50 protein-coding genes, 1 other RNA gene, 1 pseudogene and 1 other annotated feature are annotated in these 57,671 nt (G+C 34.2%); of the genes and pseudogenes, 16 read left to right on the forward strand and 36 right to left on the reverse strand.

All coding sequences use genetic code 11. From position 1 onward, the window contains the following. The first annotated feature begins 127 nt into the window (after positions 1-127). Complete coding sequence (locus FD26_RS00645; protein ID WP_057866522.1) at positions 128-1,495, forward strand: MATE family efflux transporter; 1,368 nt, start codon at positions 128-130, stop codon at positions 1,493-1,495. A gap of 64 nt (positions 1,496-1,559) precedes the next feature. Here FD26_RS00645 and FD26_RS00650 read toward each other — a convergent pair whose 3' ends face one another. Continuing rightward, positions 1,560-2,597: an alpha/beta hydrolase fold domain-containing protein gene (locus tag FD26_RS00650; RefSeq protein ID WP_057866523.1), complete on the reverse strand. Its 1,038-nt coding sequence runs from the start codon at positions 2,595-2,597 to the stop codon at positions 1,560-1,562. A 135-nt stretch (positions 2,598-2,732) separates the two neighbouring features. Between FD26_RS00650 and FD26_RS00655 the strand changes: the two genes are divergently transcribed. From FD26_RS00655 to FD26_RS00670, 4 genes are all read left to right on the forward strand, one after another. Further along, on the forward strand, positions 2,733-3,710 hold the full coding sequence (locus FD26_RS00655; RefSeq protein WP_057866524.1) for an ROK family protein: 978 nt from the start codon (positions 2,733-2,735) through the stop codon (positions 3,708-3,710). A gap of 66 nt (positions 3,711-3,776) precedes the next feature. Beyond that, on the forward strand, positions 3,777-4,583 hold the full coding sequence (locus FD26_RS00660) for a Cof-type HAD-IIB family hydrolase (protein ID WP_057866525.1): 807 nt from the start codon (positions 3,777-3,779) through the stop codon (positions 4,581-4,583). A 56-nt stretch (positions 4,584-4,639) separates the two neighbouring features. Continuing rightward, positions 4,640-5,425 (forward strand): AraC family transcriptional regulator, encoded by a 786-nt coding sequence (locus FD26_RS00665; protein ID WP_057866526.1) that lies wholly within the window; start codon positions 4,640-4,642, stop codon positions 5,423-5,425. Positions 5,426-5,447: 22 nt separating this feature from the next. Continuing rightward, positions 5,448-6,242, forward strand: coding sequence for a Cof-type HAD-IIB family hydrolase (locus tag FD26_RS00670; protein WP_057866527.1), 795 nt, complete (start codon positions 5,448-5,450; stop codon positions 6,240-6,242). 541 nt (positions 6,243-6,783) lie between these two features. Here the strand turns inward: FD26_RS00670 and FD26_RS00675 are convergent. Next, complete coding sequence (locus tag FD26_RS00675; RefSeq protein ID WP_057866528.1) at positions 6,784-7,392, reverse strand: sugar O-acetyltransferase; 609 nt, start codon at positions 7,390-7,392, stop codon at positions 6,784-6,786. Between the two features lie 235 nt (positions 7,393-7,627). Between FD26_RS00675 and FD26_RS00680 the strand changes: the two genes are divergently transcribed. Beyond that, positions 7,628-8,347: an MIP/aquaporin family protein gene (locus FD26_RS00680; RefSeq protein ID WP_057866529.1), complete on the forward strand. Its 720-nt coding sequence runs from the start codon at positions 7,628-7,630 to the stop codon at positions 8,345-8,347. A 92-nt stretch (positions 8,348-8,439) separates the two neighbouring features. Here FD26_RS00680 and dhaM read toward each other — a convergent pair whose 3' ends face one another. The 6 genes from dhaM to FD26_RS00710 all read right to left on the reverse strand — a co-directional run bounded on the left by dhaM (position 8,440) and on the right by FD26_RS00710 (position 14,541). Then, the gene (gene dhaM / locus FD26_RS00685) at positions 8,440-8,808 is read right to left on the reverse strand and encodes a dihydroxyacetone kinase phosphoryl donor subunit DhaM (RefSeq protein ID WP_057866530.1); all 369 of its coding nucleotides are present in this window, start codon (positions 8,806-8,808) and stop codon (positions 8,440-8,442) included. A gap of 2 nt (positions 8,809-8,810) precedes the next feature. After that, complete coding sequence (gene dhaL, locus FD26_RS00690) at positions 8,811-9,398, reverse strand: dihydroxyacetone kinase subunit DhaL (protein WP_057866531.1); 588 nt, start codon at positions 9,396-9,398, stop codon at positions 8,811-8,813. Positions 9,399-9,411: 13 nt separating this feature from the next. Then, positions 9,412-10,404, reverse strand: coding sequence for a dihydroxyacetone kinase subunit DhaK (gene dhaK, locus FD26_RS00695; protein WP_057866532.1), 993 nt, complete (start codon positions 10,402-10,404; stop codon positions 9,412-9,414). A gap of 179 nt (positions 10,405-10,583) precedes the next feature. Further along, positions 10,584-11,948, reverse strand: a complete 1,365-nt coding sequence (locus FD26_RS00700) for an NCS2 family permease (RefSeq protein ID WP_371862022.1) — start codon at positions 11,946-11,948, stop codon at positions 10,584-10,586. Between the two features lie 255 nt (positions 11,949-12,203). Beyond that, positions 12,204-14,303 carry an AAA family ATPase gene (locus tag FD26_RS00705; protein WP_057866534.1) on the reverse strand — a complete coding sequence of 700 codons (2,100 nt, stop codon included), beginning with the start codon at positions 14,301-14,303 and terminating at the stop codon, positions 12,204-12,206. Between the two features lie 16 nt (positions 14,304-14,319). Beyond that, positions 14,320-14,541: a hypothetical protein gene (locus FD26_RS00710; protein WP_057866535.1), complete on the reverse strand. Its 222-nt coding sequence runs from the start codon at positions 14,539-14,541 to the stop codon at positions 14,320-14,322. Between the two features lie 146 nt (positions 14,542-14,687). On the opposite strand from FD26_RS00710, the gene FD26_RS00715 reads away from it, so the two are divergent. Further along, on the forward strand, positions 14,688-16,406 hold the full coding sequence (locus FD26_RS00715; RefSeq protein ID WP_057866536.1) for a DUF6792 domain-containing protein: 1,719 nt from the start codon (positions 14,688-14,690) through the stop codon (positions 16,404-16,406). 20 nt (positions 16,407-16,426) lie between these two features. Continuing rightward, entirely contained in the window at positions 16,427-16,915 is a 489-nt protein-coding gene (locus tag FD26_RS00720) for a GNAT family N-acetyltransferase (RefSeq protein ID WP_057866537.1), read from the forward strand. 104 nt (positions 16,916-17,019) lie between these two features. Here FD26_RS00720 and FD26_RS00725 read toward each other — a convergent pair whose 3' ends face one another. Further along, positions 17,020-18,360: a glucose-6-phosphate isomerase gene (locus FD26_RS00725; protein WP_057866538.1), complete on the reverse strand. Its 1,341-nt coding sequence runs from the start codon at positions 18,358-18,360 to the stop codon at positions 17,020-17,022. A 59-nt stretch (positions 18,361-18,419) separates the two neighbouring features. Further along, positions 18,420-19,040 (reverse strand): VanZ family protein, encoded by a 621-nt coding sequence (locus tag FD26_RS00730; RefSeq protein ID WP_057866634.1) that lies wholly within the window; start codon positions 19,038-19,040, stop codon positions 18,420-18,422. Positions 19,041-19,150: 110 nt separating this feature from the next. Between FD26_RS00730 and FD26_RS00735 the strand changes: the two genes are divergently transcribed. Further along, positions 19,151-21,301 (forward strand): LTA synthase family protein, encoded by a 2,151-nt coding sequence (locus FD26_RS00735; protein ID WP_057866539.1) that lies wholly within the window; start codon positions 19,151-19,153, stop codon positions 21,299-21,301. Between the two features lie 408 nt (positions 21,302-21,709). After that, complete coding sequence (locus FD26_RS00740) at positions 21,710-23,857, forward strand: LTA synthase family protein (protein WP_057866540.1); 2,148 nt, start codon at positions 21,710-21,712, stop codon at positions 23,855-23,857. Between the two features lie 58 nt (positions 23,858-23,915). On the opposite strand, the gene FD26_RS00745 is transcribed toward FD26_RS00740, so the two are convergent. Beyond that, entirely contained in the window at positions 23,916-25,406 is a 1,491-nt protein-coding gene (locus FD26_RS00745) for a sensor histidine kinase (protein ID WP_057866541.1), read from the reverse strand. Next, the gene (locus FD26_RS00750; protein WP_057866542.1) at positions 25,406-26,155 is read right to left on the reverse strand and encodes a response regulator transcription factor; all 750 of its coding nucleotides are present in this window, start codon (positions 26,153-26,155) and stop codon (positions 25,406-25,408) included. The genes FD26_RS00745 and FD26_RS00750 overlap by 1 nt, the downstream gene beginning before the upstream one ends. Before the next feature lie 90 nt (positions 26,156-26,245). Here FD26_RS00750 and FD26_RS00755 point away from each other — a divergent pair, with 90 nt between their 5' ends. Continuing rightward, on the forward strand, positions 26,246-27,031 hold the full coding sequence (locus tag FD26_RS00755; protein WP_235526710.1) for a Cof-type HAD-IIB family hydrolase: 786 nt from the start codon (positions 26,246-26,248) through the stop codon (positions 27,029-27,031). A gap of 28 nt (positions 27,032-27,059) precedes the next feature. Here FD26_RS00755 and FD26_RS00760 read toward each other — a convergent pair whose 3' ends face one another. Together FD26_RS00760 and FD26_RS11225 are read right to left on the reverse strand one after the other, a co-directional pair. Further along, on the reverse strand, positions 27,060-28,049 hold the full coding sequence (locus FD26_RS00760; RefSeq protein ID WP_057866544.1) for a zinc-binding alcohol dehydrogenase family protein: 990 nt from the start codon (positions 28,047-28,049) through the stop codon (positions 27,060-27,062). Positions 28,050-28,140: 91 nt separating this feature from the next. Next, entirely contained in the window at positions 28,141-28,803 is a 663-nt protein-coding gene (locus tag FD26_RS11225) for a hypothetical protein (RefSeq protein ID WP_232230846.1), read from the reverse strand. Between the two features lie 316 nt (positions 28,804-29,119). Between FD26_RS11225 and FD26_RS00770 the strand changes: the two genes are divergently transcribed. Further along, positions 29,120-29,668 (forward strand): NADPH-dependent FMN reductase, encoded by a 549-nt coding sequence (locus FD26_RS00770; protein WP_057866546.1) that lies wholly within the window; start codon positions 29,120-29,122, stop codon positions 29,666-29,668. 136 nt (positions 29,669-29,804) lie between these two features. Here the strand turns inward: FD26_RS00770 and FD26_RS00775 are convergent. The 4 genes and pseudogenes from FD26_RS00775 to FD26_RS00790 form a co-directional block, all read right to left on the reverse strand. Then, a pseudogene (locus tag FD26_RS00775) lies at positions 29,805-31,231 on the reverse strand (glycoside hydrolase family 1 protein). A 13-nt stretch (positions 31,232-31,244) separates the two neighbouring features. Next, positions 31,245-33,116, reverse strand: coding sequence for a beta-glucoside-specific PTS transporter subunit IIABC (locus FD26_RS00780; protein ID WP_057866547.1), 1,872 nt, complete (start codon positions 33,114-33,116; stop codon positions 31,245-31,247). Next, positions 33,113-33,958 (reverse strand): PRD domain-containing protein, encoded by an 846-nt coding sequence (locus FD26_RS00785; protein WP_057866548.1) that lies wholly within the window; start codon positions 33,956-33,958, stop codon positions 33,113-33,115. The genes FD26_RS00780 and FD26_RS00785 overlap by 4 nt, the downstream gene beginning before the upstream one ends. Before the next feature lie 212 nt (positions 33,959-34,170). After that, positions 34,171-36,801 carry a glycoside hydrolase family 3 protein gene (locus FD26_RS00790; RefSeq protein WP_057866549.1) on the reverse strand — a complete coding sequence of 877 codons (2,631 nt, stop codon included), beginning with the start codon at positions 36,799-36,801 and terminating at the stop codon, positions 34,171-34,173. Positions 36,802-37,171: 370 nt separating this feature from the next. On the opposite strand from FD26_RS00790, the gene coaBC reads away from it, so the two are divergent. Beyond that, positions 37,172-38,371: a bifunctional phosphopantothenoylcysteine decarboxylase/phosphopantothenate--cysteine ligase CoaBC gene (gene coaBC / locus FD26_RS00800; RefSeq protein ID WP_057866551.1), complete on the forward strand. Its 1,200-nt coding sequence runs from the start codon at positions 37,172-37,174 to the stop codon at positions 38,369-38,371. Between the two features lie 511 nt (positions 38,372-38,882). Here the strand turns inward: coaBC and lpdD are convergent. The 6 genes from lpdD to FD26_RS00830 form a co-directional block, all read right to left on the reverse strand. Continuing rightward, the gene (gene lpdD, locus FD26_RS00805) at positions 38,883-39,290 is read right to left on the reverse strand and encodes a prenylated flavin chaperone LpdD (protein WP_057866552.1); all 408 of its coding nucleotides are present in this window, start codon (positions 39,288-39,290) and stop codon (positions 38,883-38,885) included. Continuing rightward, positions 39,290-39,862, reverse strand: a complete 573-nt coding sequence (locus FD26_RS00810) for a UbiX family flavin prenyltransferase (RefSeq protein WP_057866553.1) — start codon at positions 39,860-39,862, stop codon at positions 39,290-39,292. Before FD26_RS00810 ends, lpdD begins: the two co-directional genes overlap by 1 nt. A gap of 11 nt (positions 39,863-39,873) precedes the next feature. Next, positions 39,874-41,349, reverse strand: a complete 1,476-nt coding sequence (locus FD26_RS00815; protein ID WP_057866554.1) for a UbiD family decarboxylase — start codon at positions 41,347-41,349, stop codon at positions 39,874-39,876. A 113-nt stretch (positions 41,350-41,462) separates the two neighbouring features. After that, positions 41,463-41,747, reverse strand: coding sequence for a LasU family protein (locus tag FD26_RS00820; protein WP_057866555.1), 285 nt, complete (start codon positions 41,745-41,747; stop codon positions 41,463-41,465). A 62-nt stretch (positions 41,748-41,809) separates the two neighbouring features. Then, positions 41,810-44,131 carry a UvrD-helicase domain-containing protein gene (locus tag FD26_RS00825; RefSeq protein ID WP_057866556.1) on the reverse strand — a complete coding sequence of 774 codons (2,322 nt, stop codon included), beginning with the start codon at positions 44,129-44,131 and terminating at the stop codon, positions 41,810-41,812. Beyond that, on the reverse strand, positions 44,121-45,011 hold the full coding sequence (locus FD26_RS00830; RefSeq protein ID WP_057866557.1) for a LysR family transcriptional regulator: 891 nt from the start codon (positions 45,009-45,011) through the stop codon (positions 44,121-44,123). The genes FD26_RS00825 and FD26_RS00830 overlap by 11 nt, the downstream gene beginning before the upstream one ends. 137 nt (positions 45,012-45,148) lie before the next feature. Between FD26_RS00830 and FD26_RS00835 the strand changes: the two genes are divergently transcribed. Then, on the forward strand, positions 45,149-45,946 hold the full coding sequence (locus FD26_RS00835) for an HAD family hydrolase (protein ID WP_057866558.1): 798 nt from the start codon (positions 45,149-45,151) through the stop codon (positions 45,944-45,946). Between the two features lie 59 nt (positions 45,947-46,005). On the opposite strand, the gene FD26_RS00840 is transcribed toward FD26_RS00835, so the two are convergent. From FD26_RS00840 to FD26_RS00895, 11 genes are all read right to left on the reverse strand, one after another. Beyond that, positions 46,006-46,200, reverse strand: a complete 195-nt coding sequence (locus tag FD26_RS00840) for a PspC domain-containing protein (RefSeq protein ID WP_057866559.1) — start codon at positions 46,198-46,200, stop codon at positions 46,006-46,008. A gap of 18 nt (positions 46,201-46,218) precedes the next feature. Continuing rightward, complete coding sequence (locus FD26_RS00845) at positions 46,219-46,407, reverse strand: PspC domain-containing protein (protein ID WP_057866560.1); 189 nt, start codon at positions 46,405-46,407, stop codon at positions 46,219-46,221. Between the two features lie 91 nt (positions 46,408-46,498). Further along, on the reverse strand, positions 46,499-46,909 hold the full coding sequence (locus tag FD26_RS00850; RefSeq protein WP_057866561.1) for a hypothetical protein: 411 nt from the start codon (positions 46,907-46,909) through the stop codon (positions 46,499-46,501). A gap of 81 nt (positions 46,910-46,990) precedes the next feature. After that, positions 46,991-47,809 (reverse strand): helix-turn-helix domain-containing protein, encoded by an 819-nt coding sequence (locus tag FD26_RS00855; protein ID WP_057866562.1) that lies wholly within the window; start codon positions 47,807-47,809, stop codon positions 46,991-46,993. 345 nt (positions 47,810-48,154) lie between these two features. Then, the gene (locus FD26_RS00860; protein WP_057866563.1) at positions 48,155-48,985 is read right to left on the reverse strand and encodes a MetQ/NlpA family ABC transporter substrate-binding protein; all 831 of its coding nucleotides are present in this window, start codon (positions 48,983-48,985) and stop codon (positions 48,155-48,157) included. 44 nt (positions 48,986-49,029) lie between these two features. Further along, complete coding sequence (locus tag FD26_RS00865; protein WP_057866564.1) at positions 49,030-49,866, reverse strand: MetQ/NlpA family ABC transporter substrate-binding protein; 837 nt, start codon at positions 49,864-49,866, stop codon at positions 49,030-49,032. A 56-nt stretch (positions 49,867-49,922) separates the two neighbouring features. Then, positions 49,923-50,157: a binding site (T-box leader), on the reverse strand. Next, complete coding sequence (locus FD26_RS00875) at positions 50,157-50,846, reverse strand: methionine ABC transporter permease (RefSeq protein WP_057866566.1); 690 nt, start codon at positions 50,844-50,846, stop codon at positions 50,157-50,159. (Overlaps the previous feature by 1 nt.) A 3-nt stretch (positions 50,847-50,849) precedes the next feature. Beyond that, complete coding sequence (locus FD26_RS00880) at positions 50,850-51,908, reverse strand: methionine ABC transporter ATP-binding protein (RefSeq protein WP_057866567.1); 1,059 nt, start codon at positions 51,906-51,908, stop codon at positions 50,850-50,852. A 7-nt stretch (positions 51,909-51,915) separates the two neighbouring features. Continuing rightward, the gene (locus FD26_RS00885; protein WP_057866568.1) at positions 51,916-53,250 is read right to left on the reverse strand and encodes a M20/M25/M40 family metallo-hydrolase; all 1,335 of its coding nucleotides are present in this window, start codon (positions 53,248-53,250) and stop codon (positions 51,916-51,918) included. A gap of 29 nt (positions 53,251-53,279) precedes the next feature. Beyond that, complete coding sequence (locus FD26_RS00890; protein ID WP_057866569.1) at positions 53,280-54,104, reverse strand: MetQ/NlpA family ABC transporter substrate-binding protein; 825 nt, start codon at positions 54,102-54,104, stop codon at positions 53,280-53,282. A 715-nt stretch (positions 54,105-54,819) separates the two neighbouring features. Continuing rightward, positions 54,820-55,545: a LysM peptidoglycan-binding domain-containing protein gene (locus FD26_RS00895; protein WP_057866570.1), complete on the reverse strand. Its 726-nt coding sequence runs from the start codon at positions 55,543-55,545 to the stop codon at positions 54,820-54,822. Between the two features lie 207 nt (positions 55,546-55,752). Here FD26_RS00895 and FD26_RS00900 point away from each other — a divergent pair, with 207 nt between their 5' ends. After that, a complete protein-coding gene (locus FD26_RS00900) occupies positions 55,753-56,352 on the forward strand; it encodes a YitT family protein (protein ID WP_082596205.1) in 600 nt (199 codons plus the stop codon). A 48-nt stretch (positions 56,353-56,400) separates the two neighbouring features. On the opposite strand, the gene FD26_RS00905 is transcribed toward FD26_RS00900, so the two are convergent. Further along, on the reverse strand, positions 56,401-57,057 hold the full coding sequence (locus FD26_RS00905) for a DUF3862 domain-containing protein (RefSeq protein WP_057866572.1): 657 nt from the start codon (positions 57,055-57,057) through the stop codon (positions 56,401-56,403). Between the two features lie 144 nt (positions 57,058-57,201). On the opposite strand from FD26_RS00905, the gene ssrA reads away from it, so the two are divergent. Further along, positions 57,202-57,566, forward strand: a transfer-messenger RNA (tmRNA) gene (ssrA, locus tag FD26_RS10830). Positions 57,567-57,671 lie beyond the last annotated feature (105 nt).

Consider the following 57,671-nt stretch of genomic DNA (forward strand, 5'->3'; position numbering starts at 1 on the left):
GCGTTCGGATTAATTTTACAATCTACCTATCATTTAAAAAAAATGAATTTTTTCACAGCTTTTTAATCGATAAAAAATTTAAAAATGCTAAAATAGTCGTAATATTTGTAAAGGGGAACTTAGACATATGATAGATTTAACACGCGGAAGACCAATGAAAGTCATATTTCTGTATACGATTCCTTTACTGCTGGGTAATTTTTTCCAACAATTCTACAGTTTTATTGATACATTAATTGTGGGGAAAACAATCAGTGTCAATGCTTTAGCTAGCGTTGGGGCAACTGGTGGCTTAACAGGATTAGTTATCGGTTTTGCTCAGGGGATGACCAGTGGTTTAACTATTCTAACAGCTCAAAAGCATGGAGCTAACGACGAGCGAGGTGTACGTAAAAGCTTTGCATCAGGGATTATAATTTCTGTATTCATCGCGGTTATCTTCACCGCCTTAGCTTTAATCTTTGCCTATCCATTACTAGTTGCTATGCAAACTCCAAAAGTGTTGATTCATGATTCATTTATCTTTTTGGAAATTATCTTTGCAGGAATATTTTCTTTTGTAGGTTTTGATTTTTTAGGTAATACTATGCGGGCTCTCGGAGATTCCCGAGTTCCACTATTTTTCTTGATTGTCAGTACCATTCTAAATATTGTTTTAGAGTTAATCTTCATACTTTACTTACACATGGGTGTTGCCGGTGCAGCTATTGCCACGATTGTGGCTCAGACAATTACTTTCGTGATTTTATATTTTTATATTCGCAAACACATTTCTTATCTAATCCTAACTAAAAAAGACTTTAAGATTGATATGGCTGAAATTAAAGAACTCCTTAAAATTAGTTTGCCAATGGGATTTCAATCTTCGATTATTGCGATTGGTTCAATTATTCTTCAAGTAATGCTCAATACCTTAGGCGCCGATGCTGTGGCTGCTTACACGGTAGCTGGAAGGGTTGAACAAATTGCTACGCTTCCTGCCTTTAGTTTTGGATTAGCATTAGTAAATTACACTGCTCAAAATTTAGGTGCAAAAAAATTCAAGCGAATTCTTAATGGCGTCAAGTCGGGAATTATTATTTCCGTTACTTCTAGTTTAATTATCGGTTTCTTTTTAATTCTCTTTGGACGCAATATCTCCCATCTATTTATGAATGGTAGCCAGACTAGAGTTTTAGATTTAGTTCAAATTTACTATTACTTTAATGGTTCTAGTTACTTTATTTTGTCTATTCTATTTATTGTTAGATATACCTTACAAGGCTTGGGCAATCAAAAGGCTCCAACAATTGCTGGAATTGCTGAATTATTAATGCGAGTCTTTGCTGGAATTGTTTTAATCCGTCTCTTTGGATTCTACGGTGCTGCTATGGCCAATCCATTAGCTTGGACTGGTTCTGTATTAGTCCTCATCAGCACTTGGAACATGGAAATCAAGAAACTCAGAAATTTAAATAACGTTTTAAATCATGATGACCCTACCGAAAATATTTAATCTTAAATTTCAAAAGGGAACACTAAATCCAAAATATCATTGGATCAGTGTTCCCTTTTTATTGTTAATTTAAAAATGCCACACATTCATTAAGTGAATCTTCAACTGCAGGTATTTGTCCCACATAATTCAAAAATGCATGAGCTAGACCACCATAACGAATATATTTAACTTTTCCACCTACCAAGCCAATCTTTTGAACAAAAGCCTCATCTTGTAATCGGAACGGATCAAATTCTCCGGTCATTACCAAAGTTTCTTTAAAGGTTGTCAAATCTGCATAAAGTGGTGAAAGGATTGGCGCTGATAAATTCATTTTTTGATGATCAGTATAATAATTAGTCATAATCGTATCTAATTGTTTAAATTGCGTATAATTATTATGCAATGCTCGTCTTTGTGTCTTATTAATTGCTATCAAATTATCATCCCATAATTCACTACTATGATCTGATCCATGAACTACAGTCGGATAAAATAATATATGTTTATTAATTTCAGCAACTCCCATTAGACGACACAATTGACTAACTCCCAAAGCAATCGCAGCTCCGGCTGAATCCCCAGCTAAGGAAATTTGTTGATAGTTTTTTTGAGCTGCTACAACAACTGACAAGCAATCTTCTATACCTGAAGGATAAGGATTTTCTGGAGCTATTCCATAATCAACGCTGTAAATAACACCATTGAATTTAGTAGCTAGCATCGTTAAAAAAGGCAACGTATCTTCTGGCGTACCTCCATAATAAGCCCCACCATGAACACAAATCAGAACTTTTGAAGCTGTCACATCTTCACGTCTAATCTTTAAATAGCGAACCTTTCGCCCAAGTGTCTCAGCAAATTCATTGGTAATTTTAATATTCTGATATTGAGATTGAAGCATGTCATCATGATTATTGCCATCTCGTAGTTTTGTTAAAACGTTCGGCAAATTGGGATCATCTGGGAGTGTTTTTAAATGGTCATAAATTAAAGGTTCATAAGAATGCTTATCTATTCTATCTTTTATTACCATTTCTACATCCCGCAAGTGGGAAACATCTACAGGCTTTATTTGATTTAATCGTTTCAATTCTACGTTATAATCACTATTAATCATCTTTATCACCATCCCTTAGCTTATTAAACTTCTTATCATTAATATTATACATTTTGTTTAAACATATTTTAAATTGAGTTAGACTAACTTTTATTATTTATTTTGACCTAAAACAATCCCTAAGGAGGACTCATTTTGACAACCAATAGCCACTTGTCCGCTCGCCAACAAAATTTAAAGAGAATTCTTAGTTTACTTGATGAAAATGACGAATTATCTGCGAAAGATCTTTCCAATTTGACGGGTTTGAGCATTGTTAGTATCAACAAATTAATTGATGTACTCTCTTCCCACACCCCAATTATTGCAACTAATTTTATTAATACGCGCGGTCGACGAGCCAAAACTTATCATTTAAATTACCAAGCCTATAAACTTGGAATTGTTGAATTAATGGAGAATCATAAGCAAGTTCAGGCTACATTCTTCTTTACTGATCTCACCGGAAAAATTCAATCACCCCAATATAGCAATTCTAAAATCAGTTCGATTGACCAATTAATCGCTTTTATCAAGCAAGCAACTAAAAATCAGCGTCCTCAAAAAATTATCGTCGGTGTCCCTGGAGCTGAAATCAATGGCTATTTACAAATAAGCGATGTTGAATCATTGCGTGGAATTAATTTATCTGCAACCATTCAAAAAAACACCGGTATTGAAACCATTATCGTTAACGATGCTAATGCAGCAACATTTGGCGCCGCAATTGATCTAAAGGAAAGTCAGAATATTTCTGTAGGTTTATATTTTCCTAATGATGCCGGACCAGGCGTGGGAATTGTTATCAACAATCATTTGATTAACGGAGCCGATGGTCTGGCCGGTGAAGTCGAGTATGGAACCATTGATGAACATCAGGATATTACTCGTCAAATCATTCAATATGTGCAAAACATTATCAGCTTTTTAAATCCTCACTTAATTGTAATTTACATTGAAAGATTGTCTTTAACTAACTTACAAACTAAACAAATAGAGGAAACCATTAAAAATAACCTTCCCTTACACAAAAAATATCGCTTAGATTTTAGTCGTAGCTTTGAAAAAGATTATCTAAAAGGACTCGCAACGATTGGTCGAAAAAATATTCTACAAAATCTGGTTATCATTTGAAAGCGTTTTATCCATTTGGTACAATATCCCTACCTTAATTAACTAAGTTTAAAAAGGAAGTAATTTATGATTAAACTAATTGCAATCGATATCGATGATACCCTTTTGAATACTGAGCACAAAATAACTACCAAAACAAAACAAGCGCTAAAAAAAGCTCTTGATCAGGGCATCAAAATTGTTCTTTGTTCAGGTAGACCCTTAGCTGGAGTCAGTCCTTATTTAAAAGAATTGGGAATCAGTGGCGATGATCAATATGTAATTACCTATAATGGTGGTTTGGTAGAAACTGTTTCTGGGAAAATTCTTTCGCGTGAAATTCTCAATAACGCAGATTTTCGACGAATCGTTAAATATGTGACTGCTAACAAAATGCAGTACTACGTTCTTGATGACCAAAGCAACGTCTATACATCTGATCATAATGTGAATCGAATTGCCGTAGTTCAAGCTTGGGAAAACAGCGCTGGAATTTTTATAAGGACTCCTGATGAATTAGACAGCAATTTTGAAATAACTAAAGCAGCTATCGTTGGTGAAAAGGAAACCTTAGATCAATATGAACAACCAGTAAAAAATGAATTTTCTAAAGATTATTACGTAGTTCGAGCCGCCGATAATTTTCTAGAAATTATGCACCAAAATGTTAATAAAGGCGTTGGACTTAAAAAGTTAGCTGAATTCTTAGGACTACAGGCCAACGAAGTTATGGCTATCGGTGATGAACAAAATGACATTCCGATGTTTGATTTTGCTAAAACTGCTGTTGCTATGGGTAACGGTTCCCCCAAAGCCAAAGCTCACGCTTCGTATATAACTACTACTAACGACGAAGATGGTATCGCTAAAGCTTTGGAGAAATTAGTCTTTTAATGACTATTAAACATGAAATAGTTCAGTTAAATTCCTGACTGCCTTTTAAATATTATTTGCATAATCAAAATTCATCAAAAACAGTTGCTCCTCATTGGCATCAAAGTATAGAATTAGGTTTTCTAGTCTCAGATAATCAATTGACTTTTCGAGATAATAACGTTACTTATCATTTTAAAAAAGGTGATATTTGGATCGTTAATTCTCGGAATGTTCATGCTTCATGTCTCGATACAACCGAATCATTATTTGAATTTTGTCTAATTATTGATTATGGCTTTCTCAAAAAAGCCTACCCTGAATTTGATCAGATAAAGTTCAATCTTCATGGTAAACCTGAATCAATTAAGCAATTAATTGCTTACCAAGCTATTGAGAAAAACCTACGCGTGATGATACAACTGTTGCAAGGTCAAAAAAATCCCAGCACTAAATTAGCTTTAACTGGACAAACATACTTACTATTGGCCAGCCTAATTGAAAACTTTTCTTGTCAGAATTCTGACTACCAAAATCAAGTGAATGACAATTTAATTGATCGCGCATTGGAATTAATTAATAGTAATTACATGACAGATCTAAATGGTACTAACTTAGCAAAGCAGCTTAACACTTCGCTCACTACCCTGAATCAACAGTTTAATCAAGCAGTCCAAATGCCTATCAGCAAATATATTACAGTCATTCGACTTCTAAACGCTCAAAAGGAGTTGCTCAACTCTGATAATAATATTGATTTGATTGCAATTAACTGTGGCTTCTCTAGCACCAAATCTTTTGTAAGGAACTTCAAAAAATGGAAAGGAATAACTCCCTTCCACTATCGCAAAGTTTTTCATTAAAAATTGAAGAGGAATTTTACTTATGACAATTAAATTAGTTGCTACAGATATGGACGGTACTTTTTTGAATGATGACAAACACTTTGATAAGGAACGCTTCCAACGTGTCTACGATTATATGAACCAGAATGATATACGATTTGTTTCTGCCAGTGGCAATCAATATTATCAATTAAAAAGTTTCTTTAGCGATTTTCCTAAAACACTCTTTGTTGCTGAAAATGGTGCTTTAATCGGCAGTCATGAAAAAATCTACCAAACAGATTCTCTAGATAAAAATATTGTCAAAAAAACAATTGATGTCATTGAAAGTTTACCTGACGTTAATGCTGTTATGTGTGGTAAAAAATCAGCCTACATCCTTAATAGTTCTTCGCCAGAATTTTATCGCATCAGTAATTTTTATTTTCCTGAAATTCAAAGCGTAGATAGATTTGAAGATGTCGATGATGATGTTTTGAAATTCTCACTTGGTTGTCCTGATGATGAAACAGAGTTTTATATGGATAAACTAGCTACAATGATTGGTTCAGGCGTCTCGATCGTAACTAGTGGTCATGGTGACATTGATGTTATTAGAGCTGACGTCAACAAAGCTACCGGATTAGAATATCTTTCTCAGAAATTCAATATCAAGCCTGAAGAAATGTGTGCCTTTGGCGATGGTGGCAATGATTTAGAAATGTTAGATTATGTCGGTCACGGCGTTGCTATGAAGAATGCCACACCTATCGTTCATAAGACCGCCAATTTTGAAACGGTCGATAATAATCAACAAGGAGTTATCCAGCATTTAGAAGAACTCTTTAATCTCTAATGTTACTTATACTTGATTAAAGTGTAAGTATTCCGCCTTCCACAAAAATTGAAATTTGGCTGGAACGCTGTGGGCACGACTTGAAACTTATGCTACGCATAATTTCCAAGCTCGGCCTTATTCTAAGCAATAAATTGTCAAGAATAATCTCACAGCTGAGCCAATTTCAATTTTTGTTCCAGGCTAGTATTACTGTTATATGGTTTTTATTTTAAATATTTAAACACAAAAAAAGCTAATGACTTTTTATAGTATAGTCATTAGCTCTTTTTTTAGATTTAACTTTTATCATTACTACAAATTTGAAGGTTAATAATATCAACCAATAAACTAATCTGGAACGGAGCTAGGATGGTCTCAGTAGTGATATTTATCTTAGTGTGGTACACACTTAGATAAAGGTGGAGCTTGAAGACTGTTGGCAAAGCCAAGAGGCTCCAAGTCCGGCCACTACGTTCCAGACCATTCCTAGCGCAGTGGAAGATGGAATCCTTCGATACTTACACTTTAATCAAAATTAAGTGAAAATCATATTGATTCCTTACTCTTTAAAATACTTTTCTTTTTCTAATTCCCAATATTTCTTATCATCTGAATTTATCTGTCGCAAGACATGGCAAGGATTCCCTACTGCTATAACATTATCAGGTATATCCTTAGTAATAATTGAACCAGAACCGATTACAACATTGCTACCAATAGTTACACCAGGATTTACAACCACATTGCCGCCAATCCAAACATTATCGCCAATTGCTATAGGCTTGCCATACTCATAACCTTCATTACGAATAATGGCATCAATCGGGTGACCTGCCGTATACAAACCTACTCGTGGTCCGAACAAAACATTATTTCCAATTTTAACATTGGCTATATCTAAAATAATACATTCATAATTAGTATAAAAATTATCTCCAACCTCAGTATTGCCACCATAATCAATATAAAATGGTGGCTCTAAATGAATTCCTTTGCCAGTTTTTTTTAATAATTTTTCTGCCAAACGTTGGCGCTCTTCTTTTTGGTCCTCAGTTGTATGATTATAAAGTCTAACTAATTTCTTCGCCCTTTTAAAATCTTTTCTCAATTCGGGATCATGAGCAATATATAAATCGCCAGCTAGCATTTTTTCTTTTTCAGTTCGCATAATTTACCTCACGCTTTTAAGGATAACAATTTTTCATGGGATAAATGCCTATTTTAAAAAGCACTTGAACCCATAATTAAAAGTTTTTTCTCTATTTCCAATTTACCTATGAATTCTTATCATACATTCTATAATATATTATCAATATTTAAAAACTCTATTTCATGGTATTATTCTCTGCACCTAAGTATAATATTGTTTGTAAGCGTAGTCACTTTAAATTGGAGGAATGCTTATGCACGATAGTCTAATGCTACAATTAATCGGTGAATTCATCGGGACGTTTGTTTTAATTCTACTCGGTGATGGCGTTGTTGCCGCCGTAAGTCTAAAAAAATCTAAAGCTGAAGGAGCTGGTTGGATTGCCATTGCCTTTGGTTGGGGCTTAGCCGTTACGTTGGGTGTTTATTGCTCAGTCTTTCTAAGTCCAGCACATTTAAATCCAGCTGTTACCTTAGGTATGGCCATTGCTGGAGTTTTCCCATGGTCCTCTGTTATTCCTTACATGATTGCTCAAACCCTTGGAGGTATTGTCGGAGCGATTGTTGTTTGGATCAATTACTACCCACATTGGGAAGTTACTGATGATCCTAAAGCCATTCTAGGAGTTTTCGCAACTGGACCTGCTATTAGAAATTATCTATTTAACTTTCTTAGTGAATTTATCGGGACATTTGTCCTAGTATTTGCTCTATTAGCATTTACACGTGGAAAATTTACTCAAGGGCTTAATCCTATTGTTGTAGGTCTTTTGATCACTGCAATTGGTTTCTCACTTGGTGGAACGACTGGATATGCTATTAATCCAGCCCGGGACTTAGGTCCAAGAATTGCTCATCAAATCTTACCTATCGCTAACAAAGGCGATTCCGACTGGTCATACAGTTGGGTTCCTATTTTAGGACCTCTAGCTGGTGGTGCCGTTGGAGCTATGCTTTATCTATTAATTCCATAATTATTTGCGCAAAAAACAAGCACAGTAACTATCCTAAATGGTTACCGTGCTTGTTTTTATTGTTTGAAATTTAAATAAATTTTACTTTCTATTTATTTGATTTTTAAAGGTTTTAAATTATTTTCAATTACTTCTAATGGCGTTTCAACTTGAGCCAAAGTAGCGGCTGTATAAGCTCCTTCAACCAAAGCTACATTATATTCATGAATTTTTCGATCGGTCATTTCCATCAGCATTTCTAAATTCATTTTAGAACTTCCTAGGTCATAAAAGGCTAAAATTTCATCGCCAGTATTATCGTCTACTGCCTTTTGAATTTTCTCTAAAGATGAACCGATTCCATCATCTTCAGTACCACCAGCAGTTGTAATTGACAAATCTGGTGCTGCTTGTGAAATTAAATCCTTGACCCCTGCTGCGATCTTTGCTGAATGGGAAACAATTACTATTCCATATTTCATAATTATTCTCCTATCACTTCAATTAATGATTCAAATAAGTAAGCACTAGATTGAGCACCCGGATCAATATGACCTTTAGATTTTTCCTCTAAATAACTGGCCCGTCCTTTGGTAGCAACTAATTCTTTAACATTATTTAAAGCAGCGTCGATAACTTGTTGGTTCAATTTATTAGCTTTCAAAGCCTCTGTTACTGGTTGCCAAATATCGATCATCGTTTTCATTCCTACATCTGACTGACCACGACGTTTAATACCATCAGTTCCAATCTGAATCAAATCACTTAATTCTAAATTATCCTCTTTGACAGCTTTGGACATATCCAAAAAAGCTGTTCCATAAAGCGGACCAGAAGCTCCACCAACTTTTTGAATCATCGCAAAGGCAGTTGTTTTATATAAATCAGTCAAATTTTCAGGCTCTTTTTTACCTAACGCCTCTGTTACAGCCTGAGCACCGCGATCCATATTAGTTCCATGATCGCCATCACCAATAGCCGTATCTAATTCATTTAATTCTGACTTATTAGCCTCTAACTTTTCGACGAATAAATTAATCCATTTTTTAGCATCTGTTAATTCTAATTTCATAAAATCTCCCTCTCTACCAAGCAATAGTTGTGACTGGTTCCTTTAGATATTTAATCCAACTCTCATCAGCCTTCATAATTGTCAAAGATATACCTTGCATATCTAGCGATGTAACTAAATTTCCGACCTTACTAAATTGAACTGACACTTTTTTATCGTTTAATTCATTTAAAACATCGTTAGCAAAAATGTATTGTTCTATTAAAGGAGTTCCGCCCATACCATTTACTAAAATAGCAAAAGCACCTGATTTATCATTAAACTCATCGATAATTTTTTCAATCAATTCATGAGCTAATTCCTTTGATGGTTTGATTTTTTCAACTGCATAGCCACGCTCATTGTGAATACCAATTCCATATTCAATTTCATCGTCTCCTAATTCAAATCCTGGGTGTCCAACTGCTGGAACAGTGGCAGCGTGTAAAGCTATTCCAATTGTTTTCGTATTATCAATCACCCTTTGACCTAAATCTGCTAAATCGCTCAAAGACATTCCTGCACGAGCAGCAGCTCCGACAATTTTTTCTACGAGAGCAGTTCCGGCTACACCACGTTTCCCTTGGGTAAACTCACTGTTTTTTACTGAAATATCATCATCAACTATAACTGATTTAATTTCGATATCATCAGCTTCAGCCATTTCTTTAGCCATGTCAAAATTCATAACATCGCCTGAATAATTTTTAACAATTAATAAGACACCTTGACCTTGATCAACTGCTTTAATAGCTTCGTAAATTTGGTCAGGAGTTGGTGAAGTAAAAACTTCTCCAGCCACAGCAGCACTAAGCATACCATCGCCTACATAACCGGCATGCAACGGTTCGTGACCACTACCACCACCAGAAACAATTCCAACCTGTTTAGTTTCTTTAAACTTAGCATCATTTCGAACAACCGCAGTAGTACCCTCAATCTGCTTAACTAAATTCGAATTAGTTTTAACAAGTCCTGAAATCATTTCAGGCACAATATCCTCAACGTTATTAATAATTTTTTTCATGGTTGCCTCCTTGTTTACGCTTACAAAAATTATTATACTTCTTTTAGGTAAATCATGATATTTATTTGACGAGGGTGAAAATATAAAAATAGCTAATGACTTTTTATAGTGTAGTCATTAGCTATTTTTATATAGGTTTAAATTTAATTATTACAGCAATTTTAAAACCAACAATAGTTTTAAGCCAAACTAGCTTTTGGCAAAATATTGATAATATAAAGTAAGATTACGAAAACAACGAACAATCCATACATAATTGGATTTATTTCTTTTCTCTTACCTGCTGCGAGCATTGTAATTGGATATACTAAAAATCCAAAGGCAATACCGTATGAAATATTATAAGTTAGTGGCATACCAACAATCGTTAAGAATGCTGGCAGCGCAATTTCAAATCTATCCCATTGAATTCCACGCATTGATTGAGCCATTAATGTACCAACGATGATTAGTACTGGCGCCGTTACATTACTTGTAACGACTGATAACAATGGTGAGAAGAACATCGATAGTGCAAACAAAACGCCGACAGTAATTGAAGTCAAACCAGTTCTACCGCCCACAGCAATACCAGCTGATGATTCAACGTACGCTGTTGGAGGAGTAGTTCCGAAAACTGAACCACTAACCATTGAGATTGAATCAGCCATCAAAGCACGTCCAATTCTTGGCATCTTTCCTTCTGAATCTTGCATAACATCGACTTGTTCAGCTAAACCAATCAATGTACCGGCTGTATCAAAGAAAGCTACCAATAAGAAGATAATCACAACTGCCCAAAGTTGAGGTTCTTTAATATCAGTAATATGAGCTACACCCACACCAAAAGTTGGTTTCAAACTTGGAATTGCTGAAACAATATGAGCTGGAGCTGGAATTAACTTTGTTACCAGACCAACAACAGTTGTAAAGACCATTCCGATAAAAATGGCACCGGGAATCTTTCGAGCCATTAAAATGGCTGTTACTAACAGACCAACAATTGTTAACCAAGTCGTTGGAACTGTAAAAGAACCAATTGCAACTAGAGATGATTTGCTAGCCGTTATCAGACCCCCACCTTGTAAACCAACAAAGGCAATAAAAATACCTAGTCCTGATGCAACTGCTAACTTCAAATCTTTCGGAATCGCATTAATTACGACTTCACGTAGTTTCATTAAAGAAATTACTAAGAAAATCAAACTGGCAACAAAAACACCAGCCATTGCTGTTTGCCAAGGAATTCCCATGGCAATAACTACTGAATAACTAAAAAAGGCGTTATCCCCTAAACCTGGTGCAATCGCAATTGGATAATTTGCTAAAACACCCATTAACACTGATCCAACCACTGCAGTCAAGGCAGTAGCTGTAAACAGTGAGCCTTTGTTCATTCCTGAGTCTCCCAAGACTTGCGGATTAACGAACAAAATATAAGCCATTGAAACAAATGTCGTTAAACCTGCTAAGATCTCACGTCTAACATTTGTTTTGGCTTCTTCTAGATGAAATAAACGCTCAATTAAGCTTAAATTTCCTCTATTATCTAATGAATTCACTATAAACGCCCCTTAAAAAATAATCTCTTTAGAACTTCTATAGTATTGCAGATTATTCGTGTTTTTGCAAGGAAAATAGAAACATTTATATGTCCGTTCTGTAAATTGTTCGTATTTAAGTATAAATTAACTAATAATACTTCAAATCAAATCTATATCATAATAGGTATCATCACTAAAGTTCGTGTTTTGCTCCACATTCTATATAAATTTAAGCAAAAAAAATTCCCGATTAAAATTCAATCAGGAATTTTTTTATTATTTAGCTGTTACAGTTGATTTTTCAGAGATCTTAATCGTTCCATCAACTAAATCAGCTTTTAAGTTTTTAGCATTAATATGGTCGAGATAAAATTCAGCAACTTTATCTCTAATTTGTTGTTCAATAACTCGACGCAATGGTCTTGCTCCCATAGCTTCATCGTAACCTTCATCAATCAACCACTCTTTAGCTTCCGGAGTAATTTCCAAACTAATACTCTTTTTAGCTAAGTTAGCATTCACATCGTCAATCATCAAATCAACAATTTGATTCAAGTCTTTCTTAGATAGATGAGTAAATTCAACGATTCCGTTAAATCTATTCAAGAATTCAGGTTTAAAGTAAGGAGCTAATTTATCCATTAACTTCTCATCCTTGTCTACCTTGTCACTGAAACCGGCATTTGATGTAGCAATGATAATTGTATTCTTGAAATCAACTACATTTCCTTGACCATCAGTCAAACGACCGTCATCCATAACTTGAAGTAACAAAGTTAACACTTGAGGGTTAGCTTTTTCAATTTCATCCAACAAAACGATGGAATATGGATTACGACGAACTTTTTCAGTCAAAGTATTGCCGTTATCTTCGTAGCCTACGTATCCAGCTGAAGTACCGATTAACTTAGAAACGGCTGTTAAATCCGAATATTCACTCATATCCAAACGAACAATGGCGTCTTTTCTACCAAACATATCTTTAGCTAATTGTTTAACTAATTCTGTTTTACCGACACCAGTAGGACCTACGAATAAGAAACTACCGATAGGACGATTGCCATCATCAAAACCAGCACGATTACGACGGATGGCTCTTACCACCATATCAACAGCCTCGTCTTGACCGATAACCTTGTTCTTCAATCTCTTACCCATGTCCTTCAAACGTTCAATATCACTGGCTCCCATTTGTGAAACAGGTACCCCAGTTAATCTTTGAACAGATTCAGCAATATCATTGATTGTAGCCTTAGGTTCATCCGTCTGCTTATCACCCTTATCCAATTGAGCTTGGATAGATTCGATTTGTTTCTTCAAACTAGCAGCTTTTTCATAGTCTTCTTTTTTGGCTGCTGCTGCTTTATCTTTTTGAGCTTGTTTCAAATCCTTTTCCAAACTTACTTTGTCTGTAACTGGATTTTTAGCAGCCAAATGTGCAGCCGTCATATCAATTAAATCGATTGCCTTGTCAGGTAAGGATCTTTGAGGAATATATTGAACTGAATAATCTACGGCAGCCTTTAAAACATCGTCAGGTAGTTCAACATGATGATGATTCTCATATGCTTTACGCAACCCCTTCAAAATAGCTAAAGTTGCTTCCTTACTTGGTTCATTGATCGTAACATCATTGAAACGTCTTGCTAACGCAGCGTCTTTCATAATTGTATTACGATACTCATCCTGTGTGGTTGCACCAATAATTGAAATTTCACCACGACTCAAAGCTGGTTTGATAATATCAGCCAAACCTTTACTACCAGAATCTGAACCAGATGATCCAGCACCAATAATTTGGTGAATCTCATCAAAGAACAAAACTACATTGCCGGCTTTTTTAACTTCATCGAGTAACTTCTGAATATTTTCTTCAAAAGAACCACGATATTGCGTACCAGCTTCAAGTGATGATAAGTCAATTGAAACAATTTGTTTATCCTTAATAGCTTCAGGTACATTGCCCTTCACAATTGCTTGAGCTAATCCTTCAACTACTGCAGTCTTACCAACACCAGCATCACCGACAAGAATTGGATTGTTTTTAGTTCTCCGGCTTAAAACTTCAGCCGTTTCTTGAATCTCTTTATCACGGCCAATAACTGGATCAAGTAAGCCATCTTTAGCCTCTTGAGTTAAGTTACGACCTAGTTTCTCTAAAATAGTACCATTTTTTTGTTTAGTGCTATCGCTAACCGGAATATTCTTTCCGGCCGTTCTAGCTTCTTGATATTTTGCTAATTCTTCTGGAGTCAACTCATGACCATTCACATAATACTTAGCTTGCGAATTACCATCCTGTTGACTCATAAATCTATTAAATATATCGTCCATATTGTTGTTAAATGGATCTTCATCCCAAAATGATCTTGCCATATAATTTAAAGCCTCCTCACTTTAGATAACGCAACTCCAATTCACGCAGAACTCTCCACATTTCTGTATCCTGCGCTTTGGCAATTGCCTCTATATCGCGCAAATTGATAGATGTGGCGGAAGATTGTTTTTTGTTGAAAGATTTGTGCAGAGTCGTATAACCATACCCGCTTTTCTTTGCTATTACATAAATCGTTAATCCGTTGTCTTCCAAGTATGATTTGATATCTATTCTCATCTTTCTTCAACCTCCACATTTATAGTATAACACGTTTGTGATATATTACAAGTGTGAAGTAACACATTCGTGAACTATTTTAAAAGGTTCTCAATTCCTTATGTATCAACAATTTGTTAAAATAAGAGTAATTAAGAGGTGATTTAATGAAAGAATTATTAAGTACTTTGAACCGATTAAATCATGTATATGACCAATTAGATCTGCTTAATTTTAGAGCTCACAAAAACTTTCCTTTAACGTTCAACAAAAAGGATAGTAAAAAATTATTGCCCCAAAATAAGCGTCTCTCTTTCAGTTATTCATATTTAAATAAAGAAAAAAGACGATTAACTAATCTGATGCTAAACCAGATAATCGACTTAAAATTACCAGCTTTTTCTAAAAATAAATTAATCCATCCTCAATTGATCGATAAAGCCTTAAAACTCAAAAATATGGACCAAGAACATAGTAAAAAGAGATTTTCACGTCCTTCTAAAAATCGAAAGATCAATAAATTAAAACAATTGATTTCTCTAATTGAAGATGAAAATCTTAACCTCTGTCATGGGTATCTCAATCAAATTTACGTTATCCTGATGATTCACGATATCTTGCCTATAAATTTACGTGCAGAACGTTATCAAGCGGGCGAACTTTTACATAATAGTGAATTTAGAACTAAAATTTTACAATTCGACTACGATCGTTATTTATATCAAGAATTTGAACCAGAAAACTATCTAAAGTTTTTAATTTATTCTATGGTTCAAAGAATGCCTGACTACGTTAAATCTTATGATGCTCGTGAAATCCTGCCACAAGCTGCCAAATGTGGCTTTTCAGCTATTGCTTATGAGATTGCAATTGATGGCGTTAAAGAATGCTACATTACTTTCAAAGGCACTGAGGCTAATGTTGATAAAAAAATCCGTTCCAGAAGTAAAAGGTTTGAACAATCTATTCTTGAAACGTATAAAGATTGGGATTACAACGTTAATGCTATTTTAATTGGCAGTGATAAAAATCTTAGTCAAATACAAATGGCTCAGGATTTCGTCCGCTTTGTTGAAGATAGTATTGCCCCTAATACCCTAATCTATGGTATTGGTCACTCGTTAGGCGGCCATTTTGTCCAAACCCTACAACTGATGAACAATTCCTTTGATGCTGGTTATACGCTCAATTCAGCACCTATTAATTTGAAATTGGTTCAGCACCTGAAACCATCGTTATTCAGTTCTGATACCTGGGAAAAGCTCTTTAAATTAACCGATGACACTGACGGAACCAAATTTATTACACCCGAATTGCGTCGCCAAATTAATCAGCTTTTACCTCACGATTATTCTCAAATCATTAATGAAGCCTTTGAACAGGACATGACCCAAGTTTTCTATGAGTTGCCATTTACTATTTGGATTGGTCAAAAGTGGGAATATAATTTGAGTAATTGGAAATATCCTTTTAAGAATCATCCACGAGCATATTTAAACAGTGGAGAGATTCACTCTTATCAACATTTTTTTGAACAATTATTTGCTTACCTTTCAGATTCCAACAATAGTGCCCAAGTTATTCGTAATAGCATGAGTTTTATTAGATTGAGAACCAAATTATTGCATGATACAATTAACGATCCCAAAACTGCTAAGTATTTCTATGACTATTCTAATTATTTGTATCAATCTGGCATTTTTTACGATCAACCTCAAAAAATTAGCCAAGAATTCATTGAACAAAATAATTCTGTTCTAAAAGGATCGTTACGAGAATGGCCTTTTTTAAGAAGTATAAACACTGACATGTTAAGCTTAGCAACTTATTTCCACGTTATAGATGGTGCTAAGCACTTCTTAAATCGGACGCCACATAAATTATAATTAGTTAAGTAAGGAAAATCATGAATTACAAAATTATAAAAACTGATCATTCTACCAATTTTGAAAGCATTAAGGAACTTTATTACCAAACATGGACTTTTTCCTATGCAGATTTGGTTCCTCAGGATTTCCTAAACCAACTTGATAAATCCATCTGGCATCCTGAAAAAAGATGGAATAATACTTTAATCGCAGTAACCCCTGACAATCAAATTATCGGTGTTTGTTCATATGGACCTGCTCGCAAAAAACAATACATTGGTTATGGAGAAATTTATTCATTGTACATATTGCCTCATTATCAACATTTAGGAATTGGACAGAAATTATTTCAAAGTGTCTTAACAATACTTGAGCAAGAGTATAAAAAAATTTATTTGATCGTTTTGAAAAATAATCTAGCTGCTCAAGGCTTTTATGAAAAATTTGACTTTCAACGATTAAACATTCTATTAAAAGACACAACTGATTATGGAACTTTATTGGAAACTATTATGATTAAAGAGTAAAAAAATACCAGTATAGCAATCATTTTTAATGATTACCGTACTGGTATTTTTTATTAGTCGAGAATCAAACGATGTTTTTTCTCGATTTATTATCAATTATAAAATTATAGTCTCTTGTTTAATTCTTCGCCAAGTTCTTCATAACCAGGACGACCAAGTAGACCAAACATGTTCTTCTTGTATGCTTCAACACCTGGTTGGTTGAATGGGTTAATACCATTCAAGTAACCTGAAATACCAACAGCAATTTCAAAGAAGTACATTAAGTAACCTAAGTTAAAGGCATCTTGTTTTTCAATATGAACTGACATAACAGGAACGCCACCATCTGTATGGGCTAGAACAACACCTTCGTAAGCCTTCTTGTTAACAAAGTCCATTGACTTGTTTTCCAAATATTCCAAACCATCAAGATTATCTTTTTCAGCAGGAATTGTAACGTCATGTCTTGGCTTGTCAATTAGAACAACAGTTTCCATAAGGTTACGACGACCTTCTTGGATATATTGACCTAATGAATGCAAGTCAGTTGAGAAGTTAGCTGATGATGGGTAGATACCCTTTTGATCTTTACCTTCAGATTCACCCATCAATTGCTTCCACCATTCGCCAAAGTATTGGACGTTTGGTTCGTAGTTTTCTAGCAATTCTGTTGTGTAACCTTTACGGTACAAGATATTTCTCAAAGCAGCATACTTGTAAGCATCATTCTTTGTAAGATCAGCTGATGAATAGTCAGTACGTGCAGCAGCAGCACCTTCCATCAACTTATCGATGTCAGCACCAGCAACGGCAATTGGCAACAAACCAACAGCAGTAAGAACTGAGAAACGACCACCGATATCATCAGGAACAACGAATTCTTCGTAGCCTTCAGCATCTGATTCTGTCTTCAAAGCACCCTTAGCACGATCTGTTGTAGCATAGATACGGCCCTTAGCACCTTCAACACCATACTTTTCAATCAACTTAGCTTTCAAAATACGGAAAGCAATTGAAGGTTCTGTTGTTGTACCAGATTTTGAAATGATGTTGATACTGAAATCACGGTCACCGATAACATCTAGTAAATCAGCCAAGTAATTTGGAGAAATTGAGTTACCACAGAAGTAAACTTCTGGAACATCTTTTTCATTTTTAACATTATAGAATGATGAGCTTAGGAAGTCGATTGCAGCACGTGCTCCTAAGTATGAACCACCAATACCGATACCAACGAAGACTTCTGAGTCTGATTGAATCTTTTTAGCAGCTTTTTTAATGCGAGCGAATTCATCCTTGTCATAGTCAACAGGCAAGTCAATGAAACCACGGAAGTCAGCACCAGCACCGGTACCCTTACGTAGTTCGTCATCTGCAGCTGTAACAAGAGCTTGCATTTCACCAAGTTCATTTTCATGAATAAACTTGTTTAATTTTGAATCATCAAATTTAATTTGTGACATTTATTTTCTCTCCTCCATATATACTCTCAAAACTAGATTAATCATTTTCGCGGAAAATTTCAAATTTTTATTAGTTTTTTTATCCATTTTCCCAAAAAATATAATAAATATCCTACCGCTGCGCCCAAAGTGTTAAAAATCACGTCATCAATATCAGTTACACCTGTATTTAAAATAAACTGCAACGTTTCAATTGATGTTGAAATCAAAGCACCTATTAAAACAACTTTCCAGAAATTAAGGTGCCTTTCACTTAGTGCCGGAATAAATATTCCCATTGGTACGAACCACATAATATTACCATATAAATTGTAAATAAAGTCAATAATGGACTGACCTTTTGCCAATTTAAAAGTTTCTACTAGCGGAATTATATTTATTTGGGATAGCGAACGGTGAAAATAAAATTTGAATTGCCAAATGAAATAGCCATCCCGAAAAACTGTTAAAGCAAAAAGCAGGAAAACATAAAACACGAACAGTCCTAGACCTAACTCACGGCCAAGAGTAGTTCTTTTTTTCTTTAGTTTTATCCAAACATACCTTAAAACAATAAAAAATAAGGTATATAATATTGCTTTATCTACAGCATAAAAGGAAAGCCGGATCAATGGAAAATGATTAATCTTCATTGCATACACTTTATATATGTAATCATATAACGGTCCTAGAAATATCATTTTGCTCATTCTTTCCCACTTTTTACCCACATGTATTATACTAACAATTAAGTAATTTATTTAGTCTTTAAACAGATTGATTTAAGAATTTTAAAAACAAGGAACTTTCAATGAATAAACTAAAAAATATCCTCAACAAACGACTAGGATTTATGACGCTCCTAATCTTTTTTCTATGGATCAAAACTATTATCGCCTATTATCTTGATTTTTCATTAGGCGTTTCAGACCCGTTACAACATCTAATTCTCATTATTAATCCTATCGCTACAGCAGTCATCCTCTTAAGCATAGCGCTCTATATTAATAAACCTAAAATTTCATATATTGTAATGGGAATTATTTATGTTTTAGAATCTGCATTATTATATGGAAATATTTTATACTATCGTGAGTTCAGCGATTTTCTTTCTTTTAATACCATTGCAGGTGTTTCCAAGGTTTCTAAGGGACTTGGCGGTAGTGCTGCCAACCTTGGTCAAGCTCATGATTTTATTTATGGTTTAGATTTCATCATTATTGCTATATTGTTACTAACCCATTATATCAAAATTGACGACCGACCAATGAGAAAATTAACAGCAATTGCTACTACTTTATTGGGGGTATTTTTATTCTCATTTAATTTAGCTATTGCTGAATCAAACCGACCACAGCTTCTAGGTAGAACTTTTGATCGAGCTTACATCGTTAAGTACTTAGGACTCAACACATTTTTGGCCTATGATTCAATTAAAACCGTGCAAAACAATCAAGTACGATCCGAAGCAGTTGGAACAGATATGGATGACGTACTATCATATATTAACCAAAACTACGCTAAGCCTAATCAAGCTTACTTCGGTAAAGCTAAGGGCAAGAATATTATTGTCATTCATTTGGAAAGTTTCCAGCAGTTTTTAATCAATGATAAAGTTAATGGTCAAGAAGTTACACCCTTTTTAAATAGTCTTTATAACGATAAAAACACTATGTCTTTTGATAATTTCTATCATGAAGTTGGTCAAGGTAAAACCAGTGATGCTGAAAACATGCTAGAAACGAGTCTTTATGGACTCCCTGAAGGCTCACTTTTCTCCAAGCTTGGCAGCGATAATACTTTCCAAGCAGCCCCAGCCATTCTGGGACAAAAGGAAGGCTACACCAGTGCCGTCTTCCATGGTAATATTGGTAGTTTTTGGAATCGTGATAACGTCTATAAAAATATGGGCTACAATTATTTCTTTGACTCCAGTTATTTCAATAAAACTAGTGATTCCAGTCTTGAATATGGTATGAAAGATAAGTTAATGCTTTCGGAGAGCGCTAAATATCTCGAACAACTTCAGCAGCCCTTCTACGCCAAATTTATCACCGTTACAAATCACTATCCATTCCAATTGCCTGATGAAGATAACGATGGCTTCCAAGCTCCTGACACTAGTAATAGTGCCGTCAACAACTATTTCTTAACAGCTCATTACTTAGATAATTCTTTAAAAGAATTTTTCGATTATTTAAAGTCTAGTGGTATTTATGACAATTCCATGATCGTACTATACGGCGACCACTATGGACTTTCAAATAGTCAGAATCCAGAATTAGCTCCACTGTTAGGTGTCGACGCAAATAATTGGACTGACTTTAATAATTCTCAAATGCAGAAAGTTCCTTTCATGATTCATATGAAGGGCTTAAAAGGTGGCATCAATCATACTTATGGTGGCGAAATTGATGTCTTGCCAACTATCCTTCATTTAGCCGGCATTAACACCAAACAGTATGTTCAATTGGGATCAGATTTACTCTCTAAACAACACAACCAAATTGTTCCCTTCCGTAATAAAAACTTCATTACTAAAAACTACACTGTTTTAAAAGATAGCGATGGCAATCCAGAAGTCTTTAAAAATAGTACCGGCGAACAAATCAATTTGGATCAAAATCCTGACTTGAAGAAAAAGATCTCCAAGTGGCAGCAATATGTCAATGACAAGCTAAAATTATCAGATACGATCAACAATAAAAATCTTTTAAGATTCTATACCCCAACCAGCTTCACACCAGTTGATCCTAAGAATCAAAGTTATCAAAACGAAATTCAAAAGTTAGTTCAAACCAGAAATACCCTGGGTCTGAAATCAACTAGCGTTTACTCGCAGAATAATAATAAATCAACGACTACGCTCTATAATACTGACGCACCTGAATTAAACGGCGATCGTAGCGTTATTGACAGTTGGTCGAGTGTTTTGAAAAAAACTAACGATAGTACTAAGTAAGAGTTTTTACTTATAATAATCATGATTGAGGGATGCCATCTTCCACTGAGACCATCCTGGCTCCATTATAGATTAAGATATTAGTTGATATTATTAGCTTTAAACTTGCTAAAATGATTCAATCTATTAATTCAAAACTACAAACAAAATAGCTAATGACTATAATATAAAAGTCATTAGCTATTTTCTTATTTAAATGTCCGAAATATACAACCGTTAAACTACTGGAGCAAAAATTGAAATTGGCGCAGCATAAGTTACAGGTCGTGCCCACGGCGTTTGGCCAAATTTCAATTTTTGTGGAAGGCGGAATTAACCAAGATAAAAGAATCATCCTAGGCTGGCTTTTTTTATTTTCCTAAATAACGTATTATTAATCGGTGAACTATTTTAGTTATGAGGGAAAAAATGAAAAAAATTCAATCCATCCTAAACAAACGATTAGGTTTTATGACTTTTTTAATTATTTGTTTATGGCTCAAGACCGTTATTGCATATTACAAAGATTTTTCATTAACTATCAACAACTTATTACAACATTTCTTTTTAATAGTTAATCCTTTCGCTACCATTGTTATTTTAATGAGTCTAGCTCTATATATTAATAAAGCTAAGCTATCCTACATTTTTATGGGATTGCTTTATTTAATTGATTCAATTTTTATCTATTCGAATATTCTCTATTTTCGAGAGAACGGCGACTTTATTGCTACTAGCACAATTACAGGAGTTTCTAAAGTAGCCAAGGGACTTGGAAAAAGTACTATCAGTTCTATGCAGTTAGGCGATATCGTTTATATCATTGATTTTGCAATTATTATTCTTTTATTCGCCACTCACTTTATAAAAATAGATCCTCGGCCATTTAGAAAATTAAATGCTTTGGCAACAACCTTTTTAGGAATTGCACTTTTTTCAGCTGATTTGGCAGGTTCAGAAGCCAATCGGCCTCAATTATTGAGTCGAACTTTTGACCATTCCTATATTGTAAAGTATTTGGGTATTAATACTTTTTTAGCTTATGATTCCGTTCGTTCAGTTCAAAACAATCAGGTTCGATCAAGCGCTAAAGAATCAGAGATTGATAATGTTTTGAATTATACTAATCAAAACTACGCTGCACCCAATGCTAAATATTTTGGTAAGGCCAATGGTAAAAATATTATTGTTATCCATCTGGAAAGTTTCGAACAATTTCTCATTGGTATGAAAGTCAATGGCCAAGAAGTTACACCTTTTTTGAATAGTCTTTACAATAACCAAAATACTTTATCATTCGATAACTTTTTTAATGAAGTTGGAGCTGGTCGAACTAGCGATGCTGAAACAATGCTAGAATCAAGCCTCTTCGGTCTCCCCGAAGGTTCATTCTTTCAAAAATTAGGTGGCGACAATACTTTCCAATCAGCCCCTGCTATTTTGGAGCAAAAGAAGGGTTATACTAGTGCCGTCTTCCATGGAAATGCTGCCAGTTTCTGGGGACGAAATGTTACCTACAAGAATATGGGGTATAATTATTTCTTCGATGAAAGCTATTACGACACTAAAAACCCCGATACTTTATCATTAAATGGTTATGGCGTTAAAGATAAATTGCTCTTCTCTGAAGGTGTGAAATATCTTGCACAGATGCAACAGCCCTTCTACACCAAATTCTTAACAATTACTAATCATGTTGGCTATCAATTTTCCGATGAAGATAATGGCGATTTCCAAACATCCGATAATCCTAATTCCACAGTAAACTCCTATTTTAAAACCGCCCATTATCTCGACAAATCAGTTGAAGAATTTTTTGACTATCTCAAAGCCAGTGGCTTAGAAAAGAACACTATGGTAGTTCTTTACGGCGATCATTACGGTTTAAACGATGAGCAGCACAAAGCTCTCTCTTCAATGATTGATAAAGACCCAAGTACCTGGAATAAATTCAATAATACTCAAATGCAACGAGTTCCCTTTATGATTCATATGGATGGGTTAAAGGGCCATGTCGATCATACTTACGGCGGAGAAATCGACGTCTTGCCTACTATCCTTCATCTGGCTGGTGTAAATACTAAGGGATATGTTCAATTAGGAACTGATTTGCTTTCCAAACAACATAGTCAAATTGTGGCTCTAAGGAATCGCAATTTTATTACTCCTAATTACACGGTCTTTCGAAATGGCAATTCAACTCAAGTTTATTCAAATGCTACTGGTGAAAAGATTGATTTACGTGATAATCCTGAGCTATCCACCAAAGTTACCAAGTGGGAAAAGGCAGTTGATCTTAAATTAGATACTTCTGATAGTATCAACAATAAAAACTTATTACGTTTCTATACTCCACTTGGATTTATGCCGACTGATCCCACCAATTATTCTTATCAAAATCAAGTTCAACAGATGGAAAAAATTCGTGATGACCTTGGCGATAAATCGACTAGTCTTTACTCACGTAATGGCAACAAATCTACAACTGATCTCTATAATACCGATGCTGTACAATTACAAGATGATCGTACACCAATTGATAGTTGGTCATATCTGAATAAAAATAAACCACAGTAAGAAAAAAACAGTACAGCAATCATCTTTGATGGTTGACGCACTGTTTTTTTTACTACCTTTAATCCTTTTCGTCAGGTTTATGTTCATAACCTTCATCGAACAATGTAATGATAAAGGTTGTACCTTCGTTGAGTTTACTCTTAACTTCAATTTCACCACCATGATTTTCCACCAATTGATGAACGATTGAAAGTCCCAAGCCAGACTCACCGTATTTTCGATTTTTACGAGAAGGATCAGCTTTGTAATAACGATCCCAAATATTTTTAACTTGATCCTCAGACATCCCGATACCAGTATCAGACACAGTGAAGACGGAAGCATGACGTTCCTCATCTCGACTGCCACTGATAAAGATCTTCCCATCATTAGTGAACTGAATCGCATTTTGCATAATATTAAAAATTACTTGAACAAAACGATCATAATCAGCATAAGTCTTTAGTTCACCATCAAATGGTTTCAAGATCAACTCATCATTTGATTCAGCAGCCTTTTTCTCCAATTGTGAAGTAATATCTTTCAAAGGCTTGTTGGCATCAAAGACTCGTTTGGCCATTGTTATTTGATTAGTTCTAATTTTTTCATAGTCCAAATTTTCATTAACTAAACGAATCAAACGCTTCGTTTCATTACGCATCAATTGAATACTTTGACCCTTTGACTCTTCGGGAATAGCATCATAAGCCAATCCCTCCAACAAACCATTGATTGTTGTCAACGGCGTTCTCATTTCATGAGAAGCATCAGCCATAAATTCCTTACGACGTTGCTCTTGACGCTTGATTTCTTTATCAGACGATTCTAAAGACTTAACCATTTGGTTAAAGTCATCTGCTAGGTCATCTAACTCATCCCGTCCCTTACTTTCTATATGAACTGAGAAATCATTGTTGGCAACTTTCTTAGTTGCCCCACGCAGACGATTGATTCGATTAACTTGATATCTAGATAACAAGAAACTCAAAATAATAGCAGCTAATAGTGAAATCAACAGTGCAAAGTACAAGCGACTGTTAATCTCACCAATATTAGTCTGTAGCTCTGAAACATCAGAACCAGCCCAGACAGCTGCAATCAACTTGCCATTTTGGAACCATGGCGTCAAAACGTACACATAACTGCGATTATCATCTTTACGCAAGCGTGGGTTTCCTGCCGTATTTTGGGGCTTTTGAACATTTCGAATTGTTTTACCTTGTTTTAATTTACTCCAATAGGACTTCTTCAAATGTAATTTCACATTAGTTGGTGGTGTTGGATAAACTTGATTATTATCATAATCAAAAATTGCAAACTGTACGTTTCTTTCAGACAATACCTGTTCAACCGTTCTGATATTATCGCCAGTAATATTGTGAATTTGCCCAGTTTTAGGATCGGTTTTCAAAGCAATCTTTTCCAGATTACCTGCATAACTTTCTAGACTTTTATAAGTTCGATTATATTCCCAACTAGTTGAGGCGCTGGTTACGGAATACAAAATAATTCCTAAGGTCGTTAAAATAACAATCAAAAAACTCAGCATATTTTGATAAATTAATTTCATTACGCTTTAGCTTTTGCTCCTGTATCGTCAAATTTATAACCGACGCCCCAAACAGTTTCGATAACTTGTGGACCAACTTTTTCGATCTTTTGACGAAGCTTCTTAATATGAGCATCAACTGTTCTTTCTTCACCAAAATAATCATAATCCCAAACTTGTTCCAATAATTGTTCACGTGAAAATACTTGTTTAGGCTTGCTAGCCAAAGTCTTTAGAAGATCGAATTCCTTTGGTGTAAGATCAGGAATTTCCTTATCATTTAAATAAGCTTCACGAGTACTAGAATTCAGTTTGAAGAAACCAGTATTAATGTCAAAACCATCGTCTGCTTCTTCAACTTCAGCATTAACTGAAGTACTTTCAGCTAATTTTTCAGCAAGATTTTCATCACGACGGTGAATAGCCTTCATTCTAGCAATCAAAGTGATTGGACTGAAAGGCTTAGTAACATAATCATCAGCTCCAAACTCTAATCCCAATACTTGATCACTTTCAGTATCACGAGCTGTCAGCATAATAATAGGTACAGTTTTAGAAACCTTTCTGATTTCCTTGGCCACTTCCATCCCATCTTTTCCAGGCAAGTTAAGATCCAAAGTTATCATATCCCACTTACTGGGGTCCTCATTAAACATATCAACCGCCTGATTGCCATCATAAGCAAAACTGGCTTCCCATTTTTCTTTTTGGAAAAACATGCCCATCATTTCAGAAACAGACTTGTTATCCTCTATCATTAATATCTTCATAAACATATCACTCCATATTTTAAGTTAAGACTATCTCATTACAATAATAATTGTTACCATATTGTTAGTATACAAAATAAAGTTAAGTTGGTGGATCTTTTGCAAACAAATTATCGAGGAACCGTTTTTTTCGATTTAGACGGAACGCTGTTAAATAACCAATCCCAAGTCGACGACTCCGTTGCCCAAGCCGTACATAAATTAAAAGCTAATAACTTTTTGCCAGTAATCAGCACTGGACGAGCTCCAATTGAAATAGACGCTGCCACAGATGCTACCGGTATTGATACATATATTACTTTAAATGGTGCATTTGTCCAATCACAAGGAAAAGTTATTTATCGTAATAATATTAAACCAGAATTAATTAAAAGTATAATTGATTTGACTAAGGAATTAGGCGATACCCTCTATATGCATACGCCTGATAGAACTTTTTTAAGTGGAAAAACACCCTATCTTAAAGAGTTTTTCCACAAATTGCGTCTTGATGTTCCTGAAATTGACCCTGATTTCTATAAAAAAGACGATATTCCAATGTTCGTCATTCTTACCGATGGCGACAAAGATCGTTACGAGGATAAATTCCCTGAATTACAGTTTTATAATACAGGCTATTTTTCAATTGACACCGTCTCACAAGGAGTTTCCAAGATGAGCGGCATCAAACATTTGCTTAAAGACTTGAATTTAGAAAATAAGCCTGTATATGCCTTCGGTGATGGAACTAATGATTTACCGATGATTCAAATGGCCGATTATAGTATCGCCATGGGAAATGGTATAGATTCTGTCAAGAACGCTGCTACTTATGTTAGCACTGAAAACGTTGACGGTGGTATCGTTAAAGGACTGAAACATTTTAATTTGATATAAAAAGGATGGTGCAGACGCATCATCCTTTTTATGCTTTAATAACAACTTTACCCACCATATGACCACCTTCAACCAACTCGGTAGCCTTCTTAATATTCTCCAAATTAAATCCATGAAAAACTTTAGTAACAGTTGAATGAATCATTCCACTATCTAATCCGTTAGCCAATTTTTCCAAATAAGCACCCTGATCCGACATAGAATCTAATTTAAATTTAGATTTAGTAAACATCCACTCCCAAGCAAAATTAACTGATTTTTGTTTAAGATCCATTACTTGAGATTCTCTTAAATTAGTAATAGTAGCAAAGGTTCCAAAAGGCTTGATCAATTCAACAATTTCATTCCAATGTGGATCGTTGTTGCTTAGTCCGATAATATAATCAATATCCTTAATACCTAAATCATGAATTTGTTTGATTAAGTCTTGATGATGATTAACGACCAAGTTAGCTCCTAGGGCTTTAACCCACTTTACTTTGTCATCAGTTGAGGCGGTAGCAATTACTCTAAGACCGGCTAAATGGGCCAATTGAATAGCGATTGAACCCACCCCACCTGCACCATTAATAATTAAGATTGTTTTTTCTCGATTATCAGCTGCTGGATTAATATTTAATTTTTCGAATAATAGTTCACTGGCCGTCAGCGTTACGAGTGGCATAGCAACACTTTTTTCAATTGACGTCTCCTTAGGTGCATGGGCAACGATTCTCTCATCAATCAACTCATACTCTTGATATGAGCCATCTCTAGTGTAATCACCAGCAAAAAAGACTCGGTCGCCAACTTTAAAGTTCCTCACGTCAGCGCCAATTGAATCGACTGTGCCATATCCGTCATAACCTAAAATTTTAGGTGTTTTTAATTCTCCAGTAATACCTTTTCTAGTAGCAATATCAACTGGATTAATAGAAATGCCCTCAATTTTAACTAATAAGTCACGCCCTGTAGGTGTTTCTTTATCCTTAGAAAATTCAGTAAAACCATTATTATTAGTTACACCGTATGCTTTCATTTATCCAACCTTCTTTTTATTACACTAATTTTACAACAAAAAAATCCGACATCTCAAATTTGACGTCGGATTTTTTCTATTCAAATGTATTTTAACCAATAATTTCAACGGTTGCACTGGTAATTCCATAAGAAGGAATCATACTGTTTGGCATTGCCATATCAATTTGGTAAGGATTGTCATAGGCAAATGTCCCTGTATCGTTAACTGTACGATAGTAGACATCCCCTTGAGCCGTAGTAATTTTCAATTGTGATCCACGTGGGATAACGCTCAAATTAGTAGCAACTCCTGAATAACCCATATCTGATCCTAGAACAGCGGGATCGTAAAAACTAATTTTAAATGTACCAACATTATTAGATGTGGATTGCATTTCAACTGGTGCCTCTGAGGCAGCTTGTGTAATAGCTTTTTGTGATGCTTCAATTTGTTCTGGTTGTGAATTCTGGACGGGTGCGTGGTCAACCTCTTGATCCGATTTAACGTCTCCCATATTTGGGTCCTTTTCACTATAACTGATACCAGGCATAAATTCCTTATTGTCTGATAACGATACTTTTTGAATTAGTGTATAAGCATCATCATTAACTGACTTATTTGTTTCCAAGTTAGTTAATGTCTTTTGAAAATCTGTTGTATTACTTACTTGGTCTGATGATGAATCTGCGGCATAGGCAACTGAATATCCCATTCCCCCCGTAATTATCAAACTAATGATAAGCAGTGCATCTAATTTTATTCGCTTTAGCAACTAATCTCTCCCCGGTTTTATGTTTACCAGATGACACTATACAAGACGAATGTAACAAACAGATTACAGGCATAATAAAAAAATTCGTTTAATCTAACTTTTTGTAATGTTTTTGTAATCAAAGTCATAATCTTGAACTTTTTTTAACATCATTTTGATTTTTTGGCGAATTTTAACACATTGTGATTTATTTATCAATATTTTTGTAACCGATTACTGAAAAAATAAAAAAATATTTGTTTGCGAGAACAAATATTTGTTGAAAAAAAGTTTTTGTGATAATTTAGAAATATTGAAAGATATGGAGGAATTTTATATGTCAAAGAAAATTGCTGTTTTAGTTGGTAGTTTGCGTAAGGGATCATTCTCAAAACAAATTGCTAAGAATTTAATGAAGTTGTTCCCTAGCGACTATGAACCTGAATTTGTAGAAATTGGTAACTTGCCACTATATAACGAAGATATCGATACACCTGAAAATGTACCTGCAGAATATACTGAATTTAGAAATAAGGTTAAGGATGCTGCCGGTGTATTATTCGTAACACCTGAATATAACCGTTCAATCCCTGGTGGTTTGAAAAATGCTCTTGATGTTGGATCACGTCCTTATGGTCAAAGTATCTGGGATAAGAAGCCTGCTGCTATTGTCAGCGTCTCACCTGGTGCTATTAGTGGTTTTGGTGCCAACCATGCATTACGTCAATCATTAGTATTTTTGAACATGCCTATTCTTCAACAACCAGAAGCTTATATCGGTAATGTCACACAAATTCTTGATGAAGATGGCAACGTTGCTGAAGGCACAGTTGGATTCCTACAAAGCATCGTTGACGCTTACGTTGAACTATTGAATAGATATTAAAAGTAATTGTATTTATTTCTGGACAGAAAGCTGCTGGTATTTTACTAGTAACTTTCTTTTTTTGTTTAATAAAAATTTTCTGACAAAAAAAGATTTAATCAGCATACACTGACTAAATCTTTTTACATGTAAAAATTTATATTTTTTCTCCATTTGACGCTATTACAGACTTATACCAATTAAATGACTTTTTCTTTAAACGTTTCTTAGACCCATTACCTTGATCATCCATATCAACATAAATAAATCCATATCTTTTACTCATTTGTCCAGTTGTTGCACTGACTAAGTCAATCGGTGCCCAAGTTAAATATCCAAAACAATTGACGTTGTCGATCTCAACTGCTTTTTTTATTTCACGAATATGCTGTTGCAAATATTCAATACGATAGTCATCTTTTATTTCGCCATTCTCATTGATTTTATCAACAGCGCCCAGACCATTTTCCGTAATCATTATAGGAAGTCCATATCTTCGGTAAGTATAATTCAACAAATATCTAATCCCTATAGGATCAATAGTCCATCCCATTTACTTGTTTTTAAATAAGGATTTTGAAGACCTCCAAATAAGGCACTTTCCTTACCATCCGCTCCTTCATACTTAGCGACCGAACTCGCATAATAATTCATTCCTAAATAATCTAATCTTCCTACTTTAAAAGCTTCCAAGTCCTTATCCGTAATGTTCAAACTAATACCAGCACTTCGATACTCTTCAATTTTATACTTTGGAAATTCACCATTACACATTGCATCTATTTGATAAAAATCTCTATCAGTCTGCATAAATGCTTTCAATACATTTTCAGGATCACAATTTATCGGATAAACTGGTTCAATACCAAAAACACAGCCCATTTGATTATTAGCGTCAATTTCATGTCCCAATTTAACAGCCATACAACTGGCCAAGGTCATATTGTACCCTATAGTAGCAAGAGTCTGCTTCTTATCAGTTAATTCAGAATACTTTAATCCAGCAATAATATAAGTAAAAATATCAGTTGCTTCTGTCTGAGGATCAATATGATTCATTTCATTAAATGTAACCCAATATTTTACTTTGCCCTTCAAAGCTTCAAACATTGTTTTACAAAATTTCAAATAATAATCTATCACTTTTCTATTAGTCCATGAACCATACTTTTTAACGAGATTTATCGGCATTTCAAAGTGATACAAAGTAACAATCGGCTCAATCTGATATTTTAGTAATTCATTAATCAAATTTTGATAAAATTTAATACCTAATAAATTAGGCTTCTCGTCATCTCCATTAGGATAGATTCGAGACCAATCGATTGATATCCTTAGTGCTTTAAAACCCATCTCCGAAAACATCTTGATATCTTGTTTATATCTATGATAAAAATCAATTCCATAATGTGATGGATACAATACTCCCTCTTCTAATTGAGAATATATTTTACGAGGTTTCCCATAATCCCCAACAGAAACCAGATCCATTATTCCTAGACCTTTACCATCTTCATCATAGGCCCCTTCACATTGATGAGCTGCAATACTGCCACCCCACAAAAAGCTATCTGAAAAATTCATTATCCATTGCTCCTTATCCCAGTACAATATTCATTGATGAATCAGAATTATTAACCTGTTTATTTTCTGAAGGAATCACATCTGTATAATCATCTGCATTAGTAACAACTACCATTGTGGTAATATCATATCCTGCTTCTTTGATTTTTTTAAAATCAACTTTACCAATTTGCTGGCCAGCTTTAACAATGTCACCTTGCTTAATATTTAAATCAAAATACTTTCCTTCCAGTTGCACTGTATCAATACCAATATGAATAAGTATTTCCTCACCATTATCTCCATTAATACCAATAGCATGTTTAGTTGGAAATACTACTGAAACCGTCCCATTAATTGGTGAATAAATATTATTTTCAGTCGGTTGAATTGCTATACCTTTTCCTAATCCACCACTTGAAAAAGCTTTATCATTTACCTCAGATAATTGAATTAAATTTCCAGTAACTACGCTTTTTAACGGAACTGCACGCAAACCATTCTCGTTGATTGTGATATCTTTTTTATCATTTTCTAAAATCTGTTCAGAATCTTCACTATCTACGGGAATTCCTAGCATGTATGCGGCAATTGCTGCACCAACAAAACTAATAATTACTGCACTTACCATTAACCAAAGATTAGTAAAATTGCCCTTACCTATATATGAAGGTAAACCAAATAATCCCCATGCCACAGAATAGGCTTTAACACCAGTTAATCCAGCGAATAAGCCACCGAGTCCTCCACCAATCATAACAGCAACAAATGGTCTTCTATATTTAACAAATACACCATAAATTGCTGGTTCTGTTACTCCAAAAATTGCTGATAAAGTAACTGTCCCAAATAGTTGCTTTTGCTTACTATTTTTCTTTGCACGTAGAAAATATCCTAGCATTGCGCCACCAACAGCAATATCAGAAATAGTGCATGAAGAAATAAATGCTGGATCGTACCCTTCAGTTGCAATTAAAGATGCGACAATTGGCATAATGAAATTACCAGCACCAAACATCACAATAAATGGTTGTAGAGCTGAATAAAGCATCATAACTAACCAGCTTCCAACATACTTCATAAGTAAATTAAAGAAACCTACAATACCTTCTCCAAAATAAAAACCTAATGGTCCAAATACCATTAACGTAGCAGGAATCATAATAACCATAATTAATAATGGAGTGAAAAAATATTGCACCTTATCGGGTACTATTTTTTTCACAAATTTTGTCACATAACCCATGAACCACAATGCTAATAAAATTGGAATAAAACTATTAGCATAAGTAATTTGAGGCAATGGAACACCGAAAAGGTTCAATCCCTTTACTCCATTTATTGATTGAGAAACGATAGTCACTGCTAGTGTTACGCCTAAATATGGATCTACTCCTAATCTCTTGGATGCACTCATTGCCATTAATACAGGTAAGAAAAAGAATACTGCTTCTCTAACAGTGTCAAAAATCTTATAAGTAGAACTACTGTCCGAAATCAATCCTGTTAACGAGACTATTGACAGTAATGCTGCTAACAACCCGGCACAAATAATTGGAGGCAAAAGAGGAGTCATTGATTCCGAAACCACATCCATCACTGCTTTTACTGGATTTTTTTTCTTTCCTTCATCGTTATTAGTTAATTCATTAGAACTAGTCATTCCCAACATATCAACTAGTTCATCATATACATCGGTAACATGTGTTCCAACAATTATTTGATATGCAACATCATTATTAACGACATCAATAACTCCGTCCATATTCTTAATTTTATCTGTCTGGGCTTTCTTATCATCTACCAATGTAAAACGTAATCGTGTCATACAATGAACTACTGCTTTAATATTTTTCTTGCCGCCGACAAGTTTAATAATCTGTCTGTTAAAGGCTTCATATTTCATTTTTCTCTATCCTTTCTTTCTGTAACTCGATTAATATGAATCATTAAGTATGTATATTCATCTTTTGAAAGTCTTTGATGAAATTTTTTATCAATATAATTTTCAATTTTCTCAACAGTTTTGTAAGCTTTGGGATATAACTTAATCACCGTCTCATATAAGGTGACATCATTATCGCCGTATAATTTTTTTCTTCTTAGACGTTCAATAAAATACTGTAAATGAGTAACTAATCTCATATAATTCATTGAGGATTCATCAAACGTAGTAGCATATTGAAATTGGATGATATTTAAAATATTCTTCAATACAGCTATATCATCAATGTTTTCATCTAAATGTGATTTATCCTCTTGAATATTTACAAAATGTAAGGCAATGGAAACTGCTTCATCATCAGGAAAATCAATTTTGTAACATTCGCGCATCTTTTGTACCGCATAAATTCCTATCTTGTAATAATCGGGATAGAATTTCTTTACTTCCCACGTCAACGGACTACGGATAAACTGATTTTTCTGACCACGTTTCCATGCAAAGGTAATATGATCCAGTAAAGCCAAATATAAATAATCATTAGCTTTTTTATCAAGAAAATTTTCGCCATACTCAACCAATTTATTAATCAATTCAATGGTTTTTTGATCAGAACTAGCTAGCAAATAACTCAAATGTTCCAATCTATCTTTAGAATCTAAAACATATGTTTTTTCAATTTCATCTTCACTAATGTGTTGGCCAACACTCTTTTTAAAAGATATACCAGAAGAATAAATAATTGAGTCATGGCCCCCTTTATTGATAATAGCCACATTATTATTTAAAATTTTCTTTACTTTCATATTTTTCCTTTCCAGAAAAAAAACTCAGATCATAAATCAAATAAGCCTAATAGACTTGTTTAATTTACAATCTGAGTTCTGCCTGTATTTATCAGTAACATAACTCCGAGATGACTACATTGTCATTCGAGATTTTTTTCTTTTTCATCTTACAAAAATGATTCTAGCACGCGTTATATATACATGTCAACGGTTTCATTTATTATATAATTTTAAAATTTTAATTTCAAAATCATTCTCAAAACATTAATCGCACATTTTTGTAAGTCGCCCAAATAAAGATCATTGTTATCTTTCCACTTACCTGTCAAAAGAATATGTTCATCATCTATTATTTGAGCATCGCCATTATAAACCCAATTCTTTACTCGATCATTTAAACGAGAATCTTCGTCAACTCTCACTCGCACAACTACGGAACCGTCTGCATCAACTGTAAAGTCATTCCACATTTCAGTCTCAACAAATTTTTTCTTCAAAAGATCGTAATCCTTTTGAATCTTAATATTGCCGTATTCATCAAACTCTGGACCAAAATCACTCACTGCACTCAATAATTTTGATTTAGAATTACCTGGCATAATTAAATCATTGCCCGCATGCATGCTTTCTTTAGGATCGGCTGAACTAAACCAATCGGTCATAACCATCCCTTGATAATTCCATTCATCACGTAAAACATTTGTCAAAAGCTCAAAATTTGCTCCAGAGAAAGTTCCATTAACACGATTATAAGAACTCATAATTGCCACAGGCTTTCCCTCTTTAATAGCAATTTCAAAATTACGCAAATAGATTTCTCTCAATGCCTGTTCGCCAATTACACTGTTACCATAATTTCGAAAGCTTTCTTGATTATTGCCGAAGAAATGTTTTACTGTTACTCCAATTTTAGGATGGGCTTGGACTCCTTTAGTTTCAAAAGCAGCCATAGTTCCTGAAAGATAAGGATCTTCCGAGAAATATTCAAAATTGCGTCCACCTAAAGGATCACGATGAATATTCATTCCTGGAGCCAACCATAGATCGATTCCAAACTCTTTCATTTCTGTACTAATTGCAAAGCCAACTTTTTCAATCAGTTCTTTATTCCACGTTTGAGCTAAGGCTGTACCTACTGGCCAAGCCGTGGCGTAGTGAGTTACTGTTTGACCATTTCTTTCGAAAATCGGATCAACTCGGACTCCTGCAGGTCCATCAGCCATAACAACAGCTGGTACTTTTCTTGAATTAAGAGTTCCCGTTTGACCAGCAGCACCTGGCACTAAATCAGAAGAAATCCCTACCATACTGTTTTTAGTACTAGAAAGTTGCCCTTCAACCAAATCAACTAACTGTTTTTCAGAGAGACTAGCAATAAATTCAGCCAATTCGACATCGCCATCAGCCACATCCATCAAAGTTTTACCAGCGGCATTTCTAACATGTTCAATGACTTGATCTAAACCCTTGCCGGGCAAATTTTCACGTTCAGAGATAAATGTAGTTACATCAGACGGTTCTTGATATTCAACAAACTTTGTTTCTGGAAAATTAGCTGCCTTAAGAATAAAAAATTGACTTGAACTATCATCCTTTAATTCAACCTGATTTTTAATTAAAGTCGTAGGATCAACTCTAGGTTTGAGAACATCCTCAACTTTTTTCAAAATAACCTTTTTATCTAATTTAAATCTAGCTACAACTTGCGTGTGACGTGAACTATTACCAACTCTCACATAATACGTTCCTGGCACCAAAACATATGCACCTAATTCCGTATCAAAAATACTCAAGTTAGTCATTGGAATTTCAAATTCCAATGTTTGTTGCGCCTTAGGACGTAAAACTGTAGTTTTGTTAAAATCAACCAACTCTTGATAAGCTGTGGGTAGATCAGTCTGAGGCTTAGAAACATAGACTTGAACCGTCTCCTGACCAGAAAAATTGTCATCAATATTTTCTACATTGACTTGAAGGCGAATCCGTTGTTCATTGACATTTACCTTTTGCATCTTAATAAAAAACTTTGCATAGCTTAAGCCATAGCCAAATTCATAACGAGGTTTAATATTAAAACTATCGAAATAACGATATCCAACATAAATTCCCTCTATATATTCTGGATTAGACATTCCAAAATTTTCTGAAGTTGGATAGTCACTATAGGAATTAGCCCAAGTATCACTCAATTTACCAGAAGGAGTTTTGGTTCCATCAAGAATTTCTGCTATTGCGTCACCACTAGTCATTCCTAATTGAGAAACTAAAACAATACTATCAAGCATCGGACATTGATCAACAAAACTAGTATCCATCACACCGCCAGTATTTAATAAAACAATACTATTAGTATAATATTCACTCATTTGAGTAATGTTTGCTAACTCATTATCAGTTAATTTAAAGTCACCTTTGTGATTCCGTCGATCATAGTTTTCGCCTGCGTTACGCGATACCACATAGATACCAGTTGTAGCATCCTCAAACTCAGAAATTTCTGGATCCTTAAAATTAAAAGCTGGAGCCAAAAGTGCCATTGGGTCATCTTTTAATTTTTCAGCATAAAGATTCTTTTCTTTTTGATAGTAGCGTTCTAAACGAGCCAACCACGACTTACTAGTCACTGTAAAGCCATGATTCTCTAATCCCACTAAGATACTAACAACGTTACGCTGATTAACATCTCCTGAACCAGTACCGCCTTTAACAGTAGCAAAAGCACCACTACCGTATAACGCTACGGTCTTATTTTTCAATGGTAAAGTTTTATTTTTATTCTGTAGCAAAACAATGGCTTCTTCAGCAGCATTTTTTGCCAATTCTTTATTTTCAAGTTCTCGTTGTGAAATAACGTTTTCCATCTGAATACCTCTCCTTTGGTGGAAATGTAATTAATTCAATTTTACACTTTTAAATATAAAAAAAGTGATCGTAACGGTTATAGTTTACCTACAATCACTCATTTTTTAAAAATATATTTACGCAATACATATTTATGGATCAAAAATAACAATACAATTAAAATTATCCCAATAAATATCTCACTGGCTAAAAATTGCCATCCAAAAGCCTGAAAAATATTTAACAAAGGATTATTAAAAATCGAAATCAACAATAAAAGTATAATTATGTCAGCTGTATAAATATTCATGAAAACCTCCACATATGAAAATCATATCACACTCTAAAACATGTATAATATAGTAAGAAAAAATTTTTTGAGGTGAAAAGATGCTCAAAGATAAACATATTGCTGTATACGTTACCGGTGGCATTGCCGCCTATAAATCACTCGAAGTTGTACGCTCACTTATAAAAAAAGAAGCTCAAGTTCAAGTTATTATGACTGCAGCCGCCCAGAAATTTGTTACACCGTTAACATTTGCTACCCTCAGTCAAAAACCAGTTATCACAGATAACTTTAATCCACAAACAGCTCCTGATGATTTTATTCCTCATATCAAGTTAGCCCTATGGACTGACTTAGCAATTGTCATACCAGCAACTGCTAATATTATCGGTAAAATGGCTAATGGCCTAGCTGATGATATTGCTTCAACCAGCTTGATTGCTACAGTTGCGCCTAAACTAATCTTTCCAGCCATGAACACTGACATGTATGAAAATCCAGCTGTTCAAAATAACTTAACCACCCTCAAAAACATGGGCATTGACATTATGGAGCCAGCAACCGGTTTTCTAGCTGAAGGAATGACTGGTAAGGGACGCTTGCCCGAATTACCTATCATTATGTCAGCCATTGAAAGTAAATTTCAAACCAAAGAACTTGCCGGTAAAAAAGTTGTCATCACAGCTGGTGGTACCAAAGAACTAATCGATCCCGTCCGCTATATTGGCAATCGTTCCTCTGGAAAAATGGGACTTGCTATGGCTAAAGCGGCCCAAAATATGGGAGTAGAAGTTACTTTAATCACTACTGTAGACGCAGCAATCGCTGGAATGAATATTATTCACATCCAAACAGCTAATGAGATGATGCAACAATTACAAAGTATTTTTCCAACCGTTGACGTCTTAATTATGGCAGCCGCAGTGGCTGATTTTAAGCCTTTGCATGTTGCCGATCAAAAAATCAAAAAAAATGATGATGAAGATTTCTTCACCATCAAATTAACTAAAAATCCTGATATTTTGAAAACCATTGCTGCAACTAAAACTAACCAATTTGTCGTAGGTTTTGCTGCTGAAACCCAAAACCTTTTAGCAAATGCCGAGAAAAAACTTAATAGTAAACATGCCGACGTAATTTTAGCCAACAATGTTGCTCAATCCGATGCTGGTTTTGGCGTTGATACTAACCAAATTACTTTATTGCAAAAGAACAAACATCCCGAATCTTTGCCTCTAATGTCAAAAGACGAAGTCGCTCAAAAATTCTGGGAGTTTTACCTAACCTTGGTTAAAGCATAAAGATGTCGCCTTCCACAATAATTGAAATTTGGCTGGAACGCCGTGGGTACGACTTGGAACTTATGCTTCGCATAATTTTCAAGCTCGGCCTCATTCTAAGCAATAAATTGCTAAGAATGACTTCACGGCTGAGCCAATTTCAATTTTTGTTCCAGTCTAGTGTAACTGTTATATATTTCAAATATTTAAATACGAAAATAGCTAATGACCTTTTATATTATAGTCATTAGCTATTTTTATAGTCTTGAATTAATAAGCAGAATCATTTTAGCAATTTAAAACTAATAAACTAATCTGGAACGGAGCTAGGATGGTCTCAGTGGTGAAATTTTTCTTAATGTGGAACACATTTAGAAAAAGCTGGAGCTTGAAGACTGTTGGCGTTGCCAAGAGGCTCCAAGTCCGGCCACCACGTTCCAGACCATTCCTAGCACAGTGGAAGATGGCATCCTTCAATACTTACGCTTTAACCAAGATTAAGTAGAGCTCCAATCTTGTTGAATTAAATTATTTATTCAGGGTTCTCTTCATCACTATAACAAACTGGCTCGGGTACATCGAAATTGGTCTGTTTTAACCAAGCCTTTATTTGCTCACCCAAATTCTGTGCTATTTGACCAGAAACCGTAATTTGCTTCTTAGAAATATGGTTAACATGAACACCCGCAGTTATTGTACAGCTGCCAGGCAAATCAGCTTGAATAATTTTTCCAATTCTAACTGCTAAAACATCATCTTTATGAAAGCGGCCATCATGACTGGGATAACGAATCGTCTGTATTTCAGTATTCTTAGTTAAAGTTGTAACAGTTCCAATATGTGGAGTATCGCCACCAGTAACTTCGATAAAAAGATCTTTACCAATAGCTTCAATTTTGGCACTCATTGTGTAATTCTCTTGAGTAACTGAAAATTTCATTAAATCCCCTCCCAACGTCGATCAACCTCATTATCAATTTTTAAAGCATCTAATTCTTTCATAGTTTGATGATCGACTAAATCCTGAATTGTCTGAGGATGATTGTAAAAAGCCGGAATAGGTGGAATCATTTGGACTCCCATCTTAGATAACTTGGTCATATTCTCTAGATGAATAGTATTTAACGGTGTCTCTCGAGGAACCATAATCAATTTACGTTGTTCTTTCAAGGTCACATCAGCTGCTCGTGAAATCAAATTGTCACCGATACCGACGGCAATGCTAGCAATGGTTTTCATACTAGCTGGTACAATAACCATTCCATCTGTTAAAAACGAACCACTAGCAATTGTTGCACCTAAATCGTTATCACTGTAAAAGTAATCGGCCAAATCTTTAATTTCTGATAGTGATAAATCGGTCTCTAACTGTAGATTTTTTTTAGCCCAAGCACTAAAGACAACATGGGTTTCAACATTGGAAACTGTCTTTAACTTTTTCATTAAATCAATTGCGTATATTGTGCCTGAAGCCCCTGTAACACCAATGACAATTTTTCTTTTATGAGCCATCTAAACACTTCCTATTCTAAATATTTCTTCCAATCCTTTACTTCCTTAAATTGAGCTCTAACAAATTGATCTTTCATATCAAATGGTACGGTACCATCAATAACAGTCTTGGAACTCATTCCACGAATCCGAATTGACTTAGGATCATACTCTGGTCTTTCGGAAGGATCTAACGGATGATTTCTCATACCTGGTAAGACCATAATATCTTTATCGCCTTGGAATCTAGTATTCATCGTCCAAATAACGTCGTTCATATCAAAAATATCAACGTCTTCATCAACTAAGAATACTGTCTTTAATTCCTTGAAAGCTGAAAAAGCAAGAATTGCGGCTTGTCTTTGAATACCTTCATCAGCTTCATCAGCTTTGTGAATTTGCATAATTGTCATTAATTTCCCGCCACCTGCTGGTGGATTATAAACGTTAACAACTTTACCAGGAATAGCTTTATCAACTAATTCTAGAATACTTGCTTCTGTGGGGATTCCAGCCATAGAAACATGTTCTTCACTAGGTCCAATCATTGTTTGCATAATAGGATTATCTTTACGGTGAGTGATAGCCTTAACTTTTACAACATTAACAGCAGGATTAGCATCACCATTGTAGCCGGGAAATTCTGGCATGGCTTTACCAGTATGGGTATTAATATCTTCTTGCATAGTTTGGTTAGGCATAATTTCAGCCTCAACTACATATTCAGCTCGGGCAATCGCTTTTTCATCAACGGTCTTAGCGTTAACTAATTGAACCGCTTGATTACGCAATGCACCGGCAATGTTTAATTCATCATAGCCTAATGGAGTTGTAGGTGGCTCAAATGTTGCCCCTATAGTAATTGCTGGATCAAGTCCAATGTTGATAGTAATTGGCATGGGTTTGTCCAATTTCTCAAATTGCTTCTGGAAATTTCCAATATGACGACCACCAGGCATAATATACATTCCAATGGTATCTTTTCCTTCTAAAACCATTCGGTGAATAGTAACATCTGTCATACTCTTATCAGGATTAGAACCTAACACTAATCCCTCGGTAATATAAGGACCAGCATCATATTCAGTATTGGTTGGGGCCGGCAAAATTTTTCTAATATCAAAATCTTTATCAGTTGCCTTATAAACAACTTCTTGAACTGGAGCTTTGTCAGAACTCACCACTACTGGAGCAACAGGATGTTCAACAGAATCCTTCAAAAGTCGACCCAAAGTCTTATAATCATGATGCAACATTAAGCCATCACGCTTGCGACTTGCCATTGCACCAATAAAAATACGTGTACCAGGAAAGCCTTTAATATTATTAAACATCATGGCTGGACCTTCTTTAGTAGGACGTTTAACTGTCCCGCCAGCACCGATATAACGGTAAACACCTGATAATTCGGCATCGGGATCAACCTCAACATCAGTTTCATGATATTGAACTGGTTCTTGTTTTAATTCATCAATAACTCTTCTTAAATCGTATGGTTGTTCTGACATATAATTGCCTCCTCTTTCTTAACAAGGATCAGTATAAGGGATAATTTACAGTCAAACAATTCATGATAAAGCAAAAAGCATTCCATATTGGAATGCTTTTTCATTTTACCTAATTAACCTTGTTCCATTGAAAGAATCGCAATTATCAAAGACAGGACCCAAAGCACAATCATATAAAGATAGAACAATCTATTTTGTTTTTTATATTTAAGATTACGAGAAGAATTGACCATTGCTTCAAAAAACGAAATTATCGGAATATATACACTTAAACCTGTAATGCTAATAACAAATGAATTATTCCAAGCTCCACCAGACACTCTCAAATATAAACTATAACAGTACATAATAATTAGGATAAAAGTTGGTATGACTTCTATCGTACGACGAATTTTCATTATCTTCCCCCAACTTTGGTATATACAATTATCATACTCCAAAAGATCTAGAAAATTACTAACTACTTTTTCGATTTTTTCTTAGGTAATTTCAATTCAAATAACAGCGGATTAGAATCTGGAGCAATCCGCAAGCATAATTCCTGTTGTGCTCTAGTTACTCCGACATATAACAAACGCCGCTCCTCTTCGATAAACTCCGAATAATTTTCTATTTCCTTATAAAAGGTATGAAACATTACAAATTCTTTTTTCTTATCTAAAGTTCTATCCAAATTGATTGGATTAAAAGCATTATTATTCGTAATATCTTTATAGTCATCAATATGGGCAGCTTTTAAAGCTCGTTCCAAGAAATCATAACTCTTGTTATAAATCAGCTTCCACTTTTTCACAAATTGATCAAATGGCATTTCCGGTGGAAACCATTCATTGACAGCTACTCCAGCAGTTTCAACTTCCTTATTAGTTAAACCATAAAGATAAACATACTTAAATTCCAACCCTTTTGACTGATGCAATGACAAGAATTGAATTCGATGTTCCTGTTTCCCTTGTTCCATACGACTAGATAGGATAGCCTTTTTCTGTTCCTCATCTAAGAAGAAATTATCAATATTAGTATAAGTAGCTAACTCATCTTCCAAATATTTCTTAATATCATTGACTTCTGTTTTAGACATGAAGTTTTTTTCTTCCATATAATTAAAATATTTGTCGGTCAATCTAGTAGCAGCCTTATACAAATCTTTGATCAGACTCTGAGACAATTTTTGTTTTCTCTCAGCATCTTTTGATTCCTCCAAGCGTCCCTTAAAACGTTTAATACTATTAAAATAAACTTGAATCCGTTCATCGGTTCTTTTATGAGGCGTATTAGTTTCAGCATTATAAGCTTCAGCCGCTAACAAATATTTACTTAACTTATGAAATTCATCACCGGCTCGAGTCAAAACTTTATCAGTATGATCCTTGTATGCTCGAAAACCAATTCGATTTGCCTGATTAGCAAAGTACTTATATTTATCTTGCCACAAAGCCTTCATTAATTCTGTAAGAATGCGGTAAACAATATTATTCTGCAATACAGCACTGGAATTATTGATATCGGCATAAATTTGTTGATTAGCCAACCAATCTGCCAAGAGCATTCTTGAAGAATTGTAACGAACCAAAATAGCAATATCGTCATTATTGATTTCTGGATCATTAATCTGTTTAACTAATCGTTTCAACATTTTTGAGCCACCGCTGAAACCGGATTTTTTACTACTATAAAGGACAAACTTACCAATATCTTTTCGTCCAGATAATAACTCTTTATCTAAACGAACATGATTGTGTTTAATCAACGGTATAACCCGTTTTAAAATCTTTTCGCCAGTTCGATAATTAGTGGAAAGATTTCGCTTCTGTGCATCTGGCAAGAGTCGTTTGTAATTCAAAATATATTGCGGATTGCTACCTCTGAATGAATAAATACTCTGGTCATCATCCCCAATTACAATTAAATGTTGCATTGTTTCAGGAGCTAATAATTGCGAAATAATTTGCCATTGTAGATTGTCAATATCCTGAAATTCATCAATCACAGCGATTTTATAACGAGACATAATTTGTTGATAATAACTCAAATATTGGGGATCTTTCATACTTTCTAGCAGCAACATTTTCATATCATTAAAATCAATATAACCATCTCGTCGTTTTAATTCCTGATACTTATTTATCACATCAACGTAATCTTCATAAAACTCTTGATTATGATTTTGACGAGAAAATTCCGACATTACATCAATAGTTTCACTCAAAGGCTGACCAACTGTCTTAGTTGGCAAAACTCCATCAGTCGTTAAGCCCTGGTTAATCATATAATCATTCAAATCAAACATTTCTTCTAGCATTTCAGCCTTAGTGATCACATTACTAGGATGCTTGATCTGATCTGATAAATCTCTAATAAAAAGACGATAGCTCGTTAATACTTGGACTTGCTGATATTCTGGATTTTGTCGCAATAATTGATAAAACAAAGCATGAAAAGTTGTGAAGTTAGGTCGACCGTAAGATATTTTTAACCCAATCTCGCTTAATTCAGAAACAAATTTATTATAACGTTCACCCATATCGACTCGTGATTTGTGGGAAAATGTAATTCCTAAAATTTCATCAGGATCGGCATTGCCCTTAGCAATAGCAATTAAAGCCATCAAAATAAAAATAATGGTTTTCCCTGAACCCGCACAAGCATTAACTAAAAGCGGTCTAGTAAAATCATTGTTTAAAATTGCAATCTGTTCATCGGAGAACTTCATATTAAGACCTGATTCCATCAGATCAATTATTTCTTTTGTTGATAATTCTTGAATAATTTTATCCCCCAATATTTATTACATTATCTTTAGCGTACTTCCAAAACAGCTTATTAGAATCTGAATGCTGGCCTTTACTCCTGACAAAGCATAGTTCATTTGCAATGTTAGAGCTTAATGGTACAAAGGCAAATTTATCGCTGGCAAAATTCTGAGCCGTTTTTGCCATCATCAATGAAACACCCATATTATTTTGAACCATTTGCATGATTAAATCTACCCGCGTTCCTTCATAAGTGATCTTTGGTTCAAATCCAGCTTCTTGGCAAAGTTTCAAAAACGGATTATACAAATTGGTTGCTGGACCCAAGATTAAAAAGTGTTCTCCATTTAATTTTCTTAAATCTAAACTTGTTTCTTGAGCATAAGGATGATTTTTCGGTAAAACAGCAACAAAAGAATCTTCTTCCATGGGCAAATATTCTAAATCCGGATCATCAAACTCAAAAAGACGTGCAAAAACTAGTTCACACTTGCCAGCTTTAAGAGAAGTAATCAAATTATAACTTTCTTCCTCTTTTAACTCTATGTGAATTTCTGGATGTTCTTTTAAAAAAGATGTAATTAATGAAAAGCTTTGATAACTTGGCATAGTAGGAATGGTATGCATTTTGATAATTGAATTTTTAGCTGCCCGAAAATCGTTCAATTCTATTTTCAAATTATCATAATTGTGAATTATTTCTTTTGCATATGGTAAAACTATTGTTCCTTGTTGTGTCAACGCAATTTTTCGATGAGCTCGTTTGAAAAGCGATACTCCTAATTCTTTTTCTAGCGATAAAATTTGCTTAGAAATATTTCCTTGAGTTGTAAAAAGATCTTCAGCAGTATCGGTATAGTTAAGTGTTTTCGATAAATTAACAAAGGTCTTTAATTTTTGTAGATCCACTATATGAACTTCCTATTCCATTTTAGAATACTATATCATAGTTTCTTAACACTCTTTTTTTGTAACCGATTGCTTTTTAACCATCTCTTCGTGTATCCTTTTCTCTGATGATTTAAATAATGGGAGGCAACTTATACGTGACTCAAACTAAACTAATTGCAACCGATATTGACGGAACGCTCTTTGATGATGATAAAAATTATAATATCGAACGTTTAAATAATTACCTTAAAGCTTTGCATCAACAAGGAATCCAATTTGCCGTGGCTAGTGGCAATAACTATGATCATTTAAAGCGCATCTTTCAAAGGACACCCCAAATCGATTTATTTATTGCTGAAAATGGAGCCCAAATTGTTAAAAAGGGAGAAACAATTTATGAGCGAGAAATGCCTAAAACCCTAGTCAACGACATGATTCCAACTCTTTTTAATCAATTAGATCTAAAATCACTTTCCTTATCAGGCAAGAAAGCCAGTTATGCCGAAAGTAAAAAAGATTTACCTCTTTATCATATGAAAAACTTAGTAATTGTTGATAACTTATTAAAAATTAACGATGATATTTTCAAATTTAATATTCAGTTGCAACACGATGATTTAACTGAAGCCATTAAATTTCTCAATGATAACTATGGTCAAGAGATTTATGCTGCTGTCAGTGGTTTTGGAAGTATCGACATTATGAGAAATAACGTTAATAAAAGTATTGCACTTCGTCATTTATGTGATTTAGAAGATTTTTCTTTAAAAAATGTAATGGCCTTTGGCGACAATTTGAATGATTTAGAAATGATTCAATCAGTCGGAACCGGTATTGCCATGAAAAATGCTAAAGCTCAAGTTATCAAGGTGGCCAACCTAGTAACAAATACTGATAACAATCACGATGGTGTTCTCAATACTATCAATGAAATTTTTAAATTAGATAAATAATAATCCAACATAAAAATAATCCCAACCTAGCCTCTTATTTGCTAAATTGAGATTATTTTTTAATTTTCAGTTGGTTTTTCCATTAATAGAAGTAATACTAGATAGATAATAATTCCTGGAAATGCTGGTGTTATTGTCAAAGCCACGTAAAGAATCCGGCCAATGGCAGGGTTCCAATCGTAATGTTCACATAATCCGGCAATCACTCCACCAAGAATTTGATTATCCTTTGATCTTTTTATAGGAATATGCATTGTCTTTACCTCTAATTATTAATATTCAGGATTTTCCATCAATAGCCAAAGTACTAAATAACCCACAATTCCAGGAAATGGCGTCAAACTTAAAATGACCCATAAAACTCTAGCAACGTTGGCATTCCACTGGAAATGTTCAGCTAATCCACCAATAACTCCGGCAAAAACCTTATCATTTTTTGAACGTCTAATTGGAATATGCATAAATCATTCCCCCTTTTTATCTTTAATTACATTCTAAATTATTAATAAATTTTTAGACATTTATTGGACTTACAAATCACTTACACTTTTGTCACTTATTAATTTCAATAATTCTTTTAAGACCATTCAAATTACGATTAAAAGCTTGTTTAGCAATAGGCTGCAAAAAAACTATTGCCAATGTCTCATCCTTCAATAAGTAAAAATCTTCTGTTACTAATGTAGATCCTACTTTTTCCACTAAATTAAAGATTAACTGATATTCCAATCTACCATTAATACTACGATAACTTACTTGTTGATCTTTCGATTCAATTGTTAGTACTTCATCGGAATTAATTGCTGGATCATTACGATGAATTATAAAGGAATTGTTAGTCCCATTTTTTAGCGAAGAAATAGCTGGATTCCAACGCATCAATTGTGGTCCATCCATCAAAACTTGCTGCACTTTCGATAAATTTTCTTTAATTAAAACAGTATTAGTAAAAAGTTTTTTCATTAGTAATTCCTCCATCAATTTATTTTGATGGCCTTAGCTTACGAAAAAAACTACCTAATGAAAAATTAGCATTCTGATATTTTAAAAATCTTGAAAAATCTTTTCGCCATACAATTCACTAAATAAATCCTTCCGACCATTAGCTTCCAATCTTTCATCATCTTGATGAGCTTCTTGTGCCAATCGAGCCATCAGGAAATAACAATTAGCCAACATATAGTGAGAATCATGCTTAGCAATAAAGCCAATACCGTCAACAAGATAAGCCGTTGAATCTTGATAATCATTTAATTTGAAATAAATTAAAGCAGCTAAATAATAGATTATATTTTGATTCTCTTCGTAAGAAAAATCATTCCAATTACGAAATGCTAAATCTATATTATCTACCGCTGCCGTTTTTTTATTTTCCAAGGCGTAAATATAGCCCATCCCCAAATAAGCTAATCGAGATAATGTATCCAACTGTAAATGATTAATTTCTGCCAATGATAATTTTAATGACTGCATTGCTTCAGATAATTTATTAGTTTGTAACTGCGCCACGCCCAAATAATAATAATAGACCTGTAACTGATGAGCTGTTTTTAAATTATCAATAACCTTGTTTTGTTGTAAAAATTCCAATAACTCAATATATTGATGACTATTGCACAGCTTGTTCACAGTCTGATTAAATTCTTCATTAGCACTAATTTCAAAGTTAGTTGCTAAACTGATCTCGTTTAAATCAACTTTTAATCGCTTAGCTAAATTTACTAATAAAATTGCATTAGGTATATAAACATCATTTTCTATTGCTGATAACATTGACTGAGCACAAATACCCTCGGCCAATTGTTTTTGCGTCATACCACGTTTTTTTCGTAACTCTTTCAAGACAGTCCCTAAATTTTTCATATTTTATCCCTGACTTCTTCTTTTAATTACCTACTTCAATTCTAAATTAAATAGTGAATAATTGCATAAAAAAGGTTTAATTGTTACTAATAAATTAATGATATGAAGCAAAAATAATATCATTTTACATTATTTACTTATTCTTTTTTTAATATCTTCCACTACGCAATGATCAAATTTAAACCTATAAAAAATAGCTAGTGACTTTGATATAAAAAAGTCATTAGCTATTTTCTTATTTAAATATTTCAGCATTCCAACCAAATTTTAATTTTTGTGAAAATCGAATTACTTACACTTTTATTACAGTTAAGCATGAATATTACATTATTGAAATTATGATTATTACTGTAAAATTTTGTAGTTCCACGCTGGGCTTTCATAACCATGAAATGACTTCTTAATTACGTCAGCAACCTCCTTAGAATGATATGCTTTGACAATTTTTTGATAGTTTTTATTATTTTTGTCTTTAGCATTAGTCGAAAGAATATTGACATAAGGCTTCGATTTAGCAGTGATTTTCTCACGATAAACGGCATTCTTAGGATTCAACTTTGCATCACTAGCAACACCGCTATTAACACAAGCTGCTGTTACGTCATCCAAAGATTTAGCAGTTTGACCAGCGTCTAATGAAGAAATCTTCAAGCCTCGTTTATTTTCAGTAATATCGCGTAAATTAGGAATCTTAGCACCATTCAATTTTATTAAACCAGCACTTTCCAACAGTTGTAAAGCTCTTCCCTCATTAGTTACATCATTGGGGATTGCAATCTTATCGCCCTTTTTTAATTGGTTTAAACTAGTAATCTTCTTGGAAAATAAGGACATTGGTGCAATAACGGTTGTTCCAATTGAAACAATATTGGTCTTATGTTTCTTATTCCAATCACTTTGAAAAGTAAAAGTTTGAAAATCATTCATATCAATTTCGCCTTGAGCTAAAGCTGTATTTGGCTGGCTGTAATCAGAAAATTCAACGATTTTTAGATTAATGCCTTCCTTCTTCACTATCTGAGCCACCTTTTTCAAAGCCGGATCATTATCACCGGTAATTCCAACTCTAACGGTAATCTCTTTACTCGACTGATTGCTCCCACAACCAGCTAAAATGAACAAACTAAGTGTGGTAATGAATATCAAAAATATTCCCTTAATTCGGTTCTTTAGCATGATGCTCCTCCTGCATACATTAATAAGATCTCCATATTAAAAGACTAGTTTAGAACTTTATAATTCCAGGCTGGACTTTCATAACCGTTATAATCTTTCTTAATTTCCTTAGCAATATCTTCTGACTGATAAGCCTTAACAATTTTCTTGTAGGTAGCATTATTCTTATCTTTAGCATTAGCTGAAATTATATTAACGTATGGTTTTGACTTAGCTGTTACTTTTTCGCGATAAATAGCTTTTTTAAGATCTAATTTAGCATCACTGGCAACCCCACTATTAACAGCTGAAGCAGTTACATCATCAAGTGATTTAGCTGTTTGAGCAGCGTCTAATGCTGAAATTTTTAAATTCAATTTGTTCTCGGTAATATCTTTTAATGTCGGAATTTTAGCATTATCTAGCTTTATCAACCCGGCACTAGCAAGAAGCTGCAATCCACGACCTTCATTAGTAGCGTCATTAGGAATCGCTATTTTGTCGCCGCTCTTAATTTCACTAAGGCTAGTAACCTTCTTTGAATACAAAGCCATTGGTGCAATGACAGTTGAACCAATTGACACTATATTAGTCTTATGTTTCTTGTTCCAATCATTTTGAAATGTTAGTGTTTGGAAAGAATTCAGATCGATTTCGCCTTGTTGTAAAGCGGTATTAGGCTGATTATAATCTGAGAATTCAACAATTTTAATGTTGATGCCTTCTTTTTTTACCTTCTTAGCAACTGCATTCCAAACTCGATCGTCTGAGCCAGTAACCCCAATTTTTACAGTCTTTTCTTTATTGCTGCTAACCTGACTATTTCCACAAGCAGCTAATGCAAACAAACCAAATGTAGCAACTGCTAACAAAAGTATTTCCTTAATAATATTCTTTTTCATAATTATTCTCCTCCTCAACTAAAAAAGTGCTTCTATTCAGACAAAATATTGTCCAAAATAGAAGCGCTTTTGCGCGGTACCATTCTATTTCAAAAGTAAACTCACGTTTACTTTTCTCAAAAACATGCGATGCATGTGTGTATGATAATGGATACCAGCCATCATCCCCTAAAATATTCAGGAATGCCAATCACGAATCATTTTCATCTACTAATTTGACCTTATCTCAACATTTAAGGCTTTCTGTACAAATTATGGTAAGCAGATTACTCTATCGCTCAAATTGTTATTTAATGTTCTAATTTACGAACCGCAAAATCTCCAATTCCTTGTATAACAAAAACTAATACCAAAATGAATAACATAGAAACAATAGTTACATCGTTCTCAAATCGTTGATAACCGACAGAAATGGCCATATTACCAAGACCACCACCACCAACAGCACCAGCCATAGCAGTTAAACCAATTAAACTGATAATAGTTAACGTTCCTGAACGAATTAATTCTGGTAAACCTTCACGTAAATAAACTCTAAAAATGATCTTAATTGGTGATAAACCAATTGCTTCAGCAGCTTCGACCACTCCAGGATCGACTTCAACTAAAGCTAGTTGAACTTGTCTGGCAAAGAATGGTGCTGTTCCAATAACTAATGGTACTAAAGCTCCAGTAGGTCCAATAGTTTGACCAACAATCAACTTAGTAAATGGTCCAATAACTGCCAACAAAATAATGAAAGGAATCGAACGGAACAGATTGACTAACTTATCTAAAGTATTGTAAAGCACCTTATGAGGTGTAATGCCATCATCAGCTGTAACAACTAATAGGATTCCTAGAATAATACCGATAATTCCAGCAAATAATGCACTAACAAAAGTCATATATAATGTTTGCCAAATTGCGGTAACAAAACCATTGTCGCCTTCCCAGTTAGCGACGACATTCGGTAGAAATTTATTTATTAAATCTGCCATGAATTATTTGCCTTCTTTCTTTAAGCCAATTTCTTTAACATTCACATTCAAACCATTCAGATATTGAATAGCCTCTTCAACTTTTTGATCATCGCCTGTTAAAGCAAATAGCATGATACCAACAGTAGTATTTTGAAGTCTTTCAATATTACTGAAAAGAATGTTTGCTTCCACTTGGAAACGTTTATACAGTTCAACTACGATAGGCTCATTAGTAGAATCGCCAATATAATTTAATTCAATCAAACGTCCTGAAAGTTTATCGACAATACCACTCTCACGAATCTCATCTAGAACTGAACCAATATGAGTTGAAGTATTAACAAAATCTTTAGTCAATTGTTGCTTAGGATTACCAAAGATTGATAACAAATCGCCTTCTTCAATCAAACGGCCATTTTCCATGACTGAAACCCGATTACAAATCTGCTTAATTGCGTCCATCTCATGAGTAATGATCACAATTGTGATTCCTAGTTCCTTATTTAAGCGACCTAATAAATCCAATATTTCAGTGGTTGTCTTTGGATCCAAAGCACTAGTAGCTTCATCGGAGATCAATATCTCAGGATCATTGGCAAGTGCTCGAGCAATTGCTACACGTTGTTTTTGACCACCAGATAATTGCGATGGATAATTACTAGCTCGATCAGCCAAACCAACAATATCAAGTAAACGATCGATTTTCTTCTTACGATCAGCTTTGCTCAAACCTGAATCTCTTAATGGAAAATCGACATTTCCATAGACAGTTAGAGAATTCATCAGATTAAAGTGTTGAAAAATCATTCCAATATTGCGACGAGCCTTCCGTAAATCTTTTTGGCTTAATTGAAGCATATTTTGATTGTTAACAATTACTGAACCAGCAGTTGGTTGCTGCAATAAATTAATTACTCGAACCAACGTACTTTTACCAGCACCTGAATAACCGATAACCCCAAAGACATCACCTTTTTGAACGTCGATTGAAACATCCTTAACAGCTTCAATTGTTTTACCTTCATTTTGAAAAGTAACGTCAATATTTTTAAGCTGAATTATCCCATTTTGTTCTGCCATTTAATAATTACTCCCTTAATTTACTCAAGAATTGATCAAAGAAATCAATAAAATCGAGATAGTCTTGAATTCTAATATTTTCATTTGGTGCATGATTGCCAGCCTTAGAATAGCTTACTCCGGTTGAAACAATTGAAGCATGTGTATATTCATTTACTAACTTCATAGGACCCGTACCAGGACTTGAAGGCAATGCTTCAACTTTATCCTCGCCACCAAAGAAATCTTTAGCCGTACCAATCAATTTATTAACAATTGGACTATCAAGATCCCAACGATATCCCTTTTCACCAAGTAGATATTTTACTTTAATATCAGTAAATCCTTGGTCTTTTAAATACTTCTTTAATTTATCAAATAAGTCATGTGGATCTTGGTCTGGTACTAAACGAAATTCTAATTTAGCGGTTGCAGCCTTAGGAGTAACGGTTTTAACACCTTCACCTTCCCAGCCACTGCTAATTCCCTCTATATTAATAGTAGGATTAAACGTTAAATTATAATTAACTGACTTATTCTTCAATAATGGTACTTGTAAATTCCATTTAGCCTTTAAATCAGGTGTTGCAGCTTTATTAACCAAATCAATTTCTTTTTGAGTTGGTTCTACAACATCATCATAGAAACCAGGTATCTTAATGTCGCCCTCTGGAGTTCTCAAGGCATCTAAAGCTTGAGCTAGTCTCCAAGTAGCAGAATCAACTACTGCAGCGAATGATGAATGCAAATCGATATCGGCTGAAGTTGCTTCTAGCTCGAAACAAAGCACACCTTTATTTCCACCAGTAAAATTAAATTGTTCACGTTCATTCTTGTAACCCGATTCCCAAATTACCAAATCAGCACCTAAAAGATCATGATATTTTTTTAAATAGTCTTCCAAATGACGGCTAGCAACCTCTTCTTGACCTTCAATCAAAAATTTAATATTGCAAGGAAGATCACCATGTTCTTGACGATAAATATTTAAAGCAGCGATTCGGCTAATCAAATCAGCCTTACAATCAGAAACTCCACGACCAATAAATTTATCATCGGTTATTTTCAATTGAAACGGATCTGAATTCCAAAGATCAAGCGGTTCTGCTGGTTGAACATCATAGTGATTATAGATCAGAATCGTGGTATTACTTGGCTCTTTAGGTTTGATTTCAGCAAAGACAACTGGATATTCATATTCATCCCAAACTTGAACATCTGCTCCAAAATCTTTTAATAAATTCTTGAGGAATTCGGCTGTCTCAGTAATAGATTGATTCTTTGCTGAAACTGATGGTAGTGCAATATATTTCTTTAAATTTTCAATCGAATTCTGAATTAATGGATCTGATAATTTTGACATTAGAAAACCTCCTCATTTTAAAACATCAATTAAAACTTAGCATTCCAAGCAGGAATTTCATTTCCGCCATATACTTTCTTGATAGCTTTTTCTACATCTTTACTTTGGAAAGCTTTAACAACTTTCTTGTAAGTCTTGTTATTCTTATCTTTCTTTTGAGCAACGATAATATTGATCCAAGGAATTGAATTCTTGTTGATCTTTTCTGTTACAACAGCCTTCTTAGGATTCAACTTAGCATCATTTGCAACATTACCATTCACGATAGAAGCTGTTACATCGCCAACAACTCGAGCTGTTTGAGCTGCGTCAACTGTAGTAAATTTCAAATTTAATTTATTTTCAGTAATATCCTTTGTTGATGGTAAAGTCTTGCTATCATTTAATTTTAAAATACCGTTATACTCAAGTAATTGTAATGCACGAGCTTCATTAGAAGCATCATTAGGAATAGCAATTTTATCACCATTCTTTAATTGACTAAGCTTAGTGATTTTCTTTGAATACATAGCCATTGGTTGAATAACTGTCTTACCAATTGATACTAGGTCTGTATGATGTGCCTTGTTCCATGAATTTAGAAAATCTGTATGTTGATAAGCATTGATATCGACTTCCCCTTGACTCAATGCTGTATTAGGTTGGTTATAATCATTAAAAGTTTTAATTTGTAAGTTGATTCCTTCACTCTTAACCTTCTTTTGAACAACCTTCCAGATTGTTTCATCTGATGGATTAATACCAACCTTTACGGTTTTACCACTGTTTTGATTTCCACAGCCAGCTAAAACAAAAATAAATAATGCTGTAAAAGCTAATAAAATAACCTTGCCAAACTTTTTGAATTTACTCATATTTTTTCCCACCTTGTCTAAAATACTTAACCAACTAAAAACATCTTATTAAAACAAAAAAAGTCGCTTCTAAAACGAACTATTAAAAGTTCTATTTTAGAAGCGACTCCTCGCGGTACCATTCTAATTCGGAATAAATTTACACTTATCCCCTTAACAACGCACAGATTATCTATACGCGTGTACTGTAAAGGGTACCAACCATTGCATCTTTATCCTGAAGGATTCAGCGCACCAATCACGGGTCATTTTCATTCAAGTCGTTGCCCTCATCTCAGCAAATAGAGGTTTTCTGTACAAACGAGATTGAATTACTTCCCCCGATCAATTTGTTTAATAAATATCTTTTGTTAATCGTTGGTTAGATAATACAATCTAATTTTTGAAATGTCAATTGATAAAATTAGATTTTTAATTCTATCTTTCTAATATTATTTTTAATGCCAAATGTTATTTATAAACTCTATGATGTTAAAAGCCTTATTTTTAAATAGATTGAGACATTTGACGTTATAGGATTTATAACGCCATATCAATATATATTTTAAATATAAAAATATTTAGAAATTATTTTTATTTGTTTTTAAATTAGAAAACATTAGATATTAATTAATATTTTCACTTCTCTCAATTGAAACAAACGTCAACTTCAAAACACTATTTTAAACAAAAAAGAATCCTCACCTATGAGAATTCTTTCATTATCTATTAATAATTATGACAACACTTCAACAGATGCTGTTGTAACACCATATGATGGAATTGATGAACTTGGCATAGCAACGTCTAATTGTTGTGAATTGCTGTTAGCAAATGTTCCTGTATCATTAACAGTTCTGTATAGTACAGTACCGTCAGCTAAAGTAATCTTCAATTGTGTTCCCTTAGGGAAGACTGAAAGGTTAGCAGCAACACCGCCATAACCCATATCAGAACCTAGAACTGAAGGATCATAGAAGGAAATCTTAAATGTTCCTTGTGATGTTCCAGTTGTAGTACTTGTTGATTGAGTTGTGCTATCTTGTGAAGTTGTATCAGTAGTTGCTTGTTGTGTTGAGTCAGTAGCTGCTTGTTGTGTTGAGTCAGTAGCTGTAGTTGCAGTAGCATCACTTGTTGTGTCTGTTGCTGCTTGTGTAGTAGCTGCTGTATCAGTTGTTGTGTCTGTTGTATTTGTTGTATCAGTAGTTGTAGCACCTGGCAATGTGATTGTTTCGCCTGGATAGATTAAGTCAAATCCGCCAACTTCACGTCCGTTAGCTTGTTCTAGGGCAGAAATGCTAATTCCATTAGCTGCTGCGATACTCTTGTATGTATCACCTTTTTCAACTGTAACTGTACTTCCGTTTGTAACGGCAGCTTGTACTGTACTAGTTGTTGATGAAGCAAGAATTCCTGTTAAAGCCATTGCACTTACTAAAGCGATAGATAAAACTTTTTTCATAAATTAATTACATCCTTATATTTTAAAATTATTGAGCTCTCTCAATTGCTATGGTGCTATACTAACAGGTCAGTGTTACATAACAATGTCTGCAAAGTTACATTTTCCCTGATTTATGTAATTTAAGTAACGTTATTGAAATATTTATATTTTAGGTAATAAGTACTTTTATTGTCATGGCTATATATTCATGCTATAGTTATATATATGAAGAATAAGAAAAGATTGTCCGCAAAACTACTAATAATGTTAGTTGCTTTGGAACTTATCGCATTCAGTTTAAATATGTTCTTCGAGCCGCACAGTATTGCAGCCGGTGGTGCCACTGGAATTGCAATATTGTTGCAAGCAGGATGGAAAATCCCAACATTCATCTCGGTTCTTGTCATAAATATTGTGATGTTAGTACTGGCTTACTTGCATTTAGATCGTCAAACAACGGTTAAATTAGCACTTGGAAGTTTTATGCTTCCACTATTGTTATATATCACACCTGTTTATAATTTGATTCCTAATAATAGAGTTGTCTCTATAGTAGTAGGAAGTGTTATTTTCGGAATTGGTTTAGCAATTTTATATACATTGAATATGTCTAGCGGTGGTACAACTGTTCCACCTATGATTATCCACAAAAGCTTCGGGGTAGATAAATACATCAGTCTTTTTGTAATTGATGCTATTGTCTGTTTAGGTAATATTGCTCTAACAGATATTATTTCTTTTCTCCTAGCCGTCATGTCTGTTGGAATTTCCAGTTTAGCCATTAAGGGCTTTGGAATTTTTCATCAAAAACATATTACACAATAAAAGGCGCACATATCAAAGCAGATCGTGTTTTGACATATGCACCTTTTTTTATTTGAGATTTTGTTGTTCTAAATCGATGATTTTATTGTTAGAAACTTCAACTTTAATTAAAGCATCTTCACTAGAATCAGCTTCATCCAAATCTGATTCATAAGTTAAAGTCTTAATTCCGTTTGTATCCGAATAATCATCTGGATCACCTAAGATATTCAACACTTGGTTATAACTATCGCCATTTTTTAATTCATTAAAATCAGCCAAGGTTAAAAGTTTCTTCCTATCTATGTTTAAACCTTGAATCGATTTTGCTGTGGCTTTATTTTTTTCAAAAGTTATCTGAATTGAAATATTATTTTTACCATCAATTCCATTCCAAATTAAGTTTTCGACTTTACCGTTAGTATCGATTTGTTGAGATGAAGCTGGATTCCCTAGTAAATCAATAACCATCTTTTTGCTAAAACCCTTTTTACCAGCTTTTATAGAATTATATCTATCTACTAATGAGGTACTTTCTTTAATTTCCTTTTTTTCTGATTTGGCCGCATCTTTACTTTGGCTAGCCGTAGCTTGATCAGCTTTGCCCTTATAGACTGAATAATTAGAAATATAAGTCGTCGCTGATACAATAATAAAAATGGAGAGGATTATAATCCAAAATGAATTCTTTTTGTAAAAAGGTTTGTTTTCATTTTCTTCTGTCATTTTCATACCTCCATTTACAATACATATTTTAACAACATTAAATGAAAGTAGCACCATCAAAGCATTAATATTTTATATATAGTAAGATACATACTATTTGCTTATTATATAAAATTCAGTTATCATGTCTAAGTGAACATCTTTGGGGGTGTTCTGGATTCGACATGTGTAGTAGCGTGCAGGCTGCACTTAGGGCCCTGCGTCCCTTTAAAACGTACAGTTTATTATAACTGCAAAAAATAATAATTCTTACGCATTAGCTGCCTAAAAACAGTCTAAGCGTGATCCGTTCTGACTTTGCCTAAGGGTTAGAAATGGGTCTCAAATTAATTAGGCTACGTTTGACTATGCATTCTGAATAGTTAAAAAGAGAGTATCGGAATAGCCATTATGGTTAGCCTGGTTGTATGGCGTTCATAGTGGCGAACTTTTAAATGATACAACTATGAGTGTAGACGCTTGCATAGCATTATGCTTGGACAGGGGTTCAATTCCCCTCACCTCCACTAAGCAAAAAATAACCAGTTATATCGAGTGCTTAAAGCATTGATATAGCTGGTTTTTTATTTATTTTGATAGTTTTAAGAATTAATGAATAACATCTTTTTGGTAGT

The organism is Companilactobacillus crustorum JCM 15951 (genome assembly GCF_001434585.1).
Lineage (GTDB): Bacteria > Bacillota > Bacilli > Lactobacillales > Lactobacillaceae > Companilactobacillus > Companilactobacillus crustorum.

What these genes read in the sequence shown, in the direction of transcription:
- FD26_RS00645 (WP_057866522.1), top strand. Translation starts at nt 128, where the DNA reads ATGATAGATTTAACACGCGGAAGACCAATGAAAGTCATATTTCTGTAT.
- FD26_RS00650 (WP_057866523.1), bottom strand. Translation starts at nt 2,597, where the DNA reads ATGATTAATAGTGATTATAACGTAGAATTGAAACGATTAAATCAAATA.
- FD26_RS00660 (WP_057866525.1), top strand. Translation starts at nt 3,777, where the DNA reads ATGATTAAACTAATTGCAATCGATATCGATGATACCCTTTTGAATACT.
- FD26_RS00670 (WP_057866527.1), top strand. Translation starts at nt 5,448, where the DNA reads ATGACAATTAAATTAGTTGCTACAGATATGGACGGTACTTTTTTGAAT.
- FD26_RS00675 (WP_057866528.1), bottom strand. Translation starts at nt 7,392, where the DNA reads ATGCGAACTGAAAAAGAAAAAATGCTAGCTGGCGATTTATATATTGCT.
- FD26_RS00680 (WP_057866529.1), top strand. Translation starts at nt 7,628, where the DNA reads ATGCACGATAGTCTAATGCTACAATTAATCGGTGAATTCATCGGGACG.
- dhaM (WP_057866530.1), bottom strand. Translation starts at nt 8,808, where the DNA reads ATGAAATATGGAATAGTAATTGTTTCCCATTCAGCAAAGATCGCAGCA.
- dhaL (WP_057866531.1), bottom strand. Translation starts at nt 9,398, where the DNA reads ATGAAATTAGAATTAACAGATGCTAAAAAATGGATTAATTTATTCGTC.
- dhaK (WP_057866532.1), bottom strand. Translation starts at nt 10,404, where the DNA reads ATGAAAAAAATTATTAATAACGTTGAGGATATTGTGCCTGAAATGATT.
- FD26_RS00705 (WP_057866534.1), bottom strand. Translation starts at nt 14,303, where the DNA reads ATGGCAAGATCATTTTGGGATGAAGATCCATTTAACAACAATATGGAC.
- FD26_RS00710 (WP_057866535.1), bottom strand. Translation starts at nt 14,541, where the DNA reads ATGAGAATAGATATCAAATCATACTTGGAAGACAACGGATTAACGATT.
- FD26_RS00715 (WP_057866536.1), top strand. Translation starts at nt 14,688, where the DNA reads ATGAAAGAATTATTAAGTACTTTGAACCGATTAAATCATGTATATGAC.
- FD26_RS00720 (WP_057866537.1), top strand. Translation starts at nt 16,427, where the DNA reads ATGAATTACAAAATTATAAAAACTGATCATTCTACCAATTTTGAAAGC.
- FD26_RS00725 (WP_057866538.1), bottom strand. Translation starts at nt 18,360, where the DNA reads ATGTCACAAATTAAATTTGATGATTCAAAATTAAACAAGTTTATTCAT.
- FD26_RS00730 (WP_057866634.1), bottom strand. Translation starts at nt 19,040, where the DNA reads ATGATATTTCTAGGACCGTTATATGATTACATATATAAAGTGTATGCA.
- FD26_RS00735 (WP_057866539.1), top strand. Translation starts at nt 19,151, where the DNA reads ATGAATAAACTAAAAAATATCCTCAACAAACGACTAGGATTTATGACG.
- FD26_RS00740 (WP_057866540.1), top strand. Translation starts at nt 21,710, where the DNA reads ATGAAAAAAATTCAATCCATCCTAAACAAACGATTAGGTTTTATGACT.
- FD26_RS00745 (WP_057866541.1), bottom strand. Translation starts at nt 25,406, where the DNA reads ATGAAATTAATTTATCAAAATATGCTGAGTTTTTTGATTGTTATTTTA.
- FD26_RS00750 (WP_057866542.1), bottom strand. Translation starts at nt 26,155, where the DNA reads ATGAAGATATTAATGATAGAGGATAACAAGTCTGTTTCTGAAATGATG.
- FD26_RS00760 (WP_057866544.1), bottom strand. Translation starts at nt 28,049, where the DNA reads ATGAAAGCATACGGTGTAACTAATAATAATGGTTTTACTGAATTTTCT.
- FD26_RS00770 (WP_057866546.1), top strand. Translation starts at nt 29,120, where the DNA reads ATGTCAAAGAAAATTGCTGTTTTAGTTGGTAGTTTGCGTAAGGGATCA.
- FD26_RS00780 (WP_057866547.1), bottom strand. Translation starts at nt 33,116, where the DNA reads ATGAAATATGAAGCCTTTAACAGACAGATTATTAAACTTGTCGGCGGC.
- FD26_RS00785 (WP_057866548.1), bottom strand. Translation starts at nt 33,958, where the DNA reads ATGAAAGTAAAGAAAATTTTAAATAATAATGTGGCTATTATCAATAAA.
- FD26_RS00790 (WP_057866549.1), bottom strand. Translation starts at nt 36,801, where the DNA reads ATGGAAAACGTTATTTCACAACGAGAACTTGAAAATAAAGAATTGGCA.
- coaBC (WP_057866551.1), top strand. Translation starts at nt 37,172, where the DNA reads ATGCTCAAAGATAAACATATTGCTGTATACGTTACCGGTGGCATTGCC.
- lpdD (WP_057866552.1), bottom strand. Translation starts at nt 39,290, where the DNA reads ATGAAATTTTCAGTTACTCAAGAGAATTACACAATGAGTGCCAAAATT.
- FD26_RS00810 (WP_057866553.1), bottom strand. Translation starts at nt 39,862, where the DNA reads ATGGCTCATAAAAGAAAAATTGTCATTGGTGTTACAGGGGCTTCAGGC.
- FD26_RS00815 (WP_057866554.1), bottom strand. Translation starts at nt 41,349, where the DNA reads ATGTCAGAACAACCATACGATTTAAGAAGAGTTATTGATGAATTAAAA.
- FD26_RS00820 (WP_057866555.1), bottom strand. Translation starts at nt 41,747, where the DNA reads ATGAAAATTCGTCGTACGATAGAAGTCATACCAACTTTTATCCTAATT.
- FD26_RS00840 (WP_057866559.1), bottom strand. Translation starts at nt 46,200, where the DNA reads ATGCATATTCCTATAAAAAGATCAAAGGATAATCAAATTCTTGGTGGA.
- FD26_RS00845 (WP_057866560.1), bottom strand. Translation starts at nt 46,407, where the DNA reads ATGCATATTCCAATTAGACGTTCAAAAAATGATAAGGTTTTTGCCGGA.
- FD26_RS00850 (WP_057866561.1), bottom strand. Translation starts at nt 46,909, where the DNA reads ATGAAAAAACTTTTTACTAATACTGTTTTAATTAAAGAAAATTTATCG.
- FD26_RS00855 (WP_057866562.1), bottom strand. Translation starts at nt 47,809, where the DNA reads ATGAAAAATTTAGGGACTGTCTTGAAAGAGTTACGAAAAAAACGTGGT.
- FD26_RS00860 (WP_057866563.1), bottom strand. Translation starts at nt 48,985, where the DNA reads ATGCTAAAGAACCGAATTAAGGGAATATTTTTGATATTCATTACCACA.
- FD26_RS00865 (WP_057866564.1), bottom strand. Translation starts at nt 49,866, where the DNA reads ATGAAAAAGAATATTATTAAGGAAATACTTTTGTTAGCAGTTGCTACA.
- FD26_RS00875 (WP_057866566.1), bottom strand. Translation starts at nt 50,846, where the DNA reads ATGGCAGATTTAATAAATAAATTTCTACCGAATGTCGTCGCTAACTGG.
- FD26_RS00880 (WP_057866567.1), bottom strand. Translation starts at nt 51,908, where the DNA reads ATGGCAGAACAAAATGGGATAATTCAGCTTAAAAATATTGACGTTACT.
- FD26_RS00885 (WP_057866568.1), bottom strand. Translation starts at nt 53,250, where the DNA reads ATGTCAAAATTATCAGATCCATTAATTCAGAATTCGATTGAAAATTTA.
- FD26_RS00890 (WP_057866569.1), bottom strand. Translation starts at nt 54,104, where the DNA reads ATGAGTAAATTCAAAAAGTTTGGCAAGGTTATTTTATTAGCTTTTACA.
- FD26_RS00895 (WP_057866570.1), bottom strand. Translation starts at nt 55,545, where the DNA reads ATGAAAAAAGTTTTATCTATCGCTTTAGTAAGTGCAATGGCTTTAACA.
- FD26_RS00900 (WP_082596205.1), top strand. Translation starts at nt 55,753, where the DNA reads ATGAAGAATAAGAAAAGATTGTCCGCAAAACTACTAATAATGTTAGTT.
- FD26_RS00905 (WP_057866572.1), bottom strand. Translation starts at nt 57,057, where the DNA reads ATGACAGAAGAAAATGAAAACAAACCTTTTTACAAAAAGAATTCATTT.